Raw genomic sequence first — 57,359 nt, forward strand, 5'->3', positions numbered from 1 at the left:
GAACGGCGTCGCCGGGATCTACGAATATCTCCAGACCAAAGCCATCTGGCTCTCGACAGCCAAAGAGATCGCAAACCCATTCGTTATCGGCTGAAGCAGCGGAGGAAATAATGAGAAAAGGCGCAGAAATACTCGCTGACGAACTTGCCGTTAACGGCGCAGACATCATCTATCATGTACCCGGCGAGAGCTTTCTCGTTGCTCTCGACGCCCTAGCCACACGCCACCCGCAAATTCGCTCGATTAGTTGCCGGCATGAAAATGGCGCGGCCCAGATGGCGGAAGCATATGGAAAGCTGACTGGAAAACCCGGCATCGCCTTCGTGACACGCAGCCCAGGGGCAACGAACGCGGTGAATGGGGTGCATACCGCATTCCAGGATGCTTCGCCGATGATCCTGATCGTAGGCCAGGTTAAGCGTTCCATTCTTGAGCGCGAGGCCTTCATGTCCTACGACTTCCGCACCATGTTCGGCCCCATGGCGAAGTGGGTGGCGCAGATCGATGATCCTACCAGGATTCCCGAATTCGTCCAACGAGCTTGGGCCACGGCGCTTTCGGGGCGCAAAGGACCGGTGGTCCTGATTGTTCCCGAAGATGTACTGGAAGAAGAATGCGACGTGGCGGTTTCCGCGCGGCCTGCCGTGGCGTCGCACGCAGGCGCTCCACGGGGGGAGGATCTCAATCAGATCTTCTCAATGCTCGCAGAAGCAACAAAGCCGCTGGTAGTTGTCGGTGGGTCGGGCTGGAGCGAAGCGGCGCGCGAGGACATTCAGCAGTTCGCCACTCGTCTTGGCTTACCGGTGGTCACGACTTTCCGCCGACGCGACATCATCGATCATCGCCTTGACTGTTACGTCGGGGAGATCGGTATCGGCGCAAACCCGGCGCTGCTCGCACATATACGCGAAACTGACTTCATCTTGATGTTGAACGACGCGTTAAGCGATGTGAACACGATCGGTGCGGGCTATATGGAGGGCTTCACCCTATTTTCGATCCCACATCCAAAGCAAAAGATCGTCCACGTGATGGCCGATCACGGCGACCTCAATCGAGTGTTCCAAGTCGATTTGGCGCTTGTGGCGGACAATGGCGCCACTGCCCAAGCGTTGGCAAGTCGACCGGCATCTCGACGTCCTGAACACGCCGAGTGGAGCGCAAGGCTTCGTGCGACACTCGTGAAAGAACTCGAGCCGCAGCCATGCCCAGGAGATATCGACCTGCCCAAGGTCATGGGCTGGCTACGTGAGCGCCTGCCAGCCGATGCAATCGTCACGAATGGCGTCGGAGCGTACGCTACTTGGAGCCAGCGCTACTTCCCCCATTATCTCTTGCACACCCAGCTTGGCCCGATCAGTGGCTCGATGGGTTATTCACTGCCGGCCGCGATCTCGGCCAAAATCGCTCATCCCGAGCGTGTCGTGGTGGAGTTCGTCGGCGACGGCTGCTTCCAAATGAGCAGTGAGGAACTGGCCACGGCCGTACAATACGGGGTGAATATCATCATCGTTCTCTACAACAACGGACTATACGGCACGATCCGTATCCACGAGGAAAACCGTCTGGAAGGACGAGCCAATGGCACGGAACTAACGAATCCTGATTTCTTACTGCTCGCGAAGGCATACGGCGCCCATGGCGAACAGGTGAGCCGCACCGAGGAATTCGCGCCGGCCTTCGAACGCTGCCTTGCGGCCGGCAAACCGGCATTGATCGAACTGGTGATCGATCCGGAAGCCATCCACTGCCGCTATTCGCTGAGCGATCTGCGCGCCCGGCGCGCGGCCAAAGAATTCAACGGGGAGTGAACATCCGCCGCACGCATCTTTGTGCGCGCGCAAGCTCCGGGTGCACTGAAAAGTGGTTCCGGTTTATGCCGGGGCAGCGGTTTCTGCCAGCTTTCATTTGTCTGACGGGAGGAGTCACAAATGTACATGAGGCATCTTGTTACCAGTCTTGCAATTTTGGCGTCTTGGGTTGGAGTAGCCGCCGCGGAGGAATGTGCTCTACGTGTAACGACATGGGGTGGCAGCTACCAGGCCACCTATCAAGCCGTAGCGGAGAAATTCGAAAAGGACCACAATTGCCGAATCGAATGGGTGGTGGGTGCGAGCCCCGACCACCTGATCAAAGCGCGGCTGGGCCAAGTCGATGTAGTCACTAATACGCTGCTCAACTCGATCGCCGGTGAAAAGGAGGGGCTCTGGCAGAAACTCGACCCTGCGAAAATCCCGAACATGGCGAATCTTTACCCGAACGCGAATTACTCGCCCTACACAATCTTCGCGAACGTTGGCGACTACGTGTTGGCCTACAACAAGGATAAAATCACCACCGCACCCACAAGCTGGGATGAGCTTTGGAAGCCAGAGTACAAGAATCACGTTGTCATTTACGGGATCGACCATATCCCGACGCTTAGTCTTACCGTTATGGAGGCTGAGCAGAACGGCGGCGGCATCGACAACATCGACCCCGGCCTCAATCGTATAGCTGAACTGATCAAAAGCGGGAATTTGATCGGCTCCCTGGACGTCGAAAGCCAGATGGTTTCCCTGTTCGAGACCGAGGACGCCTGGTTAGGAATGCTCGCCACGGGACGGATGAAGGAGTTGCTGTCGAAGGGCGTCAAGAATGTCGGTTTCGTGCGTCCTGACGAAGGAACATTCCCCCTTATCTCCAGCATAAACATCCACAAGGATGCAAAGGACGCGCAAATGGCAGCGGCCTTCGTGAACTACATTCTTAGCCCTGAAGTCCAGGTCGCCTTTGCGACGCGGAATCTCTATGCGCCGACGGTGAAGAATGCCGAAATACCCATGGATTTCGAGTTCCGCGATTTGCTTGTGCAGAACGAGGCTTTCGACCGTCTCTATCTTCCCGACCAAGCAAAAATCACCAGCAACAAGGCGGAGTGGCAGAAGCAACTGAACCAAAAGGCCACGCGCTAAAGCAAAGACGCCGTGGTTGCCCGAGACCGTTCGGGCCCACGGCTACCGATTTCGCGACGCCTTTCGGTAGGGCGCGCTGCCTGCGGGCAGACGCCAAAACAGGATAATGCAACCATGTCGAATGAATCAATTCAGGTCCAGGGGATCATGAAGCGTTACGGCTCGCTGTTGGCCGTCGAAGATGTGTCCTTCAATGTTGGACAAGGAGAGTTCGTGTCCCTGCTCGGGCCAAGCGGTTGTGGCAAGACTACGACGCTTAGAATGATTGCTGGGTTTGTCGATCCTTCCGGCGGCGTACTTCGCGTTCACGGTCGCGATGTCACCCATCTACCGCCGGAGAAACGCGAGCTGGGTTTCGTGTTTCAAAATTATGCGCTCTGGCCCCACATGACCGTCGCCGAGAACGTGGCTTTCGGTCTGAAGCTCCGCAAGAAAAGCCGGAACTTCATTCGTGACAAAGTCGCCGAATCGCTCTCGACCACCGGGCTTTCAGGTTATGAAGACCGCCTCCCGCGCCAGCTTTCAGGTGGTCAACAGCAGCGCGTCGCACTTGCCCGTGCGCTCGCGCTAGAACCTCAAGTTCTACTGATGGACGAGCCGCTCTCAAATCTCGATCGCGCACTTCGCGTGACCATGCGCCGTGAACTAAAGGAGCTTCAGGCGCGGATGAAAATGACGACGCTTTATGTCACCCATGATCAGGAGGAAGCGCTTTCGATGTCGAACCGCGTCGTGATCATGAATAAGGGACGCGTGGAACAGGTTGCGGCCCCCTACGAGCTCTATGAGAACCCCGCGACTAGTTTTGTGGCTGATTTTGTCGGGATCACAAATTTTCTTGAAGGCATTGTCGCTGGCGCAGACGGCGAGAGGTTGGCGGTGAAGTTGGTCTCAGGTCAGGTTTTGCGGGCGGTCAATAAGAAACCTGTTGCCCCGGGCACCAAAGTGCGCGCGCTCATTCGTCCTGAGCGAGTGACCCTTAAAACAGGACGCATTGACGGCGACAACGTTTTAACTGGCCAAGTAATTCTATCGGAATATTTCGGAGCCTTGCTCCGATATTCAATGCGCCTCGACAGCGGGGACATCTTGCGAGCAGAAGTTCACAACTTCGACAGCGTCATCGAGAACGGTACCCGTGTCTGGATTTGCGCATTACCCGAGCATGTGCGTGTGATCGCGCACGAGAAAGGGGTCTAAGATGTTTCGACACCTTCTCCCCTTGTTTTCGCCGGCGTTGCTCGCGCTGATGATTTTCGTCGCCTTTCCAATGGTTTGGGTGTTTCGCACCAGCTTCAATGAGCTTGCGGAAGGAGCATACATCGTTGAAGCCATGACCCTGGAGAATTATACTCGTTTCCTGGGCGACCCCTGGTACTTGGTTAATACTCTTTGGTTCTCGGTCCGCATCGCAGTTGTAGCCACTGCAATCTCCGTTATCTGCGCGTATCCAGTCGCCCTCTACATCGCAAAGACTTCGGGGCTGCAGCGTAATATACTGATGGCGATGACCATGGCCCCCCTCCTCATCGGTCTGGTCACGCTGGTCTATGGTTGGATCGTAATCTTCCGCGGCGGCGGCCTCATGAACTCGCTGATGCTTGCGGTCGGAATCTACGACCAACCCGTGCGCTATATGTGGGATATAAAAGGAGTGATCATTCTACTCGTGTACATCGGTACACCGTACGTCGTGCTATCTCTGCTCGATTCAATAGAACGAATTAGCCCTTACCTCATCGAAGCCGCACGCAATGTTGGCGCTACTCGGTGGACCACATTCTGGAAGGTCGTATTTCCGTTATCGGCACCCGGACTGTACGCTGGTCTTGTAATCGTCTTCTCATTGAACTTTGCTGCTTTCGCGGTGCCTTTGATGATCGGTGACAGCAATACTCAAATGATCGGTCTCGTGATTTACCGCGAGGCGCTCCTGAATAATGACCTTCCCTTCGCCTCTGCTCTTTCCGTGATCATGGTCTCGGTGAATGCACTCATCATCGTTGGCATGTCCGCGCTCGCCGGCCGCCTCATCCTTAACCGACTGGAGGCAAAACGATGATCCGGCTTGATCTCGGCATTATTGGGCTGCGGCTTATCACACTGTTGTTGATGGTGTTTCTGATTCTTCCCATCGCGGTGACGTTGATCGTGGCGATCAATCCACGCGAATTTGTCTTGCCGCCGAACGGGTTCACCCTTGACTGGTTCAGAGCGGCTTGGAGCTCGCAGACCTTCCTGCGAGGGATGAGTGTCAGCTTAGTATTAGGGGTCGCGGCAGCGTTTCTTGCCAATGCTCTGGCGCTACCAGCCGCCATTGCGCTCGTGCGCAACAATTTCCCGGGAAAAGGCGCGATCAACCTGCTTCTCATGACGCCGCTGCTAATCCCGACGACGATCCTCAGTCTCGCGCTGTACATCTATTTCGTACGAATTGGCTATGGATCGGGTCTTTTGCCGCTACTTGTAGGCCATACAATCCATATTATGCCCTACGCTGTGCGGATTCTGACCGCCAGCCTGCTGAACTTTGACCCTTCGTATGAAGAAGCGGCACGCAATGTTGGGGCTGGACGTGTCCGAACTTTGTTCTCGGTAACCCTGCCGGTGATCCGCACTGGATTGATATCCAGCTTTACACTCTGCTTCATTCTGTCTTGGAATGATTTTCCGATTTCGGTCTTCCTCGCCCCTCCTGCTTGGACGCCGCTTCCGGTTGAGCTCTACTCGTATATTAAGTTTCAGTACGACGCAGTTGCTGCCGCGCTGGCCAGTTCACTAATCTTGCTGTCGGCCGTGGCGATGGTGGTTATCGACCGTCTTGCCGGACTACGCAGGGTACTGCGTTCTTGATCAAGGACGACTATTGGGCCGATTCGTCGGCCAAATCCAGAGACTTACCCACGAAGAAAGGTCACTGTCCTTGAGGGCAGGACTATAGGAGTTGATATATGAAAAACCGTATATTTGCTGGCGTTCCATCGGAGGATCAAGCAGGCTACGCAAAAGCCGTAATCGTGGGAACAACCGTCTATGTCTCGGGGACGACAGGGCGGGATCCGGTTACTGGTAATTTTCCCGACAGTGCGGCTGAGCAAGCAAGAAATGCGTTTGCTTCCATCGAAAAAGCGCTACGGCAGGCAGGTGGTAGCCTCTCAAACGCTGTTGTTAGTCGAGTGTATGTGATCGATCAAGTTAGCGCCGCGCAAGTCACGCCGGTGTTGGGCGAAGTTTTTGGTGATATCCGGCCGACGAGCACGATGCTCATTTGCCAAATTCCGGTGTCAGGGGCGAAAGTCGAGATCGAAGTCACCGCCTCGCTGGATTCTTGACCAGGCTTGAATGTCCCCCGGCGACCCGGGGGGCAACTTGCCGGGCTGCGCCCAGCCCCGGCACTTTCGCGAGACGGCCAGGACAGAGTTGCAGTCGAGCCGGAACATGGTCGGCTCCGATCCGGTCATGCGGATGGTGGTGCCGGGCATGCGACAGGGGTACCTTCGTGGATATCCGCTACGATCCGCTTGATGCTCTGTGTTCGGGAAGCGTAAGCGATCAACAGGCCAGCCGCCTCGGTTCCATATCCCTTTCCCCACGCGGCCCTATTCAGGCGCCAGCCGATTTCGACATCCAGTCCGACTTCGTTGTGGGGCACCAGCATGACCCAGCCTAGAAATCGGCCGGGATCGTCTTTGGCGATGATAGGCCAGTACCGAGCCCGTCCCCATAGTTCCTTGAAATACGCTCTCGAACGAAGCGCTCATGCTGGATCGGGTCGTCCCACGGACCAGCGACGAATCGCGCAACCTCGGGGTCGCGATCCATTGCCGGGTATAGTTCAAGGTCCTGGATCGAACGGGGCCGAAGATGGAGGTGGTCGGATTCCAAGATGGCAACATTGCAATGGTCTCGTTTGATCACCGTCAAAGGGGATTCCTCTGCGACCCACCTATGTTTGCGTTCCTCGAACATACAGTCGGAGTTAGTTCACGCCGCCCAGTTGACATGTCTCAACGCGCCAGTTATGGAACGATCATTACAAAAGAATCAAGGCGGTCTGCCATGGCGCGTCCAAGACAGTTCGAGCATGAGCGGGTAATCGACGCCGCGATGAATGTATTTTGGCGCAAGGGTTTCGAGGCGACCTCGGCACAGGACTTAGTTGATGCCACGGGGTTAGGGCGAGGCAGTCTCTACAACGCCTTCTCGAGCAAAGAGGGACTCTATCTGGAGGCTCTTCGTCGCTACAAAGAGCAGGCGTTGCATGACGTTGGCCGACTTGAGGAGGGCGGCAACGCTAAGGGGGCCGTCCGAAACCTACTTTTCTACGTCTTTGAGTCCGATTTGTCAGGCACGCCGCGCCGCGGTTGTCTTGCGACGAACGCGGCCATAGAGCGCGCGAGTCATGACGAAGACGTGGCGACGCTAGTGCGGGAAAACCTGGAGATAGTGAGAACTGGCCTTGAGCGAGTTCTTAGGCTGGGACAGGAGGCAGGTGAGGTGGCAGCCGGCCGAGATCCCGAGGTGCTTGCCGCCTACTTCCTCAATGCCATCCAGGGCCTCCGGGTGCTTAACAAGGTCAATCTGCCGACGAGTCGCGAGCAACTCACCGAAATGATCGAACTGATCCTTAACGTTCTGTGAGTGGGGCACACCCTCGGCACACCTTGACTCTTTGTCGCGTTTTGGAATGAACGTACCAAAACCACTTCATCCGGCGGAAGCTGAACCAGGAAGTACCTAATGAATGAGCATGGAAATGGCGGAAGAATATTTCTGCTAACTGCAGTAGTGGCGCTCTCTTTAAACCTTCGTCCGATCGTGGCCGCGGTTGGCCCGTTGGCCGATATCATTACGAAGTCGGCCCAGATCACCTCTACCGAGATCGGCCTTTTCACGACTCTGCCAGTGTTGCTGATGGGAATAGGCGCAATGTGCGCCAAACATCTTAGAAGTTCTTTCGGTGAGATAAGGGGCATCACAATCGGGGCATTGGCCATCGTTTTGGGATGTCTGGGTAGAGCGTGGTTCACAACAGGCGGCGGATTGTTGATCACGGCAGCGCTGGCCGGGTCCGGAATTGCTGTGGTTCAGGCGCTCGCGCCGGGCTTCATCAAGCGGAACTTCGGAACCTCTACAGGCCGTGTAATCGGGTTCTATTCGACAGGGATTGTGACGGGAGCTGCGATATCATCTGCGACCGCGTCCAGTTTCGCGGAGAAGCTTGGTTGGCCGCTCGCGCTAGCGTTCTGGTGCGGGCCCGCATTGGCAGGGGTGGCGTTATGGATCGCTGCTTCACGTAGCGCGAATGGTGCCATCGCGCCCTCGACTGTGGTCCAAGGCTCGCAAGTAAGCTTTTGGCGCTTTCCGCGCAGTTGGTCTCTACTTGTATTCTTCGGGATCGGGACGGGAGCATTCATGCTTGTCATGTCTTGGCTTCCTCCGTTCTATCTGGAGCTAGGCGCCAGCCGCGTGACCTCGGGCTATCTCGTTGCAGGGCTTACGCTGGTCGAGGCGGTCACAGCGCTTGTGCTTTCCGCATCTATCCATCGCTTCCCCGACCGACGGGTGCCACTTTGCGCGTCGCTGGTCACAATTTTTGCAGGTTTGGTATGCCTGCTCGTGGCCCCGCTTCCGCTCGCAATACCGGCCATCGTGCTGCTCGGTATTGGCATCGGCATACTCTTCCCGCTCTCCATTATCGTGGCGATCGATCACATCAACGATCCAACGCAGGCGGGTGATTTCACTGCATTCGTTCAAGGGGGCGGTTACGTGATCGCCAGCTTCGTTCCTTTGGTTGCCGGTAGCCTGCGGGACGCCTTTGCATCGCTGACTCATGCCTGGATGTTGATGGCTGTTTGCATCGCTGGGCTGCTGATTTTGGCGATTCGCTACTCGCCTGCAAGTTACCGGGCGTTCAGGGATAAAATCGCCGCGCGGAATGCGGCGCATCAGTTCACGGCTACAAACGATAGGAGAGTTGCATGACGGATCAGCTTAAAATCACGCGCGTCGCGGTATTGGGAACAGGCATTATGGGCGCTCCCATCGCCAAAAACCTTGCTCTCAAAGGCTTCGAAGTACGCGTTTGGAACAGAACGAAGCCGAAGGCGGAAGCGCTTGCTTCGGACGGAATTCAAGTCGCGGACACCCCGGAGGAGGCGGTTCGGAACGCGCAGGTCGTCCTAACCGTCCTCAATGACGGAGAAACCGTAGGCAAGGCAATCCGGGCCGCTGCCGCCGGGATGGAAGCAGGGACCCTCTGGGCACAGATGAGCACGGTCGGCGAAGCAATGACGAAGTCTTTGGCCAAACTAGCGGCCGAGTTGAAAGTTGTTTTCTATGACTCGCCTGTGCAAGGCTCAAAGGCTCCGGCCGAGCAAGCTCAACTGGTGATCCTTGCCTCAGGACCGGTGCATACCCGCGACAAAATCGAAGCCGTCTACAATGCCATCGGCAGGAAGACCGTTTGGGTTAGCAATGACGGCGCTGAGGCTGCCAGCAACCGACTAAAGCTCGCCCTGAACCACTACGCCTTCACTCTGACGCATGGAATCGCCGAAAGTCTTCGGCTGGCAAAAGCTCTGGGTGTGGATCCTAAACTTGTCCTTGATGTCGTAACTGGCGGGCCGATGGACAACGCATACTTTCAGATGAAGGGCGCGGGAATCCTGGCCGAAGTTTATGGTCCGAGTTTCACGGTGACGAACGCCTTGAAGGACGCACGGCTTATCCTGGAGGCAGCCGAGGGTGTGGGGATGCAAGCGGACGTCGCCCGGGCCAGCGCGGACCGTTTCCAAAGGGCGGTTGAGCAGGGGCATGGCGAAAAAGATATGGCTGCGAGTGCTCTGGTAAGCTGAAAAACGCTTTGAACGCGGCGGCGGTATATAGCCGCCGTCGCCGACTCCGAGCATTTACTTGAAGAGGCGTTGCTAGCCATCGAGTTCCCCCGAATGTGGCTGCCATTTAGACGCATATAACGGGCGCAGGCGAACGGATTTCGCGCCACGAAGCCGGGCAGGGCGCCAACGTCCATCATCGAAAGGGAGGTATCAACGTGACGAAAAGCCCCGGAGCGTGAGGCAGCTTAGGCACCTACGGGCAGTTGGACACAACTACATAGTGCCAGAGGGAGCCGGTAGTAAGGCTACAGTTTCAGCGCCTTCCGTAACTGGGCGTCGTCGACGCCCAGATGCTGTAGCCGCGCGAGTTCATCGCACATGCACCACTGCTCAACAATTCGCCCTCCTGCGCAACAGAAGATCGAAATCTCATGGATCTCGATGCGGCGTCCTGTTGGTTAGATGCCCCAGAATGGACCCTCATGTGTCCCGGTTGAAACGTAGCGAGACGCGACGCGGTCGCCGGATTCAAAAATGTCCTTGATGTCTTCGTACCAATCCGGAAACGCTGCGCGAATTCTGTTCACTCCGAAATGGATACCTTCGATACCTTTTCGCGTAAGGTCGACAACATGGCAGCGTCATTCATGATCGTGCCTGCGCCGAAGAGACGTAGCATCCTGGCGTCGAGAGTGGAGGCAATGGCGGAAAGTGTCTCAATCCTGCAACCAGGTGTGACAGTGATTCCGGCGAGCGTGATTGTTCGAAACGCCTGGATCGAACTCCGTCTGCTTGCACCGGCCCGAGAAGGGCATGGCGGGACGGAACGAATCCTCCTCGGAGGTGGGGTGTTTGACGAGCCGACCTGCCAGTAGCACGCAGTCGCCGAAGGCGAGCCAGACGCCCGCCGGCTGTTTCATTTCGCTTTCGAGCGCCAGTTGGAGATTGTTCTCGGCATCTCTTCGGGTTACGAGCGGCTTCATAGCTCCCGTAACCACCAGTATTCCGATTCGTCCCACCAATGCCTGACTAACGGCGGCGCTGGTGACAGCCATGGTGTCCGCCCCTGCGTGACGATCACGCCTGATACTCCCCACCTTTGAACGGTCGAAATGATGACGTTCCAGTAAACGAAGTTGATGTCCGCACTGATTATGATGGGATCGAAACTTTCGATCGTTGTACTGATACTCAGCGCGACAAGCTTCCTCGCGGCGCGCTGAGGCCTCCTGAAGGTCCAAGTCCGAATTCCGTTTCGCGGATTCCAATTGTGCCAGTGTGGATCAGGAGAATGGCCGCCTTGCCGCCACCTTTTCGCGGGCCGTCGAGATCAAGGCGTACCCGACGGGCGAGTTCCGTTAAGCCGCTGTTCGAATTCATGCCATCGTCTCGCGTGGACGGCATTTCTGGAAGCTTATTGGCATGCTCTCCGTGCACCACCAACTGGAAATTGAATACAATCTTGCGGGAAAGGGGTGAACTGCATTAGATTCGAGAAAAGATTGTGGGTGATTTGAATGCGGAAGAAAGCAAAAAGCGAAGTCAACAAGCCAATTTTGCGGGGGGCGGAGGTTTCAAGGGCTATCCGCAATTACCTGCTCGATGGCGATCTCGCGCCTGGAAGCCGTATCAACGAAGTCCAGCTTGCGTCGAACCTCGGGGTTTCGCGGACGCCCGTTCGCGCGGCCCTCCAGGCATTGGCGGGGGAGGGGCTCGTCGAGTATAAGGACAACCGCGGCTTCTTCGTGCGTGAATTCCAGTTGTCTGATGTTCTAGACGCCTTTGAGATGCGCGCTCTCGCCGAAGGATTTGCAGTCCGCCTGGCTGCCGAGCGTGGCATTTCACCGCAGAGCGAACTGGACGTCGAAAAAGCTTTGGCCCTTGGCCGGAAGGCACTTTCAGCTGAGACCTCCGAGCAGGCCAGGACAGACTATTCGGCTTCTAATGAGGCATTCCACCGTGCAATTCACGATGCTTCACGATCGCGCTTAGTGAAGGATGTAGTGGCATTGTGCAACAGCGTCCCTCAGACCATCTTTCGCAACGTGATGTCATTCTCCATGGAGACGCTTGCCCATCGTGTCGAGCAGCATGAGGCAATCTATGAAGCGATAATTGCCCGAAAGCCGAAAGAGGCAGAGGACATCATGAGAACGCACGTGCTCGATGTCCGGCGAGCAATTATGCGCGATATGTCCCGCAAAAGCGGTGCCTGACCTTTTTATTCCGTATTCTGAACGCTGAAACCTCGGCATGTCCATCGCGCCGAAGGGCGTTGTTCGCTCGCGCTAATATACGTCGAGGCGGGATTGTGTGCGGAGGTTGAGTGAAGTGTAGTAATTGAATGCAATTTTGTGCATTGACTAGAAAATTGCATTATATATGCTTCTGGCATCACCAATTAGGGATTGGATGCCAACATGACGATCGAATTCGCGTACAAGCCGAAAGTGATCCCTATCGAGGGAGAAGAGATTAGTTTTGCGGTCCGTCGCATTTATTGTGTCGGAAGGAACTATCTCGATCATATTCGGGAGATGAAAGAAGGTGACGAGCGCGACCCGCCGTTCTTCTTCCAGAAACCGGCAGACGCTATTGTTCCCAGTGGCACTTCCGTTCCATACCCCTCGGCGACAACCGACCTTCAGTTCGAAGGAGAATTGGCTGTGGCGATAGGCAAGAAGGGTCGTGCGATCCGCGCGGAAGACGCCTTCGATCACGTTTTTGGCTACGGCATCAGCATCGACCTCACGCGACGAGATCGCCAATTCGAATGCCGGGACATGAGCCGCCCGTGGGAGGCCGGGAAATCCTTTGATCACTCGGCCCCTTGCGGCAACCTTGTGCGACGCGCGACTGCCGGCAACCTCAGCACAGGCGGTTTAACGCTGCTGGTGAACGGGGAGACCAAGCAGAAGAGCGACATCTCGCTGATGATTTGGGGCGTCGCCGACATCATCGCGCACCTATCAGCCCAATACACCCTCGAACCGGGAGATATTATCCTCACCGGTACGCCTGCTGGCGTTGGGCCCGTCGTTCCCGGTGACATCATTGACGTAGTTTTCGATGGGCTCCCGAAGCTGTCTGTAACCATTGCACCGCCGCTAACTTGAGAGAACCATCATGCTTCCGACCGAAAGAATACAGTACTCAGCAATCACGGAGCGCCCTGCGCTAAAACTGCCGGGCGGCAAGCGCATGATTGTCTGGGTGATCGTCAACATTGAAGAGTGGGATCCGAAAGCGCCAATGCCGCGGACCGTCCTCACTCCTCCAGCCGGCGGTTCGCCGTCGCCCGATATCCCGAACTGGGCTTGGCATGAATACGGCAACCGCGTGGGTTTCTGGCGTCTACTTGAGACATTGGATCTGCATCGGATCAAGGCCTCGCTGGCAATCAACGGGACGGCCGTCGAAAGCTACCGGCCCATCTCGCAGGCCGCACTAGACCGTGGCTGGGAGTTCATTGGGCATGGCTACTCCCAGAAGAACATGCAGAAGGTGGAGAACGAGCGCGAAGACATTCAGCGCACTACCCAAGCAATTGAAGGCTTTACTGGCCGCCGACCGCGCGGCTGGCTTGGACCCGGCCTCACAGAGACTTGGGAAACTCCGGATATCCTTGTGGAAGAGGGGTACGAGTACGTCTGCGACTGGGTACTCGACGACCAACCGGTACGGCTGAAAACACGGACCGGAGAAATCGTGAACGTTCCATACACGCAGGAATGCAATGACGTGGCGATGATGCTCATCCAGCATCATCCGGCGCCAGAATACTACCAGCGCGGGATCGATCAGTTCGAGCAGATCTACGCGGACTCTGCAGAGTCGGCACGCGTGATGGCACTGGTCGTGCATCCATACATCATGGGCGCACCACATCGGGCGCGCTACTTTCGCGATCTGTTGGGTCAAATCGCCGCCTACGATGACGTCGATTTCTGGACGGGTGAACAAATCCTGGATTGGTATGCAGCCAAGTAGCGACATGCGATCCTAGATCGCGTTTCACCGACGTCCCTGTCGAGTACTTTTTACTTTGGAGGAGAAACAATGCCAATTCTGCCGGGCCGCGATACGTTCGACCACATCGGCCTTATTACGGATCAGGAACAGCCCGACGAAACCTGGGTTGAGGAGAACCGCCTTTGGATCACCAATCCGCGTCAGCATCCCTACCATGTTGAGTTCCTGAGGTACGCAGAAGACAGTCCAGCGCCGCTGGCGCTACGTACGAAACCGCATGTCGCCTACCGAACCACTGACATCGAGGCTGCGATTGAGGGGCACAAAGTGGTCCAACCTCCCTTTGACCCATCGGGGGTGGGCTTTGTGAAGGTCGCGTTTATTGAAGTGGGCGATGCGTTGATCGAATTCATGCAGTATCGCGATCCTCACGAGGCTGGTTGGTTCTAGCGACATTGCTGAACCGAAGTGCCCGCTCGTTTGGTGATATCGACTAGGCGGGTTCTTCCACACTGCACACTGAATTTGACTTGAGCTTTGCGCCGTGAGCGGCGCACAGACGAAACCCTGTTTGCCAATTGGGAGGAGCAAATGGAACGCCACGGAAGTCTATACAATGACGACATAGCCCCGTCGGAAACTAGGAACTGGGGCGTGTTCAGCCTCATGTCGGTCTGGTTTACGATACTGCACAACATTGGTGTCTATACCGCCGCGGCGGGTTTGCTCCTAATTGGCATGCCTGCTTGGCAAGCCGGTTGCGCCATTATGCTGGCGCTAGTTTTCGCTCAGGTTTTCGCTCAGATAATCGGCAACATCGGGTACCGCCACGGCGTGCCGTTTCCGGTTCTTGCACGGGCAAGCTTCGGCGTGTTTGGTTCCAATCTTCCGGCTCTAATCAGAGCAGTAGTCGCAGTAGCTTGGTATGGCATCCAGACCTATCTCGCCTCACGCGCGGTCATCGTCCTACTCCTCAGCATTTCACCGCAACTTACCGATTTGGACAGTGGCGGTTTCCTGGGGCTCTCGACGATCGGATGGATTGCGTTTCTGGGTCTATGGGCCCTGCAACTGGTTGTCATGACACACGGTATCGAAACGATCCGTAGGTTCCAAAACTACGCAGGCGCGGCCATTTCGGTTGTCATGATCGCTCTTGCAATGATGCTTTACGTTCAGGTGGATGGCCAGATCAACTGGTCATACGGTGATCAGGGTCTGGCAGCCAAGGACAACTTCCTTGTTTTCTGTGGTGCGGTCGCGATCTTCTTCGCGATCTTCTCGACGCTGCTTTTGAACTTCTGTGACTTCACGCGTTTCGCGCCGAAGCAAAGCGATGTTTTCTGGGGCAATTTCTTTGGCCTTATAGTAAACGGGATCGTGTTCTGCCTCGTCGTGATCGTTATCACCTCGGGAGCAGAGCATGTGTACGGACGCGTGATCATTGATCCAACTGACATCCTCGCGGCGACCAATAATCGGGTGATTATGGGCTTGGGAGCAGTTCTCTTTATCTTTGCGACGATCGGCGTGAACGTGATCGCAAACGCCGTGTCTCCTGCTTATGACTTCGCCAGCGCCCTTCCCAAGTACATCAGCTTCACACGCGGTGCAGTACTTACCGCGGTATTGTCGGTATTCGTCATGCCGTGGAAGATGTATTCATCGACGGTAGCGATCAACTATTTTCTTGGAAGCATCGGGGCGCTCCTTGGGCCGATTTTTGGGGTGATGATCGCGGACTACATTTTCGTTCGCCGTGGTCAAATCGACACCGATGCCCTTTATTCGGCGAATCCCCACGGGCAGTATTTCTACTCGGGCGGCTGGAATGCAGCGGCATTGCAGGCGATGATCCCAGCGTCGATTGTGTCGGTCAGCATGGTGCTATTGCCAGCGCTTTCGGCTGTTGCTCCATACGCATGGTTCGTTGGGTCGTCTCTTGGGGCGGGCATCTACCTGTTCATCAATAGAAAGGGCATGGATCGCGGTTCGAATCCGATCGGGCTCAAGTCAGCACCGGCGGATTTGGGTTAGTGACGGCAACCCACGCATGTGCTGACGGTGGCGCCCCCAAGTGGGGGCGCCACCGCACCGTAAATAGAAAGGGCACGACATGAATGTGGCTGAGATGGGAAGGGTGCTTTTGGGCGCCGTGTTTGTTTTCGCAGGGCTACGCAACATCGGAAATAGGGAGACGATTGTCGCCGTTATGGCGAAACGCGGTGTACCGTGGCCTCGAGTCGCACTATTCAGCGGGGTGTTGCTTCAAGTGATTGCGGGCGGCGCCATTGTTTTCGGAGTATATACAGCCGGCGCAATGACAGCCCTTGCAATTTTCCTCGTGTTGGCGACGGTGATTTCCTTCGACTTCTGGAGGCATCAAGGAGGCGATCGAACAGCGCGTTTGAATGGTTTTATAGCGAACGCGGCTTTGATCGGCGCAATCCTCGCAACGGTGAACTACTGAGAACCAATAACTGCGACTCTCTGGTGGGCGTCCGTCTCAGTGTAGACTGCCAATGCCATGCGGTGTGACCGATACGGGAATTGGTTGTCGTCTGGTGCGATCTCGATGTGTTCGAAACTTCGGCGTCCCGTGTCACATTGACATATGTGGACGGCTCCCACTTGCAAGTGTTTTCTGCAGATATTTTCGATCGGATCGCTTGCTTCCATATGTGCGGCCTTTGGGTGTGGTCGCACATGACCACTGGCCAAGATGGTTTCCGCAACGCGTGTTCCTAACAAGGCATCGGCTTAGAATGGCCACTGGCAATGACGGATTGTCACGCGTCTCGGATCGATCGATCGCACCATCTGCCTTCTCTTGCAAGTTCACAGCATCAGCCCAACACGGTTGCATTCATATCATGCCCGCCGTCATGGCTAATCTGCTATGCTGCCAGTGTTTGTCCTTCCTGTCGCCGATATGTTTCGCCGCTCACCATAAGCTTCCAGGCAATACGAGCGATCTTGTTGGCGAGCGCCACCGCGACCAGCTTCGGCTTCTCCCTTTAAAAGCTCGATCAGCCATCGGGAAAGCATGTCTGCTTCGACCGGCAGCCCCTCGCGGCGGGTTTCCTTGACCCCTTGTCGGCGCAGATCCTCTGTCACTCGGCTCAGCACCTCGCCATGCTCATCCAGCCACTGAGACATCGTGCCCGGCAAAAAGATCGAATATACTGGATTGGACGGTGGGTTCTTGGCGCATTGTTGTCGGCTCCGGCGGTGACGGGTTTGTCTTTGGAATCAGCAGCTTGATCTAAAGTATACCTGAAACCGCCGGGCTTTGCCCGAGGCAATATCGCGATTCCTCCAATGATTTCAGCGATTTACCGTTTGTGGATGGGCACTAGTCTAGGTCTTACGGGACATGTCGCGCATGATAGCCCTGCGAACATCGAGGACGTGAGTCTTCATGAGGTCTTCGGCTTCACGCGGCTTGCGTGCCAGAATTGCTTCATAGATCATTTCGTGTTGCTGAATGCGGTGGAGGACCGTATCGGGCGAGAACGACATAACGTTACGGAAAATGGTTTGTGGAATGCTGTTGCAAAGTGCAATCACATCACCAACCAGCCGGGACCGGGCGGCATTGTGTATTGCACGATGAAAGGCCTCATTTGATGCCGAATAGTCTGCTCTAGCCTGCTCGATTGTATCAGAATCGAGTGCCCTTCTGCCAAGCGCTAAGGCTTTTTCAATTTCGAGCTCGTCTCCCTGTGTTAGCCCTCGTTCAGCAGCAAGGCGTACTGCGAAACCCTCTGCCAGAGCTCGCATTTCGAAGGCGTCTAACACGTCGGGCAATGCATATTCTCGGACAAAGAAGCCGCGATTGTCCTTGTATTCAATGAGTCCTTCTCCCGCCAATGACTGCAACGCTGCGCGCACCGGCGTTCGCGACACGCCCAAACTAGAGGCAAGCTGCACTTCATTGATACGAGTTCCTGCAGCCAGTTCGCCATCGAGTAGATGGTTTCGAATTGCCCTGGATACTTCCCCCCCACGCAGAGCCTTGCCCTCCCTTTCCTCCCGGGTGCTTTTATTGCTCATCACAAATCACCTCACGGATCGTCCGTTTACTCTAATGCAGTTTGGCCTAATTGTTCAATATTGTACTCAATTCAGCCCATTGCCACTTCGGCGGCGGGAACCTCGGTATAGAGGCGGACTTTACGCTAACGACGGGTTCTCCCAGTTTCAGGGGGCCGACGATGGTGATCGCGACGAGGAGGCTAATGCCGGATATACGGTAGCGCTGCCCTCGACGGAACGTGCACAGATTTCACGTCGTCGATGCAGGCTTTTCTCCCGCTTCAGCGTACGATGGGCTCGCCCGTCCGTCCGCTCAACCGCGGAGATCGCCGATATGCGCGCCCACGTTTCTGACTGCGCCCTGGACTGTTTCATCGCGATGGCTATGGGGCTTCCGGATGCACGGTCGTGATGCTATGTAAATATCACAGCAACTAGTTCGACATCCTGCAGGTGCTCCGGGCGGAGGGGGCGAGACAGTTACCTGACGATCCGAACCGTATCGCAGCGGCAGAATGCAAGCCAAAAAAGCCCGGCCGAGTGCCGGGACGATCGTCTATGCCAACTACGTTTGAACTGCTAACGACAAGCTTGGACATCGCCGTGGGTGGCGACACCGATCCGGAGGGCCTACGTACCAATGCTCAATTGCTTGTATGCAACCTGAGCCGAGGTTGATCGCGATCGGGGCTTTCCATAGTCGGATCATGAAAAGTTGGTTTGGCAGGCGATCGATGGATCGCTGGCCGACTACCCAAAATGCGCTCACATTATCGCTTGATATGATTCCTCTCGTCTCGTTCGCCCAGTTGGGAACGCATCAATCTCACCGGAGAATATCGATGGCCGGAGCCTTAACGTAAGATTTCATTCGCCAGGAACCGGAGGGACAAGGGCTTTCAAAGCAGCGCCAAGCTTACTGCCGAAATGCCGAGGAAGAATGCAAGATCAACTCCGTCTTCGCCCGTTTCCTTAGACGTCAACGCTGTAGCGCTGCCTATCAAATGGTCGCGCATCGCTAGCGCCGCACCTTTGCCGTCGCTAGCGGAAATTGCTTCGACTATGCGGCTGTGGTCAGCGACGATTTCCTGTTTTCGATCCCTAACATCTGCCGTGCTTAGATCTGCCATCATCTGCTGGGCAAATATGTCGCCGACTATCGACGCAAGTCGCATGTTTCCCGCGATCTTCGCGATCTCCTGGTGGAAGTGCGCATCGGGTTCCAGATGCCTGCGTATGTCTTCGGGATAATGCAGGTATGCCTCCCGGCACTTGGACTCGACGTTGCGCAGACGCGTCAAATCGCTTGAATTCGCTCGCTGGGCTGCGATGTGTGCCGATGGCACCTCCAGTAGCAGGCGAAGCGAGAAAAGTTCGCGCAGGTCGCGAACTGTTGTCGACAATATCCGAGCACCCCTGTTACGCTCGAACTTGATCATGCCCTGATCTTGCAGCTTCAGTAGCGCCTCTCGAACTGGTGTTCGAGAGACGTCCAGTCGTTCGGCGATTGAGGCGACCGAGTACAGGCTACCCGGCTCGAGGTCCCTTGAGACAATTGCCTTTCGAACCGCGTCGTAAACATGCGAAGCCAAGGTGGTCCGGTGCCCGATTGATATCTTGTCCACCCGGCTACCTCCACTCGCCAATCGCTGTCACTTCTCTGTCGCCTGTAGTCTGCGCCATTCTGCTGCCGTGTCCGGTCCAGGTTTCTTTCGAAGTATCAATTTCGAAGCAAGGGCATGGCAATTGGGCGGATTGGTGCGCCCGTCGAACCTCGCAACTTGATGCATGCCCCGAAGAAGCAAAACTCATAGATCCTCTCCTCAGACAACTGCTCTAGGTTTGCAATTTCCAAGAGGGGGACGCCAGCCTCCGCAAGGAGATAGGTGTGGACCACTTGCCAGTTTTCCGGATCGGCGGATGGCGCCTGTTCCAATGAGTGATTGTCTGCCCCGATCATGGCTGCGCCCCCAAGGGCGAGGAACTCGGCGCCTTCCCGCGTGATGCCCGGCGGGTCCAGCAGGTAGAGATCGCGATTAGGCCAATATTTCATCCGACCAGTGCGAAACAACACGACGTCACCGACTCGAAGTTGGACGCCTTGGTGCTTGAGGCAGCCCTTCAAATCATCGGAACCGATGCCATACGATGGTGGCAGAACATCGACGCCATGAAGACGGGCGACATCCAGCATGATGCCTCGTGCAATAATGGGGGGATGCTTGTCAGAGCCGGCCTTGGTCCATGAGCGACTGCCGAGGTGCCTGTCTGCCGAAAACCCGTTGAAAATAACTCCGTTATATCCGAAATGGTTGAGGGTATCGATATGAGTACCCGTATGGGTATACATCGAAATCGCGTCGCCCGAATAGGAGCAGAGCTCGTTTCCGGCGCGCCCCACTTTAACGGAATCTTCTAAGACCTCGCCTCGCGGAGTGTGCGTCATCCACATCTGATAGGGCTGATCTTCAGCGCTGAACCAGCCGGGCATCCCGACGAAATTATCAACGGAGAGATCATAAATGCGGGTGGGGTCCGCGTTGCGAAGAATTGCGTCCCGGCTCTCCGGCGTTATCAAGTTCAACATGCCGATTTCATCATCGGCCCCGTACGGGCTCTTCGTCGCCTTTCGGAAGGCGGCCCCGTGGGCGATGATCTTGTCTTTGACAATCCCGTTCACTAGGCAGTCGCTGCACATTGTCGTTCCTCCCTGTTTTCTGTTTCGCTTTATTGTGACCGCAACCGATCCGCAGCCAACGCACCGATGATGGTCACGCCGAGGATGATCTGCTGAAGGTACCCGTTGATAACCAGTAGATTCATGGCGTTCGATAGAACCGTGACCAACAGAGCGCCAAGCAATGCCGAGGATATTCCGCCCTTCCCTCCCTGGAGGGACGCACCACCCAGTACAGCGGCGGCGATCGATTGAAGCGCGAGGTTGCCGCCGAGGTTTGGCTCTCCGGACCCGGTACGCGCAGTCAACATGAAGGCGCCGAAGGCTGCTAAAACAGAACATAGTACATACGCACCCACCAACACTCGCCGCACCGGGATACCGGCTACCAAGGCCGCTGATGGATTGGCACCGACCACGTAAAGCTGCCGGCCGAACACGGATTTCGTGAGAAGGATGTATACCGCCCAAAGAGTAAGTGCCGTCGCCGCCACTGGCACCGGAATTCCGTAAAAGCGCCCGCTCGATAGATAGGAGAGTCCGTTGGGGAGTTGAGAGACCGGGAATCCCCCGCTCATCGTACTGCTGATGGCTAGTAGAACATTCAGGCTTACCAGCGTTGCGATAAAGGGATTGATCTTGCCGAAGGCAACGATGGATCCGTTTGCCAAGCCGACCGCGCCACCGATCGCCAAGGCCCCGAACAGACCAAGCAGGATAGGAAAGCCATCGGGCGCGACGGACGTCATTATCAAAGCGCTTCCCACACTAGCCGTTGAGACAGTCGCGCTGAGAGAAAGGTCAAAGCCCCGAGAGATGATGACGATGAGTTGCGCGGCTGCAAACAGAGAAAGGTAGCTCGCTTGAGTCAGAACGTTGGCTACGTTCCCGATAGAAATAACGGCCGGCGCGTACAGGTACGTGACGCCGCATATCAGGACAATGGTTCCCACGAGAGCAGTTGCTTCGCTAAACGACGCCGGCAATTTTCCGATCGCACCGCTTCTCCGGTATTTCAAAGCTTCTGTGTTAGCCATGCTTGGCCTCCCTGCGCAAACGCAATTCGATAAGCACCGCTGACAGCACCACGACGCCCAGGAACAATGTGTGGTAGCGGCTATCTATCCGTGCGAGGTTGAAGATGTTTGAGAGAATAGTAAGGAACAGGGCCGACCAGACTACTCGTCCGACTCTGCCCACACCTCCGGACAAGGAGGCGCCTCCGACAATCGCCGCCGCAATCGATTCTAGCGCCAGGGTTCCGTCAAGAGTGGCCTGCCCGGACCCAATTCGTGCGGTCATCAGCAAGCCGACAAGTCCGGCCGCAAACCCGGCAAACCCGTACGCAAACAGAAGTACACGCTCCTGCCTTACCCCGGAGGCCCAAGCTGCGTGTGGATTGCCACCGACCGCGTAAACATGGCGACCGAACGGAGTGCGCTCCATCACCACGTAAAGGAACGCTGCACAAATCACGGCCACCCAGATCGGGTAGCTCAATCCAAGCGCAGTGCCGCGCCCAACGACATTCATGAAGATATCTGGCATGCCATAGATCGGCACGCCGTTCGTCAGGTAGAAGGCGAGCCCGAGAACAATCGACGTCATGCCCAGCGTCACCATGAAGGGGACAATCTTTAGTCTTGAAACCAAAACGCCGTTCAGAAGTCCCACGATCGCCCCGACACCGAGACCGCAGAGGCCCCCTGCAACCACGACCATGATGTCCGAGAACTGCATCGCTTGTGCGATATGGCCCATGGCGAGCGCTGCGACGACGGACGACAAAGCGACCGTCGCTCCGATTGAGATGTCGAAGCCGCCAACCACGATGACAAGCATCTGACCGAGTGCGAGGATTGTCAGGAAGGACGCGTTTCTTGCCACATTGAGGATGTTCAGGGGCGAGAAGAACCGAGGCTCCACAACAGCCATCGAAGCCGAAGCAATAACAATGAGCAGCGGAAATATGCCGGCGTTACGGAATCCGGCTCGGCACATATTACTCCCTTTAGCCATTGGCAGTCTCCATTGCTGTCAGTTTCGCGGTAGAGCGCTCGTCGCCAAAGAATGCATTGAGCGCCTCCTGCTCGTTTAAGCGGCTCCCCGAGAGCTGGGAGACTATTCGACCTTCACGCATCACATAGGCCCGGTTCGAAAGGCGAACGACTTCCGCGAGTTCTGACGAGATCAGCAACACCGCAGCGCCGCCGCTGACCAAGTCCGCGATGAGCTTATAAATTTCAGACTTCGCACCGACATCGATCCCAACAGTGGGCTCATCGAATATGAAAATGTCGACGCTGCGGGTTAAGCCTCTCGCGAGCATCACTTTCTGCCTGTTGCCACCAGACAGGTTCTGGACCGGATTCCCTGGGCGGGGAGGATGGATTTTGAGACGCTCGATTGCATCATTCGCACAAGCGATTTCAGCCGCCGGGCGGGCAAGCCCACACCAACTAAATCTTGGTAAGTCGAGCGAGGCCATTGTTATGTTGCGCTCAACGGTAAGGTTGGCCGCCAAGCCCTCGCTTCCGCGGTCTGAGGGGAAGTAGCAAACACCCTGCCGCAGCATTGTGAGCGGGGTCGGTCTTGTCGCGACGCCGTCCTTCAGGTGCATCCGCCCCTGGTCAAAACTCTCAAGTCCGAAAACGGTGCGTCCAACCTCGCTCTTGCCACAGCCAACAAGGCCCGCGATACCGACTACCTCGCCTGCGCGTAACGACAGTGAAATGTCGAAGACTTTCCCGCTCGCGGAGCTGACGTTATCAAGGCGAAGCACCTCTTTTCCGGGTAGATGCACGATGTGAGGGAAAAGGGCTTCTATTTTTCTGCCGCTCATCATTTCGATGAGCTCTGACTCGCTGCAGTCGCCCTTTTTGACCGTTCCTACGGTGTGGCCGGATCGCAGGACCGTAATCCGGTCCGCAATAGCATCGATTTCACGCATGCGATGAGAGACATAGATGACGCCCACGCCTCGTCCTCGAAGCTTCTTCACCACGACGAGCAGTCGATCGGCCTCGTCGTCGGTCAGGGACGCCGTAGGCTCGTCAAGTATCAGGATGCGGACGTCGAAGAGCAACGCCTTCGCAATTTCGACCATTTGGCGGTGCGCCCTGGATAACGAGCTTACTGTTGCTTCGAGGTCTATTTGGTAATTTAGATCATCCATTACGCGCTTTGCGTCTATGCGCATTCGCGAGCGATCCAGCCCCCAACGACCCACAAGTTCTCGCCCAAGGAACAAGTTGTCTAAGACACTCAAGCTCGGAACAAGGCTGAACTCTTGAAACACAGCCGATATGCCGAGTGCGCGAGCGCGGCTCGCATCCAACTGGAATTCGTTTCCGTTGAGGAAAATCGCCCCGCTGGATGGAGTAACCATGCCGGCGATCACGTTGATGAGCGTCGACTTACCTGCGCCGTTCTCGCCGAGCAGTACATGGACTTCACCGCTCTCAAGGTCAAAATCCACGTTCTCAATCGCCGTGATGGCGCGATAGCTTTTGGATATCTGGCTGAGTTTTAACATGTTTCCTCCACGATGCTTCGGGCCCCGCCTGTGCCTCGAGGCACAGGCGGTTCGGAGTTTTCACTCAACAGAGAACGTTGGCTTGTAGCTGGCAGGAGCAAGAACCTGGGTCGCATCGATCTCTTTCAACGACTCCTGCGTCACCATCTTGGGAACCACGAGATAGTTGTTCTCGATCGGCTGTTTCTCAAGGGCCCGTACGGCCAAGTCCACAGCGACGCGACCTTGCATAACCGGGTACTCAGTGGCGAAGGCAATGATATCTCGCTTGTCCAGCGCCTGCAGCATGGCCTGATTTTGATAGGAGGCCATGATCTTGATGTCGGGCTGTCCAGCGTCACGGATCGCACCGATCGCGGCCTCGGCCGTAGGTGCGGTGCCCCAGATAGCGTCGATGTGGGAATAGGTTTGCAGTGAGTCCTCGACGAGACGCAGTTGTTCCGCCACGCCCGCTTCTCCGAACTTTACGTCGAGAACCTTGACCGGCGTGTCTTTGACGGCCTTCTCAAAGCCTTGCAAGTACCGCTCGGCCCATCCCGAGCCCTGAGGTCCGGGAAACGCCACGACGTTTCCGCCGGTCGATCCCAGCGCGTCGACGAGGTACTTCCCGGTGACGTAACCCATCATCGGGTGATCGAGAAAGATCTTCGAAGTGACGGGCAGTTCGACTACAGGGTTGATGAAAGAAATCGTCGGAATTCCTTTCCCGACAGACTCTGAGACCTTGCTGGCAATTCCAGCCTCAGAGATCGGGGCCACCAGGATCGCATCTGCACCAGATGCGACGCAGTCATCAAACTGCGAAAGCTGTTTGGGAAGTTCACTGAAACCGCCGGCCTGAAGCAACGTTGCGCTCAAGCCGAGACGCTTGGACTCTTCCATAAGACCATATGCGGCGGCGACCCAGACACTGTCCTTCAGGTGAGGGATCAGAATGCACAGCTTCCACTTCTTGCTGGCCTTATCCACCGGCTTGATAAAGACAGTCTCGGCACTTCCGTTTTTGAGAGTTTGCGTCTCAAACGGTGGCCAGGCTTCTTGCGCCGCCGCTTGTGAGAGGGCCATTGATAATGCGACTGCGGAATAAGTAACCGATTTTACGATTTTCATAGCATGTCTCCTCTTCATGCTGCGTCTCTTCAATTAACTCATCCTGCGGGCAGCAGAATAAGCGTTCCCCAGGTGTCTACATCCTGTAGGATTCAGGTCGCCTATCTTTGATAGGGCTGATTTCGAACTTCCCAGACTCGAATATTATCTTTTTGGTCTGCGCGATGCGCATGTCTAGGTCAGCAATAATGAGAGCAGTATTGGTCTCTGCGTCGCCAACTAAATTTCCAATAGGGTCGACAATTCTGGACATGCCGAGATATTGCACGCCGCATTCACTGTCGTTTCTATTGGAGGCGATAAAATATACCATGTTTTCGGCGGCTCTTACCGACGTGAAAGCTTCGGCCAGAATGCGCGACGCCATCGGCCAATTGGTAGGTAGAGCGATGATCTCCGCGCCTCCGAGCGTCAATGTGCGCGCAACTTCTGGAAACCGGATTTCGTAGCAAATTGCGATGCCGATCTTGCCAACCGCGGTATCGAAGATCGAAGGGGTTGGATTGGGCGGCAGATCAACAAAACGATCGCCGCCGAGAAAGGGCAGGTGGTTCTTTCTGTGAACACCGATCAGCCCGGAGGGACCGACCAGGAGTGCGGCATTGTGCAGCTGGTCGCCTAGCCGCTCGAACGTGCCGAACACTGCATGCATGCCGTAGTTGCTGCACGCCTGCACGATCTGTTCAAGCTCGGGACCATCGAGAGCGACTGCATGGGCTTCGACTTCCTCGCGGCTTTCGAAGACATATCCGGTGAGTACACATTCAGGCAGGACGACAAGATCGCAGGATGCGTGAGATGCCTGACGGATCCAATCACATACCGCCGTGACATTCGTCTCTACATTGCCATGGGCGACCCCACATTGAACTACACCAACTCTCATTTCCTCGCTCCCTGGCTCTCATATTTCACGTGTGGAGTGTAGCATGCTACTTAACTGGCAGAAACTGCGGACTGGTTGCGGCTTTCCGCCCTGGTTTGCTAGTTACTCGCCGTGTTCAGCAGCTATCGGGCGCGTTTCGCCGCTGTCCACCAACGTGCGGGTTGCGTCGACCGATCCATAAATCCAGAGAATCTTCATTGGCTCTACCGCCGACGCATTCCGAAAGCGGTGCGGGACATTGGTCGGTATGTAGGTGACGTCCCCCGGTTTGATCTCGATCGATTGATCATCAATATCAAAGATCGCATTTCCTTCGACCAGCACGACGCTTTCTTCAGAGTTATGAAAGTGGAACGGGATTTGGGCCCCTCCCTCAAACGCTGTGTACCCAGTGATGAACGCACTGGCTCCCATAGCCTTGGTTACGAGTGGCGTCGTGCTTGCCCCGTTTCCGCGGTCGTGCTTTTTGAGCGTGTCTGGCTTCAGAAGAAATGAATTCGATCGCGTTTTCATCGTGTTATGTACCCGCCGTTAATTTGATCAGTGGCTCGCCGCGACGTAGACCGTTTTGATGTTCGTGAATTCACGAATGCCGAATTCACCAAGCTCCCGACCGTAGCCAGATTGCTTTATTCCGCCGAATGGAAGGCGCGGATCGGACGCCACCATGCCATTGATGAACACGGCGCCCGCTTGAATCATCCGGCTGTAGAGGTGCGCGCGTTCGAGGTTCCGCGTCCAGAGTGAGGCCCCGAGTCCGAATTCCGTTTCATTGGCAATGTAGATGGCGTCCTCAGGGTTCTCCACCCGGATGATTGCTGCGAGGGGTCCAAAGGTTTCTTCGATGCCCGCGGCCATCGATCCAGTCACACCATCGATCACGGTTGGAGCGTAGTAGAACCCGGGGCCTTCGATCACGTGCCCGCCAAGTCGAACGGTCCCGCCGGCCTCCGCAGTCCGCTGTACTTGGGAATGTAGTTCGTCGCGAAGACTGGCTCGAGCAAGTGGGCCGAGGCTCGTCGCCCTGTCCATCGGATCGCCGACATTCAGTTTGCGGACTTCGGCGCAGAAAGCCGCGACAAATCTGTCACCGATTGTTTCCTCGACAATGAAGCGCTTGGCGGAAATGCAGCTTTGTCCGGCGTTCGAAAAGCGCGCCTTTACCGCAACCTTCGCCGCGTGGTCTACATCGGCGTCGGCGAGCACTATAAAGGGATCGGAGCCGCCAAGTTCGAGGACTTGCTTCTTCAAGAGATTGCCGGCTTGGGCGGCGACTAGCTTCCCCACGGAGGTCGATCCCGTAAGGGCTACCGCAGCGACACGAGCATCGGCGATAACGTCGGAAACGCGTGACGAATCGATCATCAAAACGGTGACAAGGCCTTCGGGCGCGCCGGCATCAAGAAAGACGTCGATCAACGCTTGTGCGCAGCGGGGAACGTTGTTCGCATGTTTGAGGATCACCGCATTCCCGGCGGCAAGAGCAGGAGCGGCACAGCGAATAAATTGCCAGAAGGGGTAGTTCCACGGCATGATTGACAAAATGACACCGAGGGGATCGAAGACCACCCGACTGTCGGCTGCGCTGCTATCGACTTGTATGTCGCCCAGGAATTTTGATCCAGTTTCGGCGTAGAAGTCGCAGGTCCAAGCCGATTTCTCGATTTCAGCTTCGGCTTCGGCGATCGGCTTCCCCATCTCCGTCGTAATCATCGGAGCAAGCCGGTGCTGCTCGCGCCGCAGCACTGCCGCGACCCCCTTCAGAAGCTGGCAACGCTCCTTAACTACTCTGTTGCGCCATTCCTCCTGCGCGTTGAAGGCGGAAGCAATTTTCTCCTCCACCTCTTGAGGGCGATCAAGCGGATACCGACCTATTTCGATGCCGGTCGCGGGATTTGTCGTGACAATCATTGCGTTCTCGATTCCATTTCTTGAAAGGCAAAACCCATAGGTTCACGCCTACGGAGTGGCCGCGATCAAGCCGCCATCGACGACAATCTCAGTAGCTGTGACGTAGCGGCTTTCCTCGGCGGCGAGAAATAACGCCGCGTGAGCCGTGTCCCAGGCGTCGCCCATGAATTTCATCGGGATTTGATTGTTGCGCCGGGCTAAGAAGCCCTCCTCATCGCCGTTTGCATACTTCCGGACAAGATTGTCGAGCAGCGGCGTCTGCATGAGCCCCGGAACGACGCAATTCATGCGGATCCCATTGGCAGCGTGGATGACAGCGGTGGTTTTCGTAAATTGGATAAGGGCTGCCTTAGCGGCCGCGTATGCGACCTGTGGCTTGCCGACATATCGGAGGCCAGCAACGGACGAGATATTGATTACGGACCCGGATTTCTGGCTAAGCATCGCGGGAAGGACGTACTTGCACGACAGGAACGCCGCTTTCACATTGAGGTCGATTTGGGAGTCCCAAGTCTCTTCCGTCATAACTGTAGGGTCACCAGGCTGCGAGAGCCCGATATTGTTTACGAGGATGTCAATTCTACCGTGCATATCGAGGCAGACTTCGACGGCTCGTTCCACGTCAGCGGCCGACGTACCGTTGCATTCGATTACGTGAGCCGTGCCGCCCTCATCTTCGATGAGCTTGCGGGTTTCTTCGGCATTGGAGAGATTGAGGTCGGTGCCAAAAACGGCGGCTCCCTGTCTCGCCATCAGTACGGCGATAGCGCGGCCATTGCCCCAGCCTTTGGCAACCGCGCCGCATCCCATGATCAGGGCAACTTTGCCCGTTAGCTTCAACATCTGCTTGTTTTCCCGTTTTGGCCCCGTGACTACGAAGGGCTAAGCGGAAAGTTATCGTGGCGGGACTAATAACTGAAATTCATTATTTTTATAAATTAATAAATCAAGGGAATTAAAATTTGCACGCCTCCACCGTCCATGACGTCGGGTGACGTTGTCCGAGTTCCGGAAGCGTCATGTCGGCTGGGGGCGATCAATCCATCTGGGAAAGCGTTCGATCAAGTCATCGGCGACGCTGCGGACTTCAGCGATCGCGCGCTGAGCGATTGGCGGAAGTCGAGAGCCCTTGCGGGTGACAATTCCCACGGACCTTATCGGTCCATCCACAATCTCGCAAAGCTGGAAATCCTGAAGATCCAAAAGCGGCGCGACTCCTAGGTAGGGTTGTATAACAATGCCCTGTCCGCTACGCACAAACCCCGCGGCCGTCGCAATTTGCTCAAATGACAGCTTTGGTTGAAAGACGACCCCAATTTTCAAAAAGGCCGCGCTGATATATTGCGTGGCGGTACTCGCTGCCGTTCCACAGATGAGAGGAAGTTCCACGAGATCTTGCATTCTTACTTGCGTATCATGGATCGACTTAGAGCCATTTGGTGCCAGAAGGACGAAGCGATCTCTCATGATCTCTTCATATTCCAACCCGTCATGGGAGGGCGTGACCGAGGCAAGCGCGAAATCCACCTCGTAGTTGACCACTCGCCGAATGGTCGAAGTGTTGGTTCCGTCATAGATTGTAAAACGTGGAGCCGGGAAATTTTGCTCAAGCCGTCGGCAAACTTCGGGTAGGACGACGTTTGCTAGCGAGGGAATAGACGAGATCGTGACTTGAAGAGACTCTTGTATGGCAAGGCTCTGCAGATGCTGGACCCCATTTTCGAAATCACCAACTATACGCCGTGCTAAGGAAGACATACGTTCGCCGGCAGAGGTTAGCCTAACGTTGCGAGTCGAACGCTCAAACAGAGCGACTCCGAGTTGCTCTTCCAGGTCTTTTACTATTTTGCTTAGCGCCGGTTGTGTAACGAAGAATAGTTCGGCCGTGCGGCTGAAGTTCAAAGACTCGGCGAGAGCAAGAAATATTTTAAGCTGCCGTGGCGTTACTGTCATGAGGTCGATCTTGGATTGTAGTTCTGTGTGTAATGGCTTGCGAGCTATGCAGATGTTGGGTTCACTTCGATGCTCCTTGCGTGTTTCGAAGAGATTCGCGCTAACCCGTCTGCAGCGCACACGATACACGAATTTGGTTTCATTCAATCGATGATCTGCATAGTTTTGAGCGCGCTTGAGCAAGGTCGTACGGCGCTGCATGCGCCAACAGCTTAAAGTTGGAAAAAAGCGCGTGCGTAACTCTAATAATCCCCTTGCGATCGTCGGCCTCTCCAAAGACCGTTCTCGGAACTCGAGAAGGTCAACGCCGAGCCAAGTTCCCACTTCAAGGCAGCGGTCGTCAAAGGGAAGGGGATTTTGCACGGACCTAGACGCGATCTCATCCGGGCGCATGAAGAGTTGAAAGACTTTCAGGCCAGGCACGGCATCACGCGCGCACCGCGAGGAGGTGAAGGCGGCCGGATGTTCCTGAAGATATCTCTTCTTGTTCTGTTCTTTTTCGGAGAATGGATTGCCAATGGCTTTTTCCTCTCAAGGGCAACGGGATGGGGATTGTCGAAGACCCCATGCTAAACTCAACGATCGTGTCCCTGCACATGGTGTAGCTCGGCGGTAGCGAAGCCGCTCGCGAGCGCGCCCTCAACAGCGCCGTAGCGAGCGCGCGGCGTAGCGGTGGTCATCGATGCTCTTCGGTAGGGTTGGGTTGCTGACACAACCTGATTCGAAGGAAGCACCGATGACCAACGACATGATGGACCTGCGCACGCTCGTGGAGAAGACCCCCGACGCCGATATTCTACGTGAGATGATTGGCTTTGCCGCCGAACGGCTGATGGAGGGAGGGTGTCGGCTTTGGATCTGGTTCTACCGTTTCTTGCCCAGTCCGGACGCGCGCGCAAGCTCGGAGCGTTGTTGAGCATAGCTTGGAGCAACCATGGGGTATTCAGCTGGCAGGCCCCACTTTTCCCGGTATTGCTCTGGAGTGACGCCGTACTTTGCCATCAGGTGGCGCCTCAGGGACTTGAACTTTTTACCATCCTCCAGGCAGATGATGAAATCAGCTGTTACGGACTTCTTGATCGGAACGGCAGGGCGCTGTTCTTCAACTGCCGGATGTCGCGGAGATGTGCCGCTCAGCGAGGAATAGGTCTGCTGGATAAGATCAGGCAAATCGCGGGCCGGAACGGTATTGCGGCTTAGATAGGCGGTGACGATGCGGCTTGTCAGCTCCAGCGTCCGCTCCTCATGGCTCGAAACCGATTCGCTCAATTTCGTCTCCTTTGCTTGACGTCGCTCAGATCGGGCTCGGTCAATGTGCAGGTATTTCGGCCGGAAGGAAGGCGGCGGACGGTTATTTCACAGATTTCCGGAGTGCGTCCTATTCAGCCGACCTCATTCGCATTGCCAGGGACCGCCTCTATCCTGACGCATGATCCGCACCCGCTGGTGGCAATCGCCCATGCTGCACGCCACGTTCGGCTACGCTTCACCTCGCGACACACACGGCGAATCCCAAGAACCGCATGAGAACGGTACAGGGGGCCGAAGTTCTTGCTAGGTCGAAGTGGGTGATGCCGAGGTCGAAGGCCGTGCGGCACATGCCGACCTTGCATTTATGGGGCTGTCGCTTGCCAGTTAAAAGTGAGAATGCGGCTGTTTCGGCTTGGTTTAGCATTTAAAGCTGAGAATCTGAGCGGCCGGATTCTCTAATTAACTGCAACTGCGAAGACGCCATTGATCGGCATGCACGGGTCATGATCTTGTCGATAGCGCCGCTGAATCGCGCCTTGTTCGCACCCATCATTTGGCCGCGTGCATTTCGAGCATCTCAGGTCCGGCTCGCTCGATGACGGCCACTCCGGCCAGCAGAGCTGGTCGCAGATGCAGCGGCAGGATCGGATTTGCCGGTGTCGGCAGGCTCCCCGTTCGACGACATCATCGAGCTCTGGAATGATTGCGCCGAGCACCCTGAATCGCCACGGTTCGTATCCTCGGGAGATGGGTCTCGTCATCCGTCGCATCAGCAGAAGCCGCGCTATCTCGGCCGGCGATGTTCAGGTTCGGACATTGCGTTCGGCTTCATCGTTGAGGAGCCGTTCTCCTATGAGAGAAGTCCCATGCTAGCGGCCGAAAGGAGAGTGGCGGTTATGCCTGCTGACGGCCGGAGCAGGCAGCCGCAAAGCGTACAGGTGTGCGACCGCTACGGGCCGCGCGACCATCTGCACGACGAATTCGTCGCCTACTTGCGCAGCATCGGTCGGGTTCCTGACTTCCAGAAACATTAACCCCAGGCGCGTTAGCGATAATGTCTTGAAGGAAAACGTCTATGCCATTGGTCATTCTCAAGCGATTGAACGCCGACGCGACGAGGGGATCGACGTTTTCTACAAAGACAGTATTGGCGTTCCGCCGGTGGAAGAGATGATCGCTAAATTCGGCTCCGTCGAGGGATGGCAGAGAACTGCCACTTTCGAATGGATGACCCGTTTGTCTCCGCTCCTGGCGCAAGACCGAAGTGTTCTTTTTGAAGGCCAGTCCCGATTTTCGTTTCTGGCCGAAGCTACCAGTCAGAAAGGTATTGCTGCCTACACCACGATTCTCGTTGACTGTGACGACGAGACAAGGGCCAGACGGCTCGCAATTGATCGAGGCCAGCCTGATCTTGCCAACGCGGATATGATGAGCTGGGCCAGCTTCCTTAGAAATGAGGCAGCGGCAGGAGGGTGCCAAATACTCGACACCTCGGCGCTGACGTTCAACAAGCGGTCGATCAAGTCCTATGGCATTTAAGAGGCAAAGCTTAATCCTGCCCTGGACCTAGCCCCATGCAGCGGCGAAACGTCCCCTCCCCAGGAGCGCAGGGCTGGCCGCCCGGTGTACGCGCGGCGTGGACAAGAGGCTCTTTTTGAGGGGAGCAAGGCTGCTGCACGCCGCGCCGCAGGCAAGGGCAAGCCCTCCTCTACTCCGTTGCAGCCCTGCGGGTGCATGCGGCGCTAATGGCCCTACGCTGCTGGAGGCTCCCACCGCACAGGCGGTCCAGCAGGAGCGATCAATGCCCGATAACCACGATGCTATCCACACCAACAACGCTATTTCTGCACCCCCAACCCTGCTAGGTTGTGGACGTAATTCAAACCCACGGAAGGAAAATGCCATGAGCGAAATCAGCGTTACTTTGTCTCTGTTCGTCGAACACGGACGCGAGCAGGCCGCAGCCGACTTCTACGCCACCGCTTTCGGTGCGCAGAAGGTCCAGGAGCACACCCACGATGGCCAGCTGATCGCCGTGGATCTGCTGCTGGGCTCGATGCCAATTTCAGTCGCCGGAGCAAATCCGAGGCGTCAGGCTGACTCGGCCCTGGGTGGGCCGTTCCATCCGCAGAGCGCTGGCGCCGTCAGCGCGGTTCTGCGCCTCACCGTGGCCGACATTGACGCCGTTGTCGCGCAGGCACTGGCCGCTGGCGCGGCCGTGCGTGATGCAGTCCAAGAGGACGACACAGGCAGCCGTTCCGCCAGCCTGTTCGATCCCTTCGGGCACATCTGGAGCCTGACGGAGCGCAAGGCCAGCGCCTCGCGCCTTGCGGCCTAACCGCTCCGCCCTCAGCACAAGAAAGCCCCGGCTCCGCGGCTTCAGGGATGGGCTTGATTCCAGTGCCAAGCGGCATGGCTAAAAACTCATCTAAAATGGACCAGTCCAGATGCCGATGATCCGCTTCGAAAACGATCCAGGACTAGAACTCGCCAATCTGTTCTGTGCGGCGGGGCTTCGCCATCGAATCTATCTTCACCCGAAGCACAACATGTTTCTTTGACCGTTTGGTAATCAGCGACAGGGAGTTCTCTGACATAGCCGCCAACGCGTGCGCTCAATACCGCAGGCTGGGATTTGACAAAGGCATTTTGGGTCGATTGCGTAGGTCGATTACTGGTCCACGCATCCCAATTCGAAGCCGCGCAAGCGACCGTGCCTATGGCGACGGCACACGCCAGCCAACGGGACGAATTTGAGATGCCGTTCACGTCGTGAATTTACCCCAAATGAAACAACCCCGCTTTTCGGGCGGGGTTGATGCGATGTGCAAAGCTTGGAGGAATGGGATCAGCTCTTGGGGCTGAGATCCACCTTGAACCACTTCTTGGACAATTCGGCGAGCGTTCCATCAGCAGCCATTTCGCCGAGCGCCTTGTTGAGAACCGCCTGAAGCTCCGGCTCTTCCTTGCGGATGCCAAGGCAGACATTGGTGGCCTGAACGCCGCCGACGAGGAGCGGGCCACTGGTTGTCAGCGTGCCCTTGCTGGATTCGGCGCGATCGCGGGCGAAAACGACATTGTCGAACTGACCATCAAGACGGCCGCCCTCGATGTCGAGTTGGACCTGCTCGGAGGACTTGTAGCTCTTGATTTCGGCCACATCGCCGAAGTTCTGCTCGACGAATTTCAGCTGGCTCGTGGAAAGCGAGGCGCCTAGCGTCATGCCCTTCAGCACTTCCTTGATTTCTGCGATGGCCTTCTGGCCTTCCTCTGTGTCGGTGTTCAGGTGTTCGCCGGTGTGCGGCAGCTCCGCCAGCGGGCCATCGGCGGCAACCAGGAAGGTGTTGGGCGTGATGACATAGGGATTAGAGAAATCGATCACCTTGCGGCGCTCTTCGTTCGGGCCCATTGTCAGGACCACGTCGAACTTGCCGGAAAGCAGCGACGGGATTTGGCTGTCCCAGTCCTGCGCGATGATGTTGCACTCGAGTTCCGCGCGCTTGCAGACCTCGTTGATTACGTCCAGATCGAGGCCCTGAAGCTCGCCGCCCGCAGTGGTGGAGTTGAAGGGCGGAAACGCGCCTTCGACGCCGACGGTGACTTTCTTCCAGTCCTTGGCGAGCGCGCTGCCACCGAGAAGCATCGAGAGGGCGCAGAGCGCCGTGGCTGCCGCGAGAGCGGATTTCTTGAACATGGTTCCCTCATTTTTATTGGGTCGGATCGTGGGCGTCGGCGTTTCTGACCCCAGCTTTTTTGCCGGGGCCGGCGTCTGACTGAGGCTTAGTTTGAACCCGCGCCGTATCGCTGAAAAGAAAAATATTGTTCACATACGTGAATGTAGTTCAGGAAAGAGGCACGTACCCAACCCGGAACGGAAGTGCCCAGCGCATCGCAACACGCCGGGGCATATCGGCCGGAAAAGAGCCGCTTCCTTCAGGGGCAGACGGATTTTGCGTAGGTCACGACATCCGCATGCGTTGCGAACCAGACGCCCTGTCTCGTCTGAATGTGCCCAATCAGTTCCTTCAGGACCCACAGCCGACTGCGGTGCCCGATGATGTCGGGGTGCATCGTGAGCTGGAAAAGGCCGCCTTCTTCATAGGCTTCGTCGAATTCCCGCATGAAGATCTTAAGAATGTCGTGAGGTGCTATTTGGGGACGGAGGCTGCCCCAGCGATCCATGATTAGATAGGCGGCATCGTCGCGGATCCATTCGACTGGCAGTTCGATGACACCTGACGGCGTGCCGTCCAACACGAGCTCGTAACAGTCCACGTCCGCCATCAGGGAGGAGTCGTAGAGCAGGCCCATCTCTGCAGTGATCTTCAACGTGTTCTCGCTGAAGTCCCAGGACGGCGTGCGAATGCCGACCGGGCGGACGCCGCTAATCTGCTCCAGCGTATCAGCGGCGCGGTATTGCAGGTCCCGTTCCGTCGTCTCGTCCAGCAGCGTGTTGCGCTCGTGAATCCAGCCATGCAGACCGATTTCATGACCTTCGGCGATCAGCCCGCGCTGTTCGTCCGGATAGTGTAGGGCGGTGATGGCCGGTACGAAGAAGGTTGCCGGAATGGACTTTTCGGCCAGCAGCCTGCGGATGCGCGGGATACCCTGCCGAGGACCGAAATGGCCTTGCGAAAGCGCGGATATGGACTTACCGCCGTCACGCAGCTCGAACGTGTCGTGGTCGGAATCGAAGGAGAGCGCGACGGCGCATTTCGCACCGCCCGGCCAAGCGGCGGGCTTGAGACTACGTCCCGCGCGGGCTCTGTTCATCAGTCCCTGCAGGCGCTCTTCTGGCCAGGTCCATGTTGGAAGGACTGTGTTTGCGGCGCTCACGAGACCGGCCCTCCGCTGACCGAAAGTGTCTGGCCAGTAATCCAGCTCGCGAAGGGGGAGGCGAGGAAGAGAACGGCGTTCGAGATATCGTCCGGTTGGCCGATACGGCGCAGCGGGATCTGGTCGAGCATGGCCTGCTGGCCTTCGTCGCCATAGGAGGCCCACTGGCGCTCGTAGTCGGGGCTGGTGCGCAGGAAGCCGGGGGCGACCGCATTGACATTGATGCCGAACGGGCCGAGCTCGTGAGCGAGCTGGCGGGCAAGGCTTATGAGGGCGGCTTTCGCGCTCGCATAGGCCTGGATGCCCGTCAGGCTGACTCCGAGGCCGGCGCCGCTGGAAATAAACACCATCTTGCCGGCGCCACGCGCTTTCATGGCGGGAACGACGGCGCGTGCGACGAGAAAAGCGCCGCGCACGTTGACGTCGTAGATGCTGTCCCAGTCCGCGGACGGAACGGTCTCGACCGGCTGGCGCTTCTGGCCCAGCACGCCGCCTGCGACATGGACGAAGATGTCGAATTCGCCACCCTGTTCGGCGACAAGCGCTGCGATGCCTTCTTCATCTGTCACGTCCAACCGAGCGGTGACGATCGAGCCGCCGCGTCTGGCGATCGTGCTGCCCTGGAGCGGTTCGAGCTCAGCCAGATTGACGTCCGTCGCAACGACGGCGGCGCCATCGGCTGCAAAGGCCTCGCAGATGGCGCGTCCGATACCGCGGGCCGCGCCGGTGACGAGCACGTGCTTTCCTTCGAACTGAATTTCCATATCACTGACTTTCCGTGTTTGGGCCTTTGTAGCCGAGCCGGGAGCTGAGGTCGTCCGCGTTGCGGATGACGGCCGCGATCATCCTGTCGCGGCTCGCATCGAAACGCGCCGTGACGGTCGCGATGTTGAGGGCCGCGATGACCTCGCCTGTTGCGTCGCGCACTGGTGCGGCAACGCCGGATCCGCCGGCGACCGCCTCCTGGTCGCTGATCGCATAGCCGTTCTGGCGCGCCGTCTCGATGATCCTGCGGATCTGCACCCGGTCGATCACCGTATGATCGGTGATCTGGACGATGCGCTCGCGGGCGAGATAGGCGGCCGTCTTTTCTGGCTTCCAGTAGCCGAGCAGCACGCGCCCCATGGCGGTGCAGAAGGAGGCGTCCGATCCGGTCAGGTCGGAATCGAAGCGCACCAGCTGGTGGCTGACGCTCTTGGCGAGGAGCTTGATGCGACCATCGCGGCGGCGGGCGCCGAGAAAGACGGTCTCACCCTCGGCATCGCGTAGTGCATCCATGATCGGCTGGGCCGTCGCGATCAGCTGCGCGTCGCGCCCGCTCGACCAGCCCGGCCCGTTCCGGAAAGCCTCGTGGATGCGATAGGCCTCGGTTTCGTCGCGCGTGACATAGGCGCGGGACACGAGTGTCGCGAGCAGATTGAACGTGCTGCTCTTGGGGTATCCCAGTTCCGAGACGATCATTTTCAGGGTGAGCGGCTTCTGCGCACGGGCAAGAAGTTCCAGCACCTCCAGAACGCGAACGGCCGACTTCACTTCGGAGTCATTGCTTGTGTTCATATATGTGAACCAAATTCCCATTGAAGAATATTAAGGCAGCCATACCATGTTCCTGAAATTTTGAAAAGGAGCAGTTTGAGACATGAGTGCACAAGAGAAAGTCGCCATCGTCACCGGCGGTGCGCGCGGAATCGGCAAGGCGTGTGCCATGGATCTGGCGCGGGCAGGCTATGCCCTTGTTCTGGTCGACCTTCTTGAAAAGGAGCTCGCCGAGACGGCGGCGCTGATTTCGGCCGAGGGGCGCAAGGTGCTGACATTCGTTGCCGACGTTTCGAGCCATCAGCGTGCCGACGAGGTTATCGCGCAGACCATCGAGACTTTCGGTCGGATCGATTTTCTCCTCAATAATGCTGGGCGCTCGGCTCCCGTCGGCATTCTGGAAATCTCCGAGGAGGAGTTCGACCGCGCAATCGCAATCAACCTGAAGAGCTGCTTCAACTACATCCAGCACACCGCGCCCCACATGCTAAAGCAGGGCGGCGGACGCATTGTCTCTATGTCGTCGCTGAACGCATTGTCGGGTGGCGTGACGGCAGCCGTCAGCCGCTTCGCCTATGCCGCCGCAAAGGCCGGCATTCTCGGCATGACGCGCGCGCTCGCCAAGGAACTTGGCCCCGTCATTGCGATCAATGCTATATGCCCGGGTGTGATCCGCACCGAAATTGACACGAACGTCACCGACCGCGCCGAAGAGGTGACCAAGGGCATCGCGCTCGGCCGGCTCGGCTGCGCCGATGACGTGGCACGGCTCGTGACATTCCTCGCAACCTCGGAACCGTGCTTCATGACCGGCCAGACGCTGACGGTCGACGGCTTCCAGTTCAACGTCTGAGCCGCCAGGCCGGTTTTGGAAGGACAGGACAGAGATGACGGAGCTGTTGCAACTGGTGAGTTTCGGTCCCGACGGTTGGGGCCTTGCCTTGCTCACCGCCGCCTTGATGACCGTTGCCGTGGCGGCGTGCGGCTTTCTTATAGGCGGTGTTATCGGCGCCGTCATCGCCTGGGGCAAGCTGGGCGGCAACCTGCCGGTCCGCTTCTCCGCGGATGCTTACACGACCGTCCTGCGCGGCATTCCGGATCTGCTGGTGATCTACCTGTTCTACTTCGGCGGAAGCATGGCCGTGACGGGGCTCTTCAACCTGTGGGGTGAAAGCGGCTTCGTCGGCGTGCCGCCCTTTGCCGCCGGTGCAACGGCCATTGGCGTTGTTTCTGGTGCCTATCAGGCCGAAGTGTTCCGCGGAGCGTTCCGCGTGCTGGCAAAGGGCGAAATCGAGGCGGGCAAGGCGGCGGGCATGAGCCCGTTTCTGCTGTTTCGCCGCATCATCGCGCCGCAGGTTTTTCGCCACGCGCTGCCAGGCATCGGCAATGTGTGGCAGATGGCCCTTAAAGAATCGGCACTGATTTCCGTCACCGGTCTGGTCGAACTGCTCCGCCAGTCGCAGATCGCTGCGGGATCGACCCGCAAGCCGTTCGAGTTCTATCTCATCGCCGGGGCTATTTTCCTCGTCATTACGTGGCTTTCACAGCGGGTGTTCTCATGGCTTGAGAAACGTGCGCGCCGCAGTATGGCTGGAGGTCTTGCCTGATGGATCCGCGTTTCGTCTATCACAGCTTTGTCCAGCTTCTCGCCGGTGTGCCGCTGACACTCGAGTTGACCGGCTTTGCCTTCGCCCTCGGCTTGCTTCTGGCGGTGCTGATCGCGTTGATGCAGATTTCGCGGCTCAGGGTCCTGCACATTCCGGCTGGCGCCTATGTTTTTGCCATTCGTGGCACGCCGCTGCTCGTCCAGATCTTCCTGATCTACTATGGTCTCGGCCAGTTCCGGCCGATCCTGCAGAGCCTTGGGCTCTGGCAGTTCTTCCGCGAAGCCTACTGGTGCGGCATTCTTGCGCTGGCGCTGAACAGCGCGGCCTATGGTAGTGAAGTGCTGCGAGGCGGCCTCCAGTCGGTCTCCAAGCGCGAGATCGAGGCGGGCCGTGCCTGCGGCATGTCCGGCCTTCTGCTCTACCGTCGGATCATCCTGCCGTTGGCGTTGCGTCAGGCGCTGCCGGCCTATGGCAACGAGCTGATCCTGATGGTCAAGGCGACGTCGCTCGTCTCGATCATCACCATGATGGAAGTCACCGGCATTGCGGCGCGGCTGATTTCCGAGACGTACCGGCCGGTCGAAGTGTTCATCGCCGCGGGCACGATCTATCTCATCATCAATTTCCTGCTGACGCGTGCCGTTTCGATGCTGGACTGGTGGCTGACGCCCCATCTGCGCGGCATGTCGACGATCGGCAAAGCGGAGCAAGCCAAATGACTGAAGGGGCGGCCATGCAACTCGTTATCTCCCTGCGCAACCTGCGCAAAAGCTTCGGGGCACTCGAAGTCCTCAAAGGCATCTCGCTCGATGCGCACAAAGGCGACGTCATCGCGATCCTCGGTTCCTCCGGCTCCGGCAAGAGCACGATGTTGCGCTGTATCAACATGCTCGAAATCCCGACGGCCGGCGAGGTCGTGGTGACCGGGGAAACCTTGAAGCTCAAGAAGCAGGGTGACGGTCTCGCCATTGCCGACCGCCGGCAGATCGACGGCATCCGGGCGCGGGCCGCGATGGTCTTCCAGAGCTTCAATCTCTGGTCTCATATGACGATCCTCGAAAATCTTGTCGAGGCGCCGATCCACGTCCAGCGACGGCCAAGGGCAGAATGCGTCGCTGAAGCGATGGCGCTGCTCGAGAAGGTCGGCATTGCCGACAAACGAGATGCCTATCCGGCGCATCTTTCCGGTGGCCAGCAGCAGCGCGCGGCGATCGCCAGGGCGCTCGCCATGCATCCGCAGGTCATGCTATTCGACGAGCCGACGTCGGCGCTGGATCCTGAACGCGTCGGTGAGGTTCTGGCCGTGATGCGTGCCCTTGCCAACGAGGGACGGACGATGTTGCTGGTGACGCACGAGATCGCGTTCGCGCGGGATGTGGCAACCCGCGTCGTCTTCCTGCACGAGGGCGTCATCGAGGAGGACGGTCCCGCGGACGAGGTTTTCCGCAATCCGAAGTCGGAGCGGTTCCGCAGGTTCATTTCCAACACGCAGCACGGCTGAGGCAGGCCATGAGCACACGCAACGCCGAGATCCTAGAATGGATATCCTCGCAGCAGGACAACATGGTCTCGCTGCTATCGAGCCTCGTGAATATCGATTCCGGATCCTATGACAAGGAGGGCGTCGATGCGGTCGGCGCGCTTCTGTCGCACTTCTTCGCCGAGCAAGGTCTTCAGACTGTGGTGCGCCCGGTCCCGTATTTCGGCGATACGCTTCTCGTCGGCACGGCGGCGGTCCGGCGCGGCGCGGGCCGGCACAACATCCTGCTGATGGGGCATCGCGATACCGTTTTCGGCAAGGGCGAGGCTGCCCGTCGACCTTTCCACATCGAAAACGGCCGCGCCTATGGTCCGGGTGTCGCCGACATGAAGGCGGGCCTGGTTATGAATGCCTTCGTCCTCGTGGCGTTTCAGAAATTCGCGCCCGATGTGCCTCTGCTCGTAATGCTGACGGGAGACGAGGAGATCGGTTCCCAGGCGTCGCTGGCGCATATCGAGGAGGAGGCCCGCTTTGCCCGCGCAGTCTTCAATGCCGAGCCGGCGCGTCCGACGGGCAATTTCGTCAGCGGTCGCAAGGGCGGCTTCACCTATCGTTTCGAGATCAGCGGCAAGGCCGCGCATGCCGGCGTCAACTTCACGGAGGGTGCTAGCGCGATCGGTGAACTGGCGCACAAGATCACGGCACTGCATGCCCTGACTTACGTGCAGCAGGGTATTACACTGAATGTAGGGCTGGCAGGTGGCGGCTCCTCGACCAATACGGTGGCGGCCAAAGCCTCCGGCGTGGTGGATGTCCGCTTCGTCGATGGCCAGCAGCGTGACCGGCTGATTGCCGATATCGAGGAGATCCTCGGCCGCTCGACGGTCCCGGGGACCACGACTACCTTCGAACGGCAGAGTGAATCGCTACCACTTGCTCCAACAGCGGAAAACGTTGCGCTGTCTACCATTTACCGCGAAGCGGCCGCCTCCCTCGGCTTCGAACTTTCCGGCGAGTTCACTGGCGGATGCGCCGATTCCGGCATCGCTTCCAGCGCCGGTGCGCCGACGGTTTGTGCGACGGGACCGGTCGGCGGCAAGGCGCACACCGAGGAGGAACACATTCTCGTCGAGACGCTTTCGCAGCGTGCGGCCATCGTCGCCGCATCGATCCTCCGGTTGCCCGGCTGAGGGAAGCGCCCGATGCCGGCGCTTCATTTTTCAGGCCGTGCGGCGCTTGATGCCGCTCCATTCGCCCGGAGCCGCCCATGCATAGGGCGAGGGGTAGGGCAGCGTGACATCGAGATCAAAGGCCGCATGCCAGCCCCAGCGCGGATCGTCGAGAAACGCGCGCCCGATGGCGACCTGATCTGCCTGACCACTTGCGATGAGATCATTCGCCTGCTGCGCGCCAACGATCATGCCGACGGTACGGGTCTTGATGCCGCTTTCGCGGCGAACGGCCTCGGCGAGAGACGGGTGATGGTCCTCGGCATTGGCCACCGTCGGATTGCTGACGGGGATGCCGCTCGATGTGACGCAGGCGTAGTCGACGCCGATGGCCTTCAGTCGCGTTGCAAGCACGGTTGCGTCTTCGATCGTCAGGCCATTCTGCGCCCAATCGCTGCCGGTGATCCGCGCACCGACGGCAATGTCCGTCGCCGCATCGCGCACGGTGCGGGCAATGCGCAGCGGAAACGCTATGCGCCGTTCGGCATCGCCACCCCAGGCGTCGTCACGCCTGTTGGAAAGCGGCGAGTGGAACTGGTGCAGCAGATAGCCGTGTGCGATGTGGATCTCGACGACCTTGATGCCCAACCGTGCTGCCCGGACCGTGGCATGGCGGAAGTCGTCGGCGATCTGGTCGAGGTCTTCTTTGCTCGCCGCCTGTGGAAGGGCCCAGCCCTCGCGATGCGCGATCTCCGACGGTGCCAGCGTCTGCCAGGCATCGCTGCCGGAAAGGCTGCCGCCGGGCGTCTCCCACGGACGATGGGCCGAGCCCTTGCGGCCGGCATGCGACAGCTGGATGCCGAATTCGGTGCCCGGAAGCGCCACGCGGCGCGCATGCTCGAGCACGGCGCCCAGGGCATCTTCGCTGGCATCGGAATAGAGACCGAGGCAGCCATGCGTGATCCGGCCGCGGCGAGACACCGCAGTCGCCTCGATTATCACGAGGCCGGCGCCCGACATGGCGAGCGACATGAGGTGTTGCATGTGCCACGCCGAGGCACAGCCGTCACTGGCCATGTACTGGCACATCGGTGCAACGGCGATCCGGTTTGGCAGGGGCACCGGACCGAGATGGAGAGGTGTGAAAAGCGGAGCTGCGGACATGAAGGTTCACTTGCGGTGGGCGGCGGCCTTGTAGCACGCCAGATGGATCGGAAGCCGCGACCAAAGACGAACCGCGCGCCCCTTGGCAACCGGAAATCCGTTCACATGCGAAAACGACAGGATGTAGGATAGGTAAGCATCCGACACGCGCTCTCGGACCTGAGCGGCGTTACATCACAGTGCGTCAATGTAACCTTATGAAAGCCGTTATTCTTTCCGAGCGGCTCTCTCGGCTAAAACGGAGAAGGAGAGGTGATGCTGGCGGATAAGCCGCAATCTCTCGTGAATGGAGGGTTCGTGTATCAACAGTCTGCAAAAACAGCGGTAGATGTCGCCGGTATCCGTAAGTGTACGGGCACGGGGCTAATCCGTATTCGCGTTGAACGATGTGTCGCTCAGCATTCTCGAAAACGAGTTCTTCACGCTCCTGGGACCGTCGGGCTGCGGAAAAACGACCTTGCTGCGCCTGATCGCGGGTTTTGATTTTCCGTCGGGTGGAGATATCAGGCTTTACGACGAAAGCATCGTCAACGAACCGCCCTTCCGCCGCCCCGTTAATACGGTTTTTCAGTCCTATGCACTCTTCCCGCATATGACGATCCGAGAGAACGTTGCCTTCGGGCTGGAAATGCTCGATGGGCAACGGGCCGCTATCGAGGACAGGGTGACCGAAGTGCTTCGGCTGGTGCGCATGGATAAGTTCGGTCAGCGCCGCACGGACCAGATTTCCGGCGGGCAGGCCCAGCGTGTCGCGCTGGCACGCGCGCTTGCGCCGAAACCCAAGCTATTCGCACGCAGAACAATTCGGGGAAAGAAGAGGATATCGCCCCAGGCGAAGGGTCGGTCTCGCCATCCCGGTTTCGGGGCTTCAGATCGTTGGACGGTGCCGATGTCTGACGCCGTTCATGACGCGGCTACAAGGCCAAGTGCCGGCATTTACGCGGCGTTGGGTTGTCCTCTCGCCGCCACCCAATCTGCCAGTTGATGAGCCCATCCGATTCGTGTGTAATGTCTGATGTAATATCACTTGGTTTTGAGGGCAGAAATGGCAAGGCGAGATAGTCTGGCAAGTGTGGTGGCCAAAGACATTGCGGAACGCATCGATGTTGGAGAGTACGTGGTCGGCGACAAGATCCCAATCGAGGCGCAGTTGTGCGACATATATAACGTCAGCAGGACCGTCGTGCGTGAAGCGATTGCACAATTACGCTCCGAAGGTCTTCTTGAGTCACAGCAAGGTGTTGGGGTCTTCGTCGCTGGCAGAGGGAATGTGACGCTTCGGATACCACGCGAAGCCGCCGGCGAGCTGTCTGAAATCATTGACATCTTAGAGCTTCGGATCGGAGTTGAGGTCGAGGCGGCGGGCCTTGCCGCGCAGCGCAGAACAGACGATGATCTAGAGCGGATTTTCAGCAGCCTCGACGCGACCGCCGATCCTGAAGCGTTCAATCGGAACCCCCGGCAGCTTGATTTCAACTTCCACAAAGCGATCGCAGTGGCATCGAGGAATGCCTATATGCCGCGCTTCATGGATTTTGTGGGGCCAGTCATTATTCCGCGCAGCCAACTCATCCACGCATCCATTCCCAAGATCACACGCGACTACCTCGTCAAAATGACAGATGAGCACCAGCGTATCGCCCTTGCGATCCGCAAGGCTGATGTTCTGGGGGCCCGGGAAGCCATGCGCTTTCATTTGGTTGGTAGTTTGGAGCGATATCGGCAACTGAATATCGCCGACTGACTTCCATTGTATGTTGACAGTCATCATACAACGATCTAGATTGCTCCCATAGGCGGACAGCGTTGTCGCACAGACCCTGAGGAAACGGGGCAGACACAATGATCGTGGAGGAGTGGCGTCGTGCACTTTGCGCGGCGCTGCCGATGCCATCGATGATGCTCGCCTCTTTGCGCAACAAAGGGTGGAGCGTCATGCAAGCACTAAAGAGCCTTTATCTACGGTTGCTGGAATGGGTTGTCATTTTCAGTATCCTCGCCATCCTCGTCCTGATTTCGACGAATGTTTTTCTGCGTTACGTATTCAATTCCGGCATCTTCCTCTCAGAGGGCGTCGCAGGGCTTCTCTTCGCTTGGATGACCTTCGTCGGCGCGATCCTGGTCCTCTATGATCGCGAGCATATCGGCGTCGACATGCTTGTGCGGCGGCTACCTCTCCAGCTGCGCCGCCTATGCTTCGTGATCACCCATGTCATCATGATCTACTCGACATGGCTGTTGCTCAAAGGCAGCTGGACGCAGGCGATCATCAACCTCCATGTCATTTCTCCGGCCACGCAGCTGCCAATTGCCGCACTCTATGCCGCCGGCGTGGTTTTTGCGGGGGCGAGCGGCCTTTTTCTGCTCTCGCAGCTGGTCCTCATGTTGGTCGGCAAGCTCCAAGAGCACGACCTCGTCGTCAGTGCCGGCGAGGATGAATCTGAAGCTGGACGCATAGCCAATGAACTCGAGCAGCAAGTTCGTCTGGACGTTGCAAAGGTGGCCGCGAAATGACCATCGCTCTTTTTTCCGCCACCCTTCTCCTGACAATAGCAATCGGTGCACCGATCGCCTATGCGCTGATCGTCACCGGGGCGGCCCTGATGTGGCAGATGGGGTTGTTCGACGGCCAGATATTGGCGCAGAACATTATCAATTCCGTTGACAGCTTCGCCATGATTGCAGTCCCGCTGTTCATCCTCGCGGGTGAGGTCATGAACGCCGGCGGATTGTCGCGACGTATCATTGCCCTCGCGCAGACGCTTGTCGGACATCGGCGCGGCGGCCTTGGCTATGTGGCGATCTTCGCCGGCGTATTGCTGTCGAGCCTGTCCGGATCGGCGCTGGCCGATGCTGCCTCGCTTTCTGCTCTACTCCTGCCAATGATGATCGCTGCTGGACACAACAGGGCACGAGCAGGTGGCCTCATCGCCTCCTCAGCGATTATCGGGCCTATTATCCCGCCAAGTATCGGCTTCATCGTCTTCGGTGTCGCCACCAATCTGTCTATCAGCAAACTGTTCCTGGCGGGGATCACCCCGGGCCTCATGATCGCGCTCGCGCTGGCTGTAACCTGGTTCTTCGTAGCGCGGAACGAAGACGTGGCGCCAACACCGAAGGCCAACTGGCAAGAGCGCCTCGCAGCTCTCGTCGATAGCCTTTGGGCACTGATGCTGCCTGTCATCATCGTCGTGGGGCTCCGGTTCGGTGTTGTTACTCCAACAGAGGCTGCGGCAGTCGCAGCAACCTATGCGCTGTTCGTCGCGCTATTTATCTATCGGGAACTGAAACTCTCGGATCTGCCCGCTCTCGCTCTGCGCGCAGGCAAGGTCTCCGCAGGCGTAATGTTCCTTGTCGGCGCCGCAGCCATACCTGCATGGATGATCGCGATCGCCGACATTCCCGGCCAGATCGTCGCCATGATCGGTCCCTTTATGGACAGCCCACGACTTCTCGTCTTCGTCCTGATGCTGATCATCATCGTTGTCGGGACCGCCATGGATCTCACGCCGACCATCCTGCTCCTTGGACCAATCCTTGTCCCAGTGGTGATTCAGGCAGGTGTCGATCCAATCTACTTCGGAGTTCTATTCATGATTAACGGCGCGATCGGCCTGATCACGCCACCAGTAGGAACTGTGCTGAACGTTGTCTGCGCCGTCGGAAAGCTCGACTACGAAGAGCTTTTCAAGGGGACAATGCCATTCTTCGTGGCGCAACTCTTTGTTCTCCTACTGCTCGTCGTGTTCCCGGAACTCGTTACCGCTCCTGCTCAATGGATCTCGCACTGAGCTTCATTCGGGATAACCAAACTGCAATCAAAAAGGGGAATGACAATGAAAACAGTTATTGGAATGCTGGTATCGCTTGTGCTGCTTGCCGGAGGTGCTGCCGAGGCGCAGGAATATACAAGCCGCACGATCAAGTTCGCGGCGACTGGGCAGGAAGGCACACCTCCTGTCATGGGCATGCACATTTTCGCGAAGAAACTCGCGGAACGCAGCGGCGGCAAGTTGAATGCGCGTGTCTTCTCCAATGGCGTACTGGGCGGCGATGTCCAGGTGCTCTCGTCCCTGCAGGGCGGCGTTATCGAGATGATGGTCTGGAATGCTGGGAACATGATCTCCCAGGAAAAAGACTTCGGTATCTTCGACCTGCCGTTCATCTATCAAGATGTCAATGTCATGGACCGGTTGCTCGACGGCGAAGTCGGGAAGAAGTTGATGGACGAACTGCCGGCTCACGACGTGATCGGACTTGCCTTCTGGGAGCAGGGATTCCGTCTCTTGTCCAATAACCGTCACGAAGTGAAGGGTCTTGCCGACATTTCGGGCTTGAAGATCCGTGTTCAGCAAAACCCGCTTTTGGTGGACATGTGGACCGCGTTGGGCGCCAATCCCACTCCTATGGCAGTCACGGAGCTCTATTCTGCACTTGAGACCGGCGCCGTTGATGGTCAGGAGACCACTGCTCCCTTCATGCTCGGTTCAAAGTACTACGAGGTTCAGAAGTATATCACGGTGACGCGCCACAACTACAATCCGCAGATCGTACTGATCGGCAAGCCCTTTTGGGATCAACTCAACGAGGATGAGAAGTCACTGATCGTAGAGGTTGCGCGCGAAACCGCTGTCGAACAGCGAAAGATCTCCCGGGACGCTCAGGTCACCGCACTCGACAAGATCCGGGCCGCTGGCAACATCGTAACGGACATCGATCCGGCAGTCCTCGAGGAGATGAAGAAAGCCGTCCGGCCGGTCATCGCCAAGTATTCCGAAACCTTTGATCCCGAGATGACGAAGACCGTCTTTGATGCGGTTGGCTTCTCAATCAACTGAGGCACTGCGGCGCGCAGGCCCCTGTGCGCCGCTTGGTCTATCAATCCGAAAGGCTATCATGAAAATCTCCTTCGCCCAGTTCTCGCCGGTCCACGGCGATACCGTTGCAACGACGAACCTTGTTGCCGAGAAGGCTCGCGAGGCTTCCAATAGCGGCTCCAGACTCATTGCGTTTCCTGAATGCTTCCTCACAGGGGGTTCGTTCGACGACCGTGAGAGTCTTCGCATGGCCGCTATCGATATTGATCGTGGAGATCTCGCGCCGATTCTGGCGGCTGCGCGCGATACCGGGATACTTATCGTCGTCGGCTTCTACCAGATCAAGGGGGCGCAGGCATACAATACCGCCGCCCTTATCGGCCCGGAGGGCATCATAGGCCTTCACCACAAAATGCACCTTCCCTTTATGATCGGCGACCGTTTCGTCGACATTCCGGAAAACAGCGCGCCTTCGGTATTCGATACGCCCATCGGTCGCATCGGCCTGGCCATCTGCTATGAGGTGCGGTTCCCGGAGGTCACGCGAACGCTGGCTCTCGAAGGCGCTGAACTGATCGTGTTGCCGGCAGCGTGGCCCGAAGCGGCTCGTATTCTCCCCGACCTCTTCACCACCGTACGGGCGGCTGAAAACTTCGTGTTTCTGCTAGCGTCCAACCGGAACGATGTTGATGACGGAATGGCGTTCATGGGATCCAGCCACGTGATCGGTCCAGACGGTCAGGAAATCATCAACGCAGGTATCGCTGATGGTATCTTCTCCGTTGATATCGAAATGGAACATGCCCGGGTGAAGTCGATTATCCGGGAGCCCGGCGTTTACGAGGTTCATCCCTTCCGTGATAGGCGGCCGCAGGACTACCGGATCTGTGCCATGCCGTCGGTCGTCTGAGTGAGGAAGCGATGGAAAGCCTGAAACAGAAGCTAACAGCAAACCAGCTCACCTTCGGCATCAATGTCTACTCGGGTTCTCCGGCCGCAGTGGAGATCGCGGGCCAAAAAGGTTTAGACTTCGTCTTTATCGATGCCGAGCACACGCTCCTTGGGACCGATTTAGCAATGGAGCGGATGATCCTTGCTGCCCGCACAGCGGGGATAGCTCCACTGGTGCGCGTGGCTGACAGCAGCGCAGCTGGATTGCGAAAGACGCTCGAATGCGGTGCGGCCGGTGTGATTGTGCCGCAGGTTCACAGCGCCGCTCAGATGCGCGACATCATCCAGGCGACGAAATTCCCGCCGCTTGGAAGGAGAGGCGGGGACAGTTCGGTCCGCTCGGCAGGGTACGGCGGACCGGGGTTTGACTGGCCGGCCTATACGGAGCGCGAGAACCGCGAAACGCTGATCATCCCCATGGCGGAGAGTTTCGAATTCTTCAATGAGATAGACGACATCCTTGACGTTCCAGGCATTGATGCCATTCACTTTGGACCGGCGGACTATGCGCTCTCGCGCGGCATCGAGGTGGATTATTCTATGCGCCAGAGCGAGGTGCGGAGCGCCATGCGTGAACTCGTCGCAAAGTGTCGCGAGCGTCGGATCAAGGTGATGTTGCCCTGCTTCCCCGCGACAGCGGAACAGGCCACCCAACTTGCCGACGAGGGCGCCGATATGCTGCTTGTTGGAAACGATCTGGCATTCCTCCACCTCGGCTGTGAGAACGCCGGTAACGTGGCCTCAGGGGTTCGGAGGTCGCAGTCATGATTGAGCACCCGCGGCCAGTCCCAACCGACGACGATGCGGAACTCTTTGCCAGGCTGAGGCGGATTCAACCGGCGACCCTCGGGCACCATGTCGCCGGCGGTGCGCTCTCGCCGGCCATTCGAGCTGTCGTTCCAGTTACACGTATGATCGGCCGCGCTTTGACAGTGAGGCAACCGCTCCCCGACAGCGCTCCGGTCTTTCGTGCCCTTGAGGCGCTGCGTCCCGGCGACGTCCTCGTGATTGACCGGCAGGGGGACCATTTTGCGGCCTGCGTCGGCGAAATGGTTGCGTGCGCCGCCTATCACGCAGGTGCAGCCGGGATCGTGGTCGATGGCGTGGTCACGGACATTGAGGAGTTGAGGGGGATCGGTCTACCTGTCTATGCACGCGGCACGAACGTGATCACGGCTCGGATGATGGATCAGCCGGGCGGAGAACTGTTCGGCGCGGTCAACATTGGCGGCACGGTGGTCGCCACGGGAGATATTCTCTTCGGCGACGCCAATGGCGTCCTGCGACTTGGTGGGTCTATCTTCGATCTTAACGACCTGATTGCGCGAGCTTTGGCCGACGAGACGAGAGAAGTGCAATGGCGAAAGATGTTGGCGGAGGGAGTTTCGCTTGGCCAGTTGAATCGGCTGTCGGCGCGTGACAGTACAAACGGCCGCTAAAATGTCGTTCTGCCGTGTGCGCGTGTCGATCAGGTAAACCAATGGACCGGCGTCAGTGCTCGCCACCACAAGTCTTTCTGACCACAAGGCTGCAAGGCAATCTGGTCGTGCCGGTGCCAACATCTTCGCCAGCAGTCAGCGCCAAGATCGCAAGGCCAGCACGGTGTCCGAGTTCCTTGAGCTCCATATCGACGGTGGTGAGTGGCGGGCGTGTCTGCTTGGCAATGACTTCCCAATTGTCGAAGCCGACGACTGCTACATCCTTGGGAACGCCGATGCCTTTGTCCCGCAGGGCATCGATAACTCCGCGCGCAATCTCGTCATTCCCGCAAAAGATCGCGTCAGGCTTTTCCCCAGCACGGGCAAAGACCGCGTCAATAGCGGAATGGCCCCATTCCTCGCTCCAGTCGCCATAGAGGACTTCCGCGCCGTCACCGACACTCTCTCGATAGGCATCGGCTCGGCGGCGCACCGCGACATAGTCGTCGGGGCCGGTTATGTGGAGGATGCGCGACCGGCCGCTGTTCTTCAGATGCTCGACTGCAAGCCTTGCGGGCCGAGACGGCTATAAAGGAGGCACCAGGGTCCGGTGCCATCTTCGGCTTCAGGGCCGGGTGACCATTACAATTGCGTTCGCATCCCCGCAGATAGCAACCGCGGCGCTAACAGTTTGTTAACCGCAGAAATTGAAGAAGAACCTAATTAAATGCCGAGCACACCTCCGGGCCGACGCCTGGCGGGCCGACGACTGGCGAGCACACCTCCGGGCCGACGCCTGGCGGGCCGACGACTGGCGACGACTGGCAGGATATATCCTAATGTAAATATCTGGGTATTTTTAATTTTTCGAAATTTAAACCAGCCAGAACGATTTGGTGGCCGCTTTCTCAGCAGGTCACGGGTCACGATAAGGCACGAAGGTTAGAGGCGATGTATTTTTCATTGTTTCTGTCTATGACAAAATGAGCTGCCCACGCTCGAAGTTAAACGTCTCCCAAACATCGAAAGAAAAAAGTGCTGTGTAACGACGGGGTGGAACCGTCGCCTGTCATCGTGAAGAGCACGATCATCCCTAAAGCCAAAACATCATCTCCCGAATATCCTCCCGGCGCAAAATTTGCGGATCTGCCAAGGCTGGCCGGTGAAATCCCTAGCTGCTGTGGGCACCGGGGGTGCTGCCGGTCAGGCGCTTGACGATGTCGGTGCGCATGAAGCGATCGACATGGGGCTGCGTGATACCGTGTCCGTACTCCGCGAGGTTCAACAGGGTGTTGAAGCTCAAGAAGAAGTAGGAGAAGGCGATCATGAAGAGCGCCTGGGGATACTTGCCCTCTCCAAAGGCCTCATTCCATGCGCGGACGAGTGCAGTGTTAACGAAGGGGAAAATCGCAAGGCTGGTGAACTTGGGAACCCTGTTGACCAGCCAGTGACGGAAGGTGACGAAATCACGCAGCGCCGCCACAAGGGTTTTCTTCGCCTGCAGGCGGGCGGGATCATTGGTGTTGACCCGCTGGTATTTCTGGCGGAACACCGCCACGTCCGTCGCGATCTTGATGGCCGCGAAAGTAAAGAGGGCGGGAGCGGCGCCGGCGAGTTCGTAGCCCAGCTTAACGCCAAGGTCGTTGCTCTTGTTCAAGGCGGTCACCGTACCGAACACAGCTCCAACGAGCGATCCTCCGATAACCGCCTGGGTGCCATCCTGAATGAGTTTCCTGCCTCGGGGAAGAGCTTCGATGGGGCCAAGCAAGCCAGTATACTTGGTGAGGAAGCCTTCGGTGAAGCGCTCCACGAGAGGCTGGACAGTGGCGAATGTGGCGGCAGCCCCCATATCCGTATGCAGAGGCGCAGTCAAACCATCGTCATTTAGATTGGCATAGCGCACACCGCCCCAGGCGAAAACGAGCATGAGACCGACATCGGGAATGGACTTGAACATGCTGGCAAGCAGGGCCGAGACATCGCTTCCCAGTTCCGGTGTCTGGGTGACGACAATGCCGGCCGCTTCCTCCGCACTGACGAACTGTTCGGCCGCAACCTGAATTTCCTCAAGCTCTACGGGCCAACCACCGCCGGGCGTTTGACGAACCACCGCCGTGATTGTGTCCTGTTGCTGGGACGGGGCGGTGTCAAGGGCGGCCGGAACCAATCGCTCAAGATACTCGGTCGTGTCCTGAGCAGCGTTCAGGTAGAGCATGTTGCCGGCAGGGGAGGGATGCTTGCTCTTGAAGTTGTTGTACATGTTCTGCCAGCTCGGCATCCCGGGCACGACCTTGAGGTTGAGGCTGCCATCGTTGCAGGCCAAGTGCAGGCGGCGTCTTGCCAGGTCGGGGGTTGCGCTGACATCGTCGAAGGCGCCGGCGCGCTTTTCCAGATCGCCGAAATCGTAGATTCGGTTGAGACGACCCTCCTTGGCAAGCCAGATCCGCTCGGCGCGTTCCGCAATGGCATCGCTCAACTCGTGCAGGTGCAGCAGGCAGGGATCGATGCCCTTGAAGACATCGGGGCGGACATAGGCGAGGATCGAATAGGTATAAGCTTCGCAAGAGGCACAACCATAGTGGGAACCGAGCGTGAGCGTCTCTCCACGGGAAGCAGAAAGCTGCTGAAGGGCTTCGATCTGCAGGATTATGGAGAACCCATTCTTGTTGACCTCCCACGAAGTCACCACCTCGGTGGGGAAGATGACGCGGCGAACCGGTCGGCAAGGTTCGCGGTTGGGGGCGGCCTCCTTGGTGGCCATGGCGAGTTCGGCGATGGTCGCCACCCAATCATCGCGGCGGACAGCGGCGAGCATGTTGGGTGGGCCGAGTGCCTTGCTGCCGGGAGGCGAATTGAAAGCCTTGGAAAGGTCGCCGGTCGGTTCGATGGGGCCAAGTTGCTCACAACCGATGACCTCCTTGAGAAGCGAGCGGCCGACTTCCCATTCGGGGCCTTGGGGAACAAGCAAGAGCGACAGCGAGATAGGCGCACCGTCCTCGTCGGACTTCGGATGGGCGATGCCCTCAGTGTGGACACCCGCGCACGACTGGTCACGCTGGCGGTGGAACTGGAAGGCCATGCTATAGGTACAGCCGTCATGGGCCTTGATGTTCTCCTGAACATACTTGATGTCGCGAGGAGTTAAGGTGTTGGAGCTCATCAGAAGAGCGAGGCGGGGGTCGAGCTGGAACAGGGCGGGCAGGCGGTTGAAGCCGAGCTGGACCCCGGTCTTGTCGATATTCTCTGGGGCGGCGAGGATCTTGTTGATCGCCTCTCGACAGCGAGCAGCGAGCGGATAGCCCTCCTCCTGAGCGGCAACATGACCGATAGCGGCAGCACCGGGAAGCTTCTCGGCGAAGAAGGCAATCTTGTCGTCGCGGGAGAGGGAGAAGTACTCAGTCAGGAGAGCATCGAAATCGGCATTGGGGTGGACGCTCTCGCCGCCCGACATGGGGGCTTCGTGATTGCTGGAAGCGTTGGCGCTCATGGTTGCAGTAGTGGGATGATCTTCGAATGAAGAATGGGCAGTTGGAAAGTGTTTGAAAGTTGCTGTTAGATGATGAGGATGAGAGTGATGTGGAGGCAACCTGAGGTGGGAAGCCCTCGTATTTATGCTTTGGCAGAAGCCTGGCGATCAGCGCCCATCAGTTTCCATCGGGGCTGTGCAGCGGACATTCGGATCATGTCGGGTGAGCACTGCCCAAATGACGTGATGTGGCCTGATCCATGTGGGTCATGGGAAATTGGGTGGGTCCTCGCGACAGTTCTGATCATTCCGATTGGCCATTCGCCTGTCGTTCATTCTCGCCCAGCCGGAAAACATTGCATCCGGGCGGTGCAGGTGACGCGTCCTTTCAGCCCGAGGCCACCAATCTCTCGGATTTCCCGGTCGGAGAGGGTATGATTGGCTGGCGAACGATCGGTCGATACGAGAAAAAATGAGGAGCTGGCGCGGCTTTCGTTTGACGTTCCAGCGTGCCCTTCTTCACGTTCGTAACGTGGCCTCTGCCTTCGCGTGAAGCGCCCTTGGCATGTTTCGGCACTGCGGACTTCCGGCCTTGGCATGCGTCCAACTTTTGTGGCGTATGCCCGGTGGCGGAGTGGCTGGGGTGTGGCGGTGCAGTCGCGTGACTTTGCCGGGGGGCCGGGGCAGGATATGTGTGGGTGTAAGCTTTGTAAATATGTAGGTCTCTAAAAGCGTCTACGCGTCTGTCGATCTCTGTCGCATCAGGAGCTTGTGTCGCCGTGCATTTGTTTATTCGTCGACGTGTACGATTTTGGGGCGTTCAAACAAACCGGGCCGGCACACCGCGTGAACGAAAGTGCAAACCCGGAATGTGAGCCTTAAAGTGGCGAAGGTTGCTCTAGCCTTTGACGCTCCCCGCCGCCATTCCGCGAACCACCGTGCCCTGGACAACCATGCCAAGGATGATCATGGGAAGCATGATCAAGGTTGCCGCCGCCGTCAGTGCGCCCCATTCGATGCCTTGATAGGTGAGGAAGGAGGTGATGGTGACGGGGAGGGTTTGGGTGTCACGGCCGCTGAGGACGAGCGCAATGAAGAACTCGTTCCAGGTAAAGAGAACGCAAAGGATGAGAGTGGCAACCATGCCGCCGCGGACGACCGGCAGCACAATGTGCCAGAAGATGCGGAATTCATTGGCGCCATCCATCACGCCGGCCTCCCGCATTTCGCGCGGTACCTCCTCGAAGAAGGTCACGAGCAGCGATATGGCGAAGGGGATGTTGATGAATGCGTAGATCGCGATGAGGAGGCCGTGGGAATTGAGGAAGCCGAGCCGCATCGAGACATAATAGGTCGGGATGACGAAGAGGATGGCGGGCGCGATGCGGAGCGACAGGACGAAGCCTTCCACGGAGTGCCGCCGTGCCGGCGACTGCTGGACGATGCCATAGGCGGCGAAGGAGGCGATCGCTATCGCGAGTACGCTGGCGGCAAGCGAGATGAAAAGGCTGTTGGCGAAGCCGCGTAGGAATGCCGGATTGTGCAGGACCTTGACGTAGTTTTCCAAGGTCGGCCCGAAGAGCCAGACGGGCGGCATGGCGAAGGCGTCGCGGAGCGTCTTGAGCGACGTCGAGAGCACCCAGTACAGTGGGAACAGCGTGACGAAGAGGATCAGCGCCAGCGTGATATAGAATACGGCCTTCTTGATCATGCCCCTAGTCCTTTCAGCTTTGTAAAACGATGGAGAAGCAGCAGGGCAATATTGGTGATGACCGTGAGCGCAAGAGCGATCGTCATGGCATAGGAAATATCAAAATTGGTAAAGGCTACGGTATACCCGTAAAGGTTCTGCGTCTCCGTTGAGAGCGCGGGGCCGCCCTTCGTCATGATGTAAAAGAGGTCGAACGCCTTGACGCTGTCTATGGCACGTATGAGGGCGGCCACCGCAAGCGTGCGGCGGAGCATCGGCAGTATGATGTGCCAGATGATGCGCAACTCGTTGGCGCCGTCCATGCGCGCCGCCTCCACAAGATCCTTCGGGATCGTTTCCAAAGTCGCCATCGCCAAGAGTATGACGAAGGGCGTCCATTGCCAAATGTCCGCGGCGAGCACGGCGTAGAGCGCGAGGCTAGGGTCGCCCAGCCAATCAACGGGCGCGATGTCGAGGAAGGATAGGCCGTAATTGATCATGCCGGACTGGGCGTTGAAGAGGAAACGCCAAGTGAGGCCGGCAATGACTGGTGTCATGATCATGGGCACCAGGATAAGGGCGCGTACGAGCTTTTTGCCGGCAAATTCTCGATCCAGGAGAAGTGCGATCGCGATGCCGAGAACGACTTCTATTCCGGTTGCCAGCAACGTGAAAAGTGCTGTTCGCCCCAGTGCTTGAAGACCGCGCCAGTCTGTCGCAAGGCGGACAAAATTCGATCCGCCAACGAACTCGGTGGGTCTGACGCTCATCAGCGATACATTGTGCAGACAAAGCCAGATGGCATAGCTCATGAGAGCAAGCGATGCGACCGCGAGGAACCCGATGACAGGTTGATAGAACAGGCGGGTGGGATTTCGGGACATATTCATTACGCCTTTTGTTAGAGCCTTATCGGCCAAACGGACCAACCAGGCTCTATTTCCGTGCACACAATTGCGGGCGCGCGCCGCATGTATTGGAATTGCTTTAAGCCAGCTCCCGCCGCGCCTGGGAGGCGACGCGGCGGGATGCGCGTGCCCTAGCGTGCCAGGGCCGCGTTGTTGAGTTCGTTGGCTTCCTTCAGGGCGTCAGCAGCCGATGCGGTTCCGGCAAGCACCTTGGAGACAGCAATTCCCGTATTGTTCACGAGCTCGTTGGCCTGGGGCACGGTCGGGATGAATTGCGGATTGCCGTTGGCAAGCGATGCCAACATGGCTTCCTTGAAGGCGCCGTAGCGCTCGTTGAAGGCGGGGCTGTCCATGGCGGCGAGGGACGTGACGCCTGAATTCGGATCCGTCTCAAGCGAATGGATCTGGTGTTCTTTCGAAGTTGCCCAGGAGACGAAGAGCCACGCGGCATCCTGCTGCTGCGAGTCGGTCGAGACATAGAGACCAAAGACGCCGAGCGAGGACGAGCCACCCTTCGGTTCAGTCGCCTGCATCGGCACCGGCGCGTAGCCGACCTTGCCGACCACGGCCGAGACCGACGGGTCTTCGTTGAACGCGCCGTTGACGGTTGCGTCGATCGTCATGGCCGCCTTGCCCTGCTGGAACAGAAGACGGTTTTCTTCCCAGCCGATATTGGCGACGCCGACCGGGCCATATTCGCGGAGAACGCGGGCGAAGGATTCGAGGGAGCGCGCGGCCTCTGCGGAGTCGAGTGCCGACTTGCCATCCGCCGTCAAGAACGAGCCGCCCATGCCCCACAGATAGGCCGCCCAGATATAAACGCCTTGAATGCCCTGCTGGCCGCGCATGGTAATGCCGACGATCTCGCCGTTGGATTTTTCCTTCACAGTCCTGGCTGCGGCTTCCACCTCGTCGAAGGTCTTCGGGACGGAAATACCGTATTGCTCGAAGAGATCCTTGCGGTACATGAGAAATGAGCTCTCACCAAAGACGGGCAGACCGTAGAGCTTGCCTTCAACCATATTGTGCTTCAGATAGCTCGGAACGAAGTCCGACTTGTCGTAGAACTTGCTGTCTTTGTCCGCAAAATCGTCCAGCGACGCGACATAGCCGGCGCTGACGAAGCCGGGCACCATGATCGCGCTGTTTTCGACGACGTCGTAGCGGCCGGATTTTGCCGAAAATTCC

Annotated in this window: 53 protein-coding genes and 4 pseudogenes (1 of these 57 running past the window's edge); 31 read left to right on the top strand and 26 right to left on the bottom strand. The window is 57.7% G+C overall.

Features of this window, described 5'->3' with window-relative positions:
* Positions 1–110 precede the first annotated feature (110 nt).
* The 9 genes from ASD00_RS22255 to ASD00_RS22300 all read left to right on the top strand — a co-directional run bounded on the left by ASD00_RS22255 (position 111) and on the right by ASD00_RS22300 (position 9,814).
* Complete coding sequence (locus ASD00_RS22255; RefSeq protein WP_057208787.1) at positions 111–1,811, top strand: thiamine pyrophosphate-binding protein; 1,701 nt, start codon at positions 111–113, stop codon at positions 1,809–1,811.
* Positions 1,812–1,931: 120 nt separating this feature from the next.
* Positions 1,932–2,954 (top strand): ABC transporter substrate-binding protein, encoded by a 1,023-nt coding sequence (locus tag ASD00_RS22260; RefSeq protein ID WP_057208789.1) that lies wholly within the window; start codon positions 1,932–1,934, stop codon positions 2,952–2,954.
* A 114-nt stretch (positions 2,955–3,068) separates the two neighbouring features.
* A complete protein-coding gene (locus ASD00_RS22265; RefSeq protein WP_057208791.1) occupies positions 3,069–4,154 on the top strand; it encodes an ABC transporter ATP-binding protein in 1,086 nt (361 codons plus the stop codon).
* A 1-nt stretch (position 4,155) separates the two neighbouring features.
* A complete protein-coding gene (locus tag ASD00_RS22270; protein WP_057208792.1) occupies positions 4,156–5,016 on the top strand; it encodes an ABC transporter permease in 861 nt (286 codons plus the stop codon).
* Positions 5,013–5,807 carry an ABC transporter permease gene (locus tag ASD00_RS22275; RefSeq protein WP_057208793.1) on the top strand — a complete coding sequence of 265 codons (795 nt, stop codon included), beginning with the start codon at positions 5,013–5,015 and terminating at the stop codon, positions 5,805–5,807. The genes ASD00_RS22270 and ASD00_RS22275 overlap by 4 nt, the downstream gene beginning before the upstream one ends.
* A gap of 98 nt (positions 5,808–5,905) precedes the next feature.
* Positions 5,906–6,286: a RidA family protein gene (locus ASD00_RS22280; RefSeq protein WP_057208795.1), complete on the top strand. Its 381-nt coding sequence runs from the start codon at positions 5,906–5,908 to the stop codon at positions 6,284–6,286.
* 727 nt (positions 6,287–7,013) lie between these two features.
* The gene (locus ASD00_RS22290) at positions 7,014–7,595 is read left to right on the top strand and encodes a TetR/AcrR family transcriptional regulator (protein ID WP_057208800.1); all 582 of its coding nucleotides are present in this window, start codon (positions 7,014–7,016) and stop codon (positions 7,593–7,595) included.
* 99 nt (positions 7,596–7,694) lie between these two features.
* The gene (locus ASD00_RS22295; protein ID WP_063963318.1) at positions 7,695–8,942 is read left to right on the top strand and encodes an MFS transporter; all 1,248 of its coding nucleotides are present in this window, start codon (positions 7,695–7,697) and stop codon (positions 8,940–8,942) included.
* Positions 8,939–9,814: an NAD(P)-dependent oxidoreductase gene (locus ASD00_RS22300; protein WP_057208802.1), complete on the top strand. Its 876-nt coding sequence runs from the start codon at positions 8,939–8,941 to the stop codon at positions 9,812–9,814. Before ASD00_RS22295 ends, ASD00_RS22300 begins: the two co-directional genes overlap by 4 nt.
* A 698-nt stretch (positions 9,815–10,512) precedes the next feature.
* Here the strand turns inward: ASD00_RS22300 and ASD00_RS22305 are convergent.
* Entirely contained in the window at positions 10,513–10,851 is a 339-nt protein-coding gene (locus tag ASD00_RS22305; protein ID WP_082523673.1) for an asparaginase domain-containing protein, read from the bottom strand.
* A gap of 462 nt (positions 10,852–11,313) precedes the next feature.
* Between ASD00_RS22305 and ASD00_RS22310 the strand changes: the two genes are divergently transcribed.
* The 6 genes from ASD00_RS22310 (at position 11,314) to ASD00_RS22335 (ending at position 16,238) form a co-directional block, all read left to right on the top strand.
* Positions 11,314–12,012, top strand: a complete 699-nt coding sequence (locus ASD00_RS22310) for a GntR family transcriptional regulator (protein ID WP_057208806.1) — start codon at positions 11,314–11,316, stop codon at positions 12,010–12,012.
* Between the two features lie 204 nt (positions 12,013–12,216).
* Entirely contained in the window at positions 12,217–12,912 is a 696-nt protein-coding gene (locus ASD00_RS22315) for a fumarylacetoacetate hydrolase family protein (protein ID WP_057208807.1), read from the top strand.
* 10 nt (positions 12,913–12,922) lie between these two features.
* The gene (locus ASD00_RS22320; RefSeq protein ID WP_057208808.1) at positions 12,923–13,786 is read left to right on the top strand and encodes a polysaccharide deacetylase family protein; all 864 of its coding nucleotides are present in this window, start codon (positions 12,923–12,925) and stop codon (positions 13,784–13,786) included.
* Between the two features lie 69 nt (positions 13,787–13,855).
* Positions 13,856–14,218, top strand: coding sequence for a hypothetical protein (locus ASD00_RS22325; protein WP_057208810.1), 363 nt, complete (start codon positions 13,856–13,858; stop codon positions 14,216–14,218).
* Positions 14,219–14,359: 141 nt separating this feature from the next.
* Positions 14,360–15,805, top strand: a complete 1,446-nt coding sequence (locus ASD00_RS22330) for an NCS1 family nucleobase:cation symporter-1 (protein ID WP_057208811.1) — start codon at positions 14,360–14,362, stop codon at positions 15,803–15,805.
* 79 nt (positions 15,806–15,884) lie between these two features.
* Positions 15,885–16,238, top strand: coding sequence for a DoxX family protein (locus ASD00_RS22335; protein WP_057208812.1), 354 nt, complete (start codon positions 15,885–15,887; stop codon positions 16,236–16,238).
* Between the two features lie 427 nt (positions 16,239–16,665).
* Here ASD00_RS22335 and ASD00_RS40280 read toward each other — a convergent pair.
* The 15 genes and pseudogenes from ASD00_RS40280 to ASD00_RS22405 all read right to left on the bottom strand — a co-directional run.
* Positions 16,666–16,813, bottom strand: a pseudogene (locus tag ASD00_RS40280) (IS110 family transposase); the annotation flags it as partial.
* 6 nt (positions 16,814–16,819) lie between these two features.
* Positions 16,820–16,982 (bottom strand): annotated as a pseudogene (locus ASD00_RS40285) (ISNCY family transposase); the annotation flags it as partial.
* A 146-nt stretch (positions 16,983–17,128) separates the two neighbouring features.
* Complete coding sequence (locus ASD00_RS22340; protein WP_057208814.1) at positions 17,129–17,824, bottom strand: GntR family transcriptional regulator; 696 nt, start codon at positions 17,822–17,824, stop codon at positions 17,129–17,131.
* Positions 17,825–18,705: 881 nt separating this feature from the next.
* A complete protein-coding gene (locus ASD00_RS22345) occupies positions 18,706–19,431 on the bottom strand; it encodes a GntR family transcriptional regulator (RefSeq protein WP_057208815.1) in 726 nt (241 codons plus the stop codon).
* A 95-nt stretch (positions 19,432–19,526) separates the two neighbouring features.
* Positions 19,527–20,504, bottom strand: a complete 978-nt coding sequence (locus ASD00_RS22350) for a cyclase family protein (protein ID WP_057208817.1) — start codon at positions 20,502–20,504, stop codon at positions 19,527–19,529.
* Positions 20,505–20,533: 29 nt separating this feature from the next.
* Positions 20,534–21,520 (bottom strand): ABC transporter permease, encoded by a 987-nt coding sequence (locus ASD00_RS22355; protein ID WP_057208819.1) that lies wholly within the window; start codon positions 21,518–21,520, stop codon positions 20,534–20,536.
* Complete coding sequence (locus ASD00_RS22360) at positions 21,513–22,502, bottom strand: ABC transporter permease (RefSeq protein ID WP_057208820.1); 990 nt, start codon at positions 22,500–22,502, stop codon at positions 21,513–21,515. The genes ASD00_RS22355 and ASD00_RS22360 overlap by 8 nt, the downstream gene beginning before the upstream one ends.
* Entirely contained in the window at positions 22,495–24,018 is a 1,524-nt protein-coding gene (locus tag ASD00_RS22365; RefSeq protein WP_057208822.1) for a sugar ABC transporter ATP-binding protein, read from the bottom strand. The genes ASD00_RS22360 and ASD00_RS22365 overlap by 8 nt, the downstream gene beginning before the upstream one ends.
* 60 nt (positions 24,019–24,078) lie before the next feature.
* On the bottom strand, positions 24,079–25,128 hold the full coding sequence (gene torT / locus ASD00_RS22370) for a TMAO reductase system periplasmic protein TorT (protein WP_057208823.1): 1,050 nt from the start codon (positions 25,126–25,128) through the stop codon (positions 24,079–24,081).
* A gap of 76 nt (positions 25,129–25,204) precedes the next feature.
* Positions 25,205–26,014: a carbon-nitrogen hydrolase family protein gene (locus ASD00_RS22375; RefSeq protein ID WP_063963319.1), complete on the bottom strand. Its 810-nt coding sequence runs from the start codon at positions 26,012–26,014 to the stop codon at positions 25,205–25,207.
* A gap of 102 nt (positions 26,015–26,116) precedes the next feature.
* On the bottom strand, positions 26,117–26,527 hold the full coding sequence (locus ASD00_RS22385) for a cupin domain-containing protein (protein ID WP_057208828.1): 411 nt from the start codon (positions 26,525–26,527) through the stop codon (positions 26,117–26,119).
* Between the two features lie 27 nt (positions 26,528–26,554).
* Positions 26,555–27,925, bottom strand: coding sequence for an NAD-dependent succinate-semialdehyde dehydrogenase (locus ASD00_RS22390; RefSeq protein ID WP_057208829.1), 1,371 nt, complete (start codon positions 27,923–27,925; stop codon positions 26,555–26,557).
* Between the two features lie 48 nt (positions 27,926–27,973).
* Complete coding sequence (locus ASD00_RS22395) at positions 27,974–28,768, bottom strand: SDR family oxidoreductase (RefSeq protein WP_057208831.1); 795 nt, start codon at positions 28,766–28,768, stop codon at positions 27,974–27,976.
* A gap of 174 nt (positions 28,769–28,942) precedes the next feature.
* The gene (locus ASD00_RS22400) at positions 28,943–30,079 is read right to left on the bottom strand and encodes a LysR family transcriptional regulator (RefSeq protein ID WP_200951486.1); all 1,137 of its coding nucleotides are present in this window, start codon (positions 30,077–30,079) and stop codon (positions 28,943–28,945) included.
* A 663-nt stretch (positions 30,080–30,742) separates the two neighbouring features.
* The gene (locus ASD00_RS22405; RefSeq protein ID WP_057208833.1) at positions 30,743–31,147 is read right to left on the bottom strand and encodes a MucR family transcriptional regulator; all 405 of its coding nucleotides are present in this window, start codon (positions 31,145–31,147) and stop codon (positions 30,743–30,745) included.
* A 638-nt stretch (positions 31,148–31,785) separates the two neighbouring features.
* Here ASD00_RS22405 and ASD00_RS40295 point away from each other — a divergent pair.
* From ASD00_RS40295 to ASD00_RS22415, 3 genes are all read left to right on the top strand, one after another.
* Complete coding sequence (locus ASD00_RS40295) at positions 31,786–32,163, top strand: hypothetical protein (RefSeq protein WP_156585727.1); 378 nt, start codon at positions 31,786–31,788, stop codon at positions 32,161–32,163.
* 25 nt (positions 32,164–32,188) lie between these two features.
* Positions 32,189–32,668: a hypothetical protein gene (locus tag ASD00_RS22410; protein WP_057208835.1), complete on the top strand. Its 480-nt coding sequence runs from the start codon at positions 32,189–32,191 to the stop codon at positions 32,666–32,668.
* Between the two features lie 364 nt (positions 32,669–33,032).
* Positions 33,033–33,467, top strand: a complete 435-nt coding sequence (locus tag ASD00_RS22415; protein ID WP_057208837.1) for a VOC family protein — start codon at positions 33,033–33,035, stop codon at positions 33,465–33,467.
* Positions 33,468–33,977: 510 nt separating this feature from the next.
* On the opposite strand, the gene ASD00_RS22420 is transcribed toward ASD00_RS22415, so the two are convergent.
* The 4 genes from ASD00_RS22420 to ASD00_RS22435 all read right to left on the bottom strand — a co-directional run bounded on the left by ASD00_RS22420 (position 33,978) and on the right by ASD00_RS22435 (position 37,522).
* A complete protein-coding gene (locus ASD00_RS22420) occupies positions 33,978–34,823 on the bottom strand; it encodes a transporter substrate-binding domain-containing protein (RefSeq protein ID WP_057208839.1) in 846 nt (281 codons plus the stop codon).
* A 239-nt stretch (positions 34,824–35,062) separates the two neighbouring features.
* A complete protein-coding gene (locus ASD00_RS22425) occupies positions 35,063–35,902 on the bottom strand; it encodes a polysaccharide deacetylase (protein ID WP_057208879.1) in 840 nt (279 codons plus the stop codon).
* Positions 35,903–35,961: 59 nt separating this feature from the next.
* The gene (locus ASD00_RS22430; RefSeq protein ID WP_057208844.1) at positions 35,962–36,729 is read right to left on the bottom strand and encodes an SDR family NAD(P)-dependent oxidoreductase; all 768 of its coding nucleotides are present in this window, start codon (positions 36,727–36,729) and stop codon (positions 35,962–35,964) included.
* A gap of 1 nt (position 36,730) precedes the next feature.
* Positions 36,731–37,522 (bottom strand): IclR family transcriptional regulator, encoded by a 792-nt coding sequence (locus tag ASD00_RS22435; RefSeq protein WP_057208881.1) that lies wholly within the window; start codon positions 37,520–37,522, stop codon positions 36,731–36,733.
* An 82-nt stretch (positions 37,523–37,604) separates the two neighbouring features.
* Here ASD00_RS22435 and ASD00_RS22440 point away from each other — a divergent pair, with 82 nt between their 5' ends.
* The 5 genes from ASD00_RS22440 to ASD00_RS22460 are packed head-to-tail and all read left to right on the top strand — an operon-like array spanning position 37,605 to position 41,778.
* Positions 37,605–38,354, top strand: a complete 750-nt coding sequence (locus ASD00_RS22440) for an SDR family NAD(P)-dependent oxidoreductase (protein ID WP_057208845.1) — start codon at positions 37,605–37,607, stop codon at positions 38,352–38,354.
* Between the two features lie 34 nt (positions 38,355–38,388).
* The gene (locus tag ASD00_RS22445) at positions 38,389–39,108 is read left to right on the top strand and encodes an ABC transporter permease (RefSeq protein ID WP_057208847.1); all 720 of its coding nucleotides are present in this window, start codon (positions 38,389–38,391) and stop codon (positions 39,106–39,108) included.
* Positions 39,108–39,827, top strand: a complete 720-nt coding sequence (locus tag ASD00_RS22450; RefSeq protein WP_057208849.1) for an ABC transporter permease — start codon at positions 39,108–39,110, stop codon at positions 39,825–39,827. The genes ASD00_RS22445 and ASD00_RS22450 overlap by 1 nt, the downstream gene beginning before the upstream one ends.
* A complete protein-coding gene (locus ASD00_RS22455; protein ID WP_057208850.1) occupies positions 39,824–40,609 on the top strand; it encodes an ATP-binding cassette domain-containing protein in 786 nt (261 codons plus the stop codon). Before ASD00_RS22450 ends, ASD00_RS22455 begins: the two co-directional genes overlap by 4 nt.
* 8 nt (positions 40,610–40,617) lie before the next feature.
* Positions 40,618–41,778 (top strand): M20 family metallopeptidase, encoded by a 1,161-nt coding sequence (locus ASD00_RS22460; protein ID WP_057208851.1) that lies wholly within the window; start codon positions 40,618–40,620, stop codon positions 41,776–41,778.
* A 30-nt stretch (positions 41,779–41,808) separates the two neighbouring features.
* Here the strand turns inward: ASD00_RS22460 and ASD00_RS22465 are convergent, their stop codons facing one another.
* A complete protein-coding gene (locus ASD00_RS22465; protein WP_057208852.1) occupies positions 41,809–42,921 on the bottom strand; it encodes an oxidoreductase in 1,113 nt (370 codons plus the stop codon).
* Positions 42,922–43,176: 255 nt separating this feature from the next.
* Between ASD00_RS22465 and ASD00_RS39095 the strand changes: the two are divergent.
* The 8 genes and pseudogenes from ASD00_RS39095 to ASD00_RS22505 all read left to right on the top strand — a co-directional run.
* A pseudogene (locus tag ASD00_RS39095) lies at positions 43,177–43,708 on the top strand (ABC transporter ATP-binding protein); the annotation flags it as partial.
* A gap of 288 nt (positions 43,709–43,996) precedes the next feature.
* The gene (locus ASD00_RS22475; protein ID WP_200951487.1) at positions 43,997–44,665 is read left to right on the top strand and encodes a FadR/GntR family transcriptional regulator; all 669 of its coding nucleotides are present in this window, start codon (positions 43,997–43,999) and stop codon (positions 44,663–44,665) included.
* Between the two features lie 98 nt (positions 44,666–44,763).
* Positions 44,764–45,435: a TRAP transporter small permease gene (locus ASD00_RS22480; protein ID WP_244496099.1), complete on the top strand. Its 672-nt coding sequence runs from the start codon at positions 44,764–44,766 to the stop codon at positions 45,433–45,435.
* Complete coding sequence (locus tag ASD00_RS22485; protein ID WP_057208856.1) at positions 45,432–46,712, top strand: TRAP transporter large permease subunit; 1,281 nt, start codon at positions 45,432–45,434, stop codon at positions 46,710–46,712. Before ASD00_RS22480 ends, ASD00_RS22485 begins: the two co-directional genes overlap by 4 nt.
* Positions 46,713–46,757: 45 nt before the next feature.
* Positions 46,758–47,759 (top strand): DctP family TRAP transporter solute-binding subunit, encoded by a 1,002-nt coding sequence (locus tag ASD00_RS22490; RefSeq protein WP_057208885.1) that lies wholly within the window; start codon positions 46,758–46,760, stop codon positions 47,757–47,759.
* Positions 47,760–47,817: 58 nt separating this feature from the next.
* Positions 47,818–48,648, top strand: coding sequence for a carbon-nitrogen hydrolase family protein (locus ASD00_RS22495; RefSeq protein ID WP_057208858.1), 831 nt, complete (start codon positions 47,818–47,820; stop codon positions 48,646–48,648).
* An 11-nt stretch (positions 48,649–48,659) separates the two neighbouring features.
* The gene (locus ASD00_RS22500) at positions 48,660–49,457 is read left to right on the top strand and encodes an aldolase/citrate lyase family protein (protein WP_057208860.1); all 798 of its coding nucleotides are present in this window, start codon (positions 48,660–48,662) and stop codon (positions 49,455–49,457) included.
* Complete coding sequence (locus ASD00_RS22505; protein WP_057208862.1) at positions 49,454–50,128, top strand: RraA family protein; 675 nt, start codon at positions 49,454–49,456, stop codon at positions 50,126–50,128. The genes ASD00_RS22500 and ASD00_RS22505 overlap by 4 nt, the downstream gene beginning before the upstream one ends.
* A gap of 52 nt (positions 50,129–50,180) precedes the next feature.
* Here ASD00_RS22505 and ASD00_RS22510 read toward each other — a convergent pair.
* The 5 genes and pseudogenes from ASD00_RS22510 to ASD00_RS22530 all read right to left on the bottom strand — a co-directional run.
* A pseudogene (locus tag ASD00_RS22510) lies at positions 50,181–50,687 on the bottom strand (substrate-binding domain-containing protein); the annotation flags it as partial.
* 591 nt (positions 50,688–51,278) lie between these two features.
* Positions 51,279–53,558: a hypothetical protein gene (locus ASD00_RS22515; protein ID WP_156585729.1), complete on the bottom strand. Its 2,280-nt coding sequence runs from the start codon at positions 53,556–53,558 to the stop codon at positions 51,279–51,281.
* A 913-nt stretch (positions 53,559–54,471) separates the two neighbouring features.
* Complete coding sequence (locus tag ASD00_RS22520) at positions 54,472–55,284, bottom strand: carbohydrate ABC transporter permease (protein WP_063963320.1); 813 nt, start codon at positions 55,282–55,284, stop codon at positions 54,472–54,474.
* Positions 55,281–56,183 (bottom strand): sugar ABC transporter permease, encoded by a 903-nt coding sequence (locus ASD00_RS22525; protein WP_244496101.1) that lies wholly within the window; start codon positions 56,181–56,183, stop codon positions 55,281–55,283. Before ASD00_RS22525 ends, ASD00_RS22520 begins: the two co-directional genes overlap by 4 nt.
* A gap of 119 nt (positions 56,184–56,302) precedes the next feature.
* Positions 56,303–57,359, bottom strand: the 3' portion of a protein-coding gene (locus ASD00_RS22530; protein WP_244496102.1) for a sugar ABC transporter substrate-binding protein. It continues 257 nt past the right edge of the window; the window shows 1,057 of its 1,314 coding nt (coding positions 258–1,314); its start codon lies beyond the right edge, outside the window; the stop codon is at positions 56,303–56,305.

The sequence above is a fragment of the Ensifer sp. Root31 genome, assembly GCF_001424825.1.
Taxonomy (GTDB): domain Bacteria; phylum Pseudomonadota; class Alphaproteobacteria; order Rhizobiales; family Rhizobiaceae; genus Ensifer; species Ensifer canadensis.

Excerpts from the sequence above, each read along its gene's own strand:
- ASD00_RS22255 (WP_057208787.1), top strand. The coding sequence starts at position 111 with ATGAGAAAAGGCGCAGAAATACTCGCTGACGAACTTGCCGTTAACGGC.
- ASD00_RS22260 (WP_057208789.1), top strand. The coding sequence starts at position 1,932 with ATGTACATGAGGCATCTTGTTACCAGTCTTGCAATTTTGGCGTCTTGG.
- ASD00_RS22265 (WP_057208791.1), top strand. The coding sequence starts at position 3,069 with ATGTCGAATGAATCAATTCAGGTCCAGGGGATCATGAAGCGTTACGGC.
- ASD00_RS22270 (WP_057208792.1), top strand. The coding sequence starts at position 4,156 with ATGTTTCGACACCTTCTCCCCTTGTTTTCGCCGGCGTTGCTCGCGCTG.
- ASD00_RS22275 (WP_057208793.1), top strand. The coding sequence starts at position 5,013 with ATGATCCGGCTTGATCTCGGCATTATTGGGCTGCGGCTTATCACACTG.
- ASD00_RS22280 (WP_057208795.1), top strand. The coding sequence starts at position 5,906 with ATGAAAAACCGTATATTTGCTGGCGTTCCATCGGAGGATCAAGCAGGC.
- ASD00_RS22290 (WP_057208800.1), top strand. The coding sequence starts at position 7,014 with ATGGCGCGTCCAAGACAGTTCGAGCATGAGCGGGTAATCGACGCCGCG.
- ASD00_RS22295 (WP_063963318.1), top strand. The coding sequence starts at position 7,695 with ATGAATGAGCATGGAAATGGCGGAAGAATATTTCTGCTAACTGCAGTA.
- ASD00_RS22300 (WP_057208802.1), top strand. The coding sequence starts at position 8,939 with ATGACGGATCAGCTTAAAATCACGCGCGTCGCGGTATTGGGAACAGGC.
- ASD00_RS22305 (WP_082523673.1), bottom strand. The coding sequence starts at position 10,851 with ATGGCTGTCACCAGCGCCGCCGTTAGTCAGGCATTGGTGGGACGAATC.
- ASD00_RS22310 (WP_057208806.1), top strand. The coding sequence starts at position 11,314 with ATGCGGAAGAAAGCAAAAAGCGAAGTCAACAAGCCAATTTTGCGGGGG.
- ASD00_RS22315 (WP_057208807.1), top strand. The coding sequence starts at position 12,217 with ATGACGATCGAATTCGCGTACAAGCCGAAAGTGATCCCTATCGAGGGA.
- ASD00_RS22320 (WP_057208808.1), top strand. The coding sequence starts at position 12,923 with ATGCTTCCGACCGAAAGAATACAGTACTCAGCAATCACGGAGCGCCCT.
- ASD00_RS22325 (WP_057208810.1), top strand. The coding sequence starts at position 13,856 with ATGCCAATTCTGCCGGGCCGCGATACGTTCGACCACATCGGCCTTATT.
- ASD00_RS22330 (WP_057208811.1), top strand. The coding sequence starts at position 14,360 with ATGGAACGCCACGGAAGTCTATACAATGACGACATAGCCCCGTCGGAA.
- ASD00_RS22335 (WP_057208812.1), top strand. The coding sequence starts at position 15,885 with ATGAATGTGGCTGAGATGGGAAGGGTGCTTTTGGGCGCCGTGTTTGTT.
- ASD00_RS22340 (WP_057208814.1), bottom strand. The coding sequence starts at position 17,824 with ATGAGCAATAAAAGCACCCGGGAGGAAAGGGAGGGCAAGGCTCTGCGT.
- ASD00_RS22350 (WP_057208817.1), bottom strand. The coding sequence starts at position 20,504 with ATGTGCAGCGACTGCCTAGTGAACGGGATTGTCAAAGACAAGATCATC.
- ASD00_RS22355 (WP_057208819.1), bottom strand. The coding sequence starts at position 21,520 with ATGGCTAACACAGAAGCTTTGAAATACCGGAGAAGCGGTGCGATCGGA.
- ASD00_RS22360 (WP_057208820.1), bottom strand. The coding sequence starts at position 22,502 with ATGGCTAAAGGGAGTAATATGTGCCGAGCCGGATTCCGTAACGCCGGC.
- ASD00_RS22365 (WP_057208822.1), bottom strand. The coding sequence starts at position 24,018 with ATGTTAAAACTCAGCCAGATATCCAAAAGCTATCGCGCCATCACGGCG.
- torT (WP_057208823.1), bottom strand. The coding sequence starts at position 25,128 with ATGAAAATCGTAAAATCGGTTACTTATTCCGCAGTCGCATTATCAATG.
- ASD00_RS22375 (WP_063963319.1), bottom strand. The coding sequence starts at position 26,014 with ATGAGAGTTGGTGTAGTTCAATGTGGGGTCGCCCATGGCAATGTAGAG.
- ASD00_RS22385 (WP_057208828.1), bottom strand. The coding sequence starts at position 26,527 with ATGAAAACGCGATCGAATTCATTTCTTCTGAAGCCAGACACGCTCAAA.
- ASD00_RS22390 (WP_057208829.1), bottom strand. The coding sequence starts at position 27,925 with ATGATTGTCACGACAAATCCCGCGACCGGCATCGAAATAGGTCGGTAT.
- ASD00_RS22395 (WP_057208831.1), bottom strand. The coding sequence starts at position 28,768 with ATGTTGAAGCTAACGGGCAAAGTTGCCCTGATCATGGGATGCGGCGCG.
- ASD00_RS22400 (WP_200951486.1), bottom strand. The coding sequence starts at position 30,079 with ATGCAGCGCCGTACGACCTTGCTCAAGCGCGCTCAAAACTATGCAGAT.
- ASD00_RS22415 (WP_057208837.1), top strand. The coding sequence starts at position 33,033 with ATGAGCGAAATCAGCGTTACTTTGTCTCTGTTCGTCGAACACGGACGC.
- ASD00_RS22420 (WP_057208839.1), bottom strand. The coding sequence starts at position 34,823 with ATGTTCAAGAAATCCGCTCTCGCGGCAGCCACGGCGCTCTGCGCCCTC.
- ASD00_RS22425 (WP_057208879.1), bottom strand. The coding sequence starts at position 35,902 with ATGAACAGAGCCCGCGCGGGACGTAGTCTCAAGCCCGCCGCTTGGCCG.
- ASD00_RS22430 (WP_057208844.1), bottom strand. The coding sequence starts at position 36,729 with ATGGAAATTCAGTTCGAAGGAAAGCACGTGCTCGTCACCGGCGCGGCC.
- ASD00_RS22435 (WP_057208881.1), bottom strand. The coding sequence starts at position 37,522 with ATGAACACAAGCAATGACTCCGAAGTGAAGTCGGCCGTTCGCGTTCTG.
- ASD00_RS22440 (WP_057208845.1), top strand. The coding sequence starts at position 37,605 with ATGAGTGCACAAGAGAAAGTCGCCATCGTCACCGGCGGTGCGCGCGGA.
- ASD00_RS22445 (WP_057208847.1), top strand. The coding sequence starts at position 38,389 with ATGACGGAGCTGTTGCAACTGGTGAGTTTCGGTCCCGACGGTTGGGGC.
- ASD00_RS22450 (WP_057208849.1), top strand. The coding sequence starts at position 39,108 with ATGGATCCGCGTTTCGTCTATCACAGCTTTGTCCAGCTTCTCGCCGGT.
- ASD00_RS22455 (WP_057208850.1), top strand. The coding sequence starts at position 39,824 with ATGACTGAAGGGGCGGCCATGCAACTCGTTATCTCCCTGCGCAACCTG.
- ASD00_RS22460 (WP_057208851.1), top strand. The coding sequence starts at position 40,618 with ATGAGCACACGCAACGCCGAGATCCTAGAATGGATATCCTCGCAGCAG.
- ASD00_RS22465 (WP_057208852.1), bottom strand. The coding sequence starts at position 42,921 with ATGTCCGCAGCTCCGCTTTTCACACCTCTCCATCTCGGTCCGGTGCCC.
- ASD00_RS22480 (WP_244496099.1), top strand. The coding sequence starts at position 44,764 with ATGATCGTGGAGGAGTGGCGTCGTGCACTTTGCGCGGCGCTGCCGATG.
- ASD00_RS22485 (WP_057208856.1), top strand. The coding sequence starts at position 45,432 with ATGACCATCGCTCTTTTTTCCGCCACCCTTCTCCTGACAATAGCAATC.
- ASD00_RS22490 (WP_057208885.1), top strand. The coding sequence starts at position 46,758 with ATGAAAACAGTTATTGGAATGCTGGTATCGCTTGTGCTGCTTGCCGGA.
- ASD00_RS22495 (WP_057208858.1), top strand. The coding sequence starts at position 47,818 with ATGAAAATCTCCTTCGCCCAGTTCTCGCCGGTCCACGGCGATACCGTT.
- ASD00_RS22500 (WP_057208860.1), top strand. The coding sequence starts at position 48,660 with ATGGAAAGCCTGAAACAGAAGCTAACAGCAAACCAGCTCACCTTCGGC.
- ASD00_RS22505 (WP_057208862.1), top strand. The coding sequence starts at position 49,454 with ATGATTGAGCACCCGCGGCCAGTCCCAACCGACGACGATGCGGAACTC.
- ASD00_RS22515 (WP_156585729.1), bottom strand. The coding sequence starts at position 53,558 with ATGTCGGGCGGCGAGAGCGTCCACCCCAATGCCGATTTCGATGCTCTC.
- ASD00_RS22520 (WP_063963320.1), bottom strand. The coding sequence starts at position 55,284 with ATGATCAAGAAGGCCGTATTCTATATCACGCTGGCGCTGATCCTCTTC.